This is a genomic window from Shewanella zhangzhouensis (genome assembly GCF_019457615.1).
Taxonomy (GTDB): Bacteria; Pseudomonadota; Gammaproteobacteria; order Enterobacterales; family Shewanellaceae; genus Shewanella; species Shewanella zhangzhouensis.
This window is the reverse complement of the sequence record NZ_CP080414.1, coordinates 50,001-107,671: the sequence shown is the minus strand read 5'-3', so window position 1 is coordinate 107,671 and position 57,671 is coordinate 50,001. Positions and strand designations below refer to the sequence as shown.

General features: G+C 53.8%; 50 protein-coding genes and 2 rRNA genes (2 of these 52 cut by a window edge). 26 read left to right on the top strand and 26 right to left on the bottom strand.

The features are described 5' to 3' along the window. Both K0H63_RS00480 and K0H63_RS00475 read right to left on the bottom strand, forming a co-directional pair. On the bottom strand, window positions 1-191 hold the start of the coding sequence (locus K0H63_RS00480; protein WP_220066278.1) for a hypothetical protein. 910 nt of this gene lie to the left of the window's left edge; only the first 191 of its 1,101 coding nucleotides appear in the window; it begins with the start codon at window positions 189-191; the stop codon falls past the left edge of the window. A gap of 4 nt (window positions 192-195) precedes the next feature. Next, a complete protein-coding gene (locus tag K0H63_RS00475; protein WP_220066277.1) occupies window positions 196-1,248 on the bottom strand; it encodes a glycosyltransferase family 9 protein in 1,053 nt (350 codons plus the stop codon). Window positions 1,249-1,329: 81 nt separating this feature from the next. Between K0H63_RS00475 and K0H63_RS00470 the strand changes: the two genes are divergently transcribed. Next, window positions 1,330-2,043 (top strand): 3-deoxy-D-manno-octulosonic acid kinase, encoded by a 714-nt coding sequence (locus K0H63_RS00470; RefSeq protein ID WP_258405628.1) that lies wholly within the window; start codon window positions 1,330-1,332, stop codon window positions 2,041-2,043. Here K0H63_RS00470 and waaA read toward each other — a convergent pair. After that, a complete protein-coding gene (gene waaA, locus K0H63_RS00465) occupies window positions 2,028-3,290 on the bottom strand; it encodes a lipid IV(A) 3-deoxy-D-manno-octulosonic acid transferase (RefSeq protein ID WP_220066275.1) in 1,263 nt (420 codons plus the stop codon). The genes K0H63_RS00470 and waaA overlap by 16 nt on opposite strands. 125 nt (window positions 3,291-3,415) lie before the next feature. On the opposite strand from waaA, the gene K0H63_RS00460 reads away from it, so the two are divergent. From K0H63_RS00460 to glpG, 5 genes are all read left to right on the top strand, one after another. Further along, window positions 3,416-4,051, top strand: coding sequence for a TetR/AcrR family transcriptional regulator (locus K0H63_RS00460; protein ID WP_220066274.1), 636 nt, complete (start codon window positions 3,416-3,418; stop codon window positions 4,049-4,051). A 258-nt stretch (window positions 4,052-4,309) separates the two neighbouring features. Beyond that, on the top strand, window positions 4,310-5,503 hold the full coding sequence (locus K0H63_RS00455) for a glycine C-acetyltransferase (protein WP_220066273.1): 1,194 nt from the start codon (window positions 4,310-4,312) through the stop codon (window positions 5,501-5,503). Window positions 5,504-5,524: 21 nt separating this feature from the next. Further along, window positions 5,525-6,550, top strand: coding sequence for an L-threonine 3-dehydrogenase (tdh, locus tag K0H63_RS00450; protein ID WP_220066272.1), 1,026 nt, complete (start codon window positions 5,525-5,527; stop codon window positions 6,548-6,550). Window positions 6,551-6,674: 124 nt separating this feature from the next. After that, window positions 6,675-6,986 carry a thiosulfate sulfurtransferase GlpE gene (glpE, locus tag K0H63_RS00445; RefSeq protein WP_203325613.1) on the top strand — a complete coding sequence of 104 codons (312 nt, stop codon included), beginning with the start codon at window positions 6,675-6,677 and terminating at the stop codon, window positions 6,984-6,986. Then, complete coding sequence (gene glpG, locus K0H63_RS00440; RefSeq protein WP_220067767.1) at window positions 6,983-7,816, top strand: rhomboid family intramembrane serine protease GlpG; 834 nt, start codon at window positions 6,983-6,985, stop codon at window positions 7,814-7,816. The genes glpE and glpG overlap by 4 nt, the downstream gene beginning before the upstream one ends. A gap of 61 nt (window positions 7,817-7,877) precedes the next feature. On the opposite strand, the gene elbB is transcribed toward glpG, so the two are convergent. Next, a complete protein-coding gene (gene elbB / locus K0H63_RS00435) occupies window positions 7,878-8,531 on the bottom strand; it encodes an isoprenoid biosynthesis glyoxalase ElbB (RefSeq protein WP_220066271.1) in 654 nt (217 codons plus the stop codon). A gap of 386 nt (window positions 8,532-8,917) precedes the next feature. On the opposite strand from elbB, the gene polA reads away from it, so the two are divergent. Further along, window positions 8,918-11,689 carry a DNA polymerase I gene (gene polA / locus K0H63_RS00430; RefSeq protein ID WP_220066270.1) on the top strand — a complete coding sequence of 924 codons (2,772 nt, stop codon included), beginning with the start codon at window positions 8,918-8,920 and terminating at the stop codon, window positions 11,687-11,689. A gap of 956 nt (window positions 11,690-12,645) precedes the next feature. On the opposite strand, the gene yihA is transcribed toward polA, so the two are convergent. Further along, entirely contained in the window at window positions 12,646-13,299 is a 654-nt protein-coding gene (yihA, locus tag K0H63_RS00425) for a ribosome biogenesis GTP-binding protein YihA/YsxC (protein WP_220066269.1), read from the bottom strand. Window positions 13,300-13,468: 169 nt separating this feature from the next. Here yihA and K0H63_RS00420 point away from each other — a divergent pair, with 169 nt between their 5' ends. The 4 genes from K0H63_RS00420 to K0H63_RS00405 all read left to right on the top strand — a co-directional run bounded on the left by K0H63_RS00420 (window position 13,469) and on the right by K0H63_RS00405 (window position 16,600). Then, window positions 13,469-14,089, top strand: a complete 621-nt coding sequence (locus tag K0H63_RS00420; protein ID WP_011758214.1) for a c-type cytochrome — start codon at window positions 13,469-13,471, stop codon at window positions 14,087-14,089. 773 nt (window positions 14,090-14,862) lie between these two features. Further along, window positions 14,863-15,543, top strand: a complete 681-nt coding sequence (locus K0H63_RS00415; RefSeq protein ID WP_220066268.1) for a methyltransferase domain-containing protein — start codon at window positions 14,863-14,865, stop codon at window positions 15,541-15,543. Window positions 15,544-15,579: 36 nt separating this feature from the next. Continuing rightward, window positions 15,580-16,116: a Der GTPase-activating protein YihI gene (gene yihI, locus K0H63_RS00410; RefSeq protein ID WP_220066267.1), complete on the top strand. Its 537-nt coding sequence runs from the start codon at window positions 15,580-15,582 to the stop codon at window positions 16,114-16,116. A 16-nt stretch (window positions 16,117-16,132) separates the two neighbouring features. After that, window positions 16,133-16,600, top strand: coding sequence for a DUF2489 domain-containing protein (locus tag K0H63_RS00405; protein WP_220066266.1), 468 nt, complete (start codon window positions 16,133-16,135; stop codon window positions 16,598-16,600). 53 nt (window positions 16,601-16,653) lie between these two features. Here the strand turns inward: K0H63_RS00405 and K0H63_RS00400 are convergent, their stop codons facing one another. Next, on the bottom strand, window positions 16,654-17,925 hold the full coding sequence (locus K0H63_RS00400) for a metal-dependent hydrolase family protein (RefSeq protein ID WP_220066265.1): 1,272 nt from the start codon (window positions 17,923-17,925) through the stop codon (window positions 16,654-16,656). Window positions 17,926-18,063: 138 nt separating this feature from the next. On the opposite strand from K0H63_RS00400, the gene hemN reads away from it, so the two are divergent. Then, window positions 18,064-19,404, top strand: coding sequence for an oxygen-independent coproporphyrinogen III oxidase (hemN, locus tag K0H63_RS00395; RefSeq protein ID WP_220067766.1), 1,341 nt, complete (start codon window positions 18,064-18,066; stop codon window positions 19,402-19,404). 85 nt (window positions 19,405-19,489) lie between these two features. Here hemN and add read toward each other — a convergent pair whose 3' ends face one another. Next, window positions 19,490-20,488, bottom strand: coding sequence for an adenosine deaminase (gene add / locus K0H63_RS00390; RefSeq protein ID WP_220066264.1), 999 nt, complete (start codon window positions 20,486-20,488; stop codon window positions 19,490-19,492). 230 nt (window positions 20,489-20,718) lie between these two features. On the opposite strand from add, the gene K0H63_RS00385 reads away from it, so the two are divergent. Together K0H63_RS00385 and K0H63_RS00380 are read left to right on the top strand one after the other, a co-directional pair. Then, window positions 20,719-22,578, top strand: a complete 1,860-nt coding sequence (locus K0H63_RS00385) for a DUF885 domain-containing protein (RefSeq protein ID WP_220066263.1) — start codon at window positions 20,719-20,721, stop codon at window positions 22,576-22,578. Window positions 22,579-22,622: 44 nt separating this feature from the next. Continuing rightward, the gene (locus tag K0H63_RS00380; RefSeq protein ID WP_220066262.1) at window positions 22,623-23,576 is read left to right on the top strand and encodes an alpha/beta fold hydrolase; all 954 of its coding nucleotides are present in this window, start codon (window positions 22,623-22,625) and stop codon (window positions 23,574-23,576) included. Between the two features lie 53 nt (window positions 23,577-23,629). Here the strand turns inward: K0H63_RS00380 and K0H63_RS00375 are convergent, their stop codons facing one another. Both K0H63_RS00375 and hutC read right to left on the bottom strand, forming a co-directional pair. Then, a complete protein-coding gene (locus K0H63_RS00375; protein ID WP_258405694.1) occupies window positions 23,630-26,107 on the bottom strand; it encodes a putative bifunctional diguanylate cyclase/phosphodiesterase in 2,478 nt (825 codons plus the stop codon). 227 nt (window positions 26,108-26,334) lie between these two features. Then, window positions 26,335-27,039 carry a histidine utilization transcriptional repressor HutC gene (gene hutC / locus K0H63_RS00370; protein WP_220066261.1) on the bottom strand — a complete coding sequence of 235 codons (705 nt, stop codon included), beginning with the start codon at window positions 27,037-27,039 and terminating at the stop codon, window positions 26,335-26,337. A 205-nt stretch (window positions 27,040-27,244) separates the two neighbouring features. On the opposite strand from hutC, the gene hutI reads away from it, so the two are divergent. Both hutI and K0H63_RS00360 read left to right on the top strand, forming a co-directional pair. After that, window positions 27,245-28,483 (top strand): imidazolonepropionase, encoded by a 1,239-nt coding sequence (gene hutI / locus K0H63_RS00365; RefSeq protein ID WP_220066260.1) that lies wholly within the window; start codon window positions 27,245-27,247, stop codon window positions 28,481-28,483. A 320-nt stretch (window positions 28,484-28,803) separates the two neighbouring features. Continuing rightward, on the top strand, window positions 28,804-29,685 hold the full coding sequence (locus K0H63_RS00360) for an alpha/beta hydrolase (RefSeq protein WP_258405626.1): 882 nt from the start codon (window positions 28,804-28,806) through the stop codon (window positions 29,683-29,685). Window positions 29,686-29,756: 71 nt separating this feature from the next. Here K0H63_RS00360 and K0H63_RS00355 read toward each other — a convergent pair whose 3' ends face one another. From K0H63_RS00355 to K0H63_RS00345, 3 genes are all read right to left on the bottom strand, one after another. Next, complete coding sequence (locus K0H63_RS00355) at window positions 29,757-31,742, bottom strand: S9 family peptidase (RefSeq protein WP_220066258.1); 1,986 nt, start codon at window positions 31,740-31,742, stop codon at window positions 29,757-29,759. 208 nt (window positions 31,743-31,950) lie between these two features. Further along, window positions 31,951-32,811: a LysR family transcriptional regulator gene (locus K0H63_RS00350; protein ID WP_220066257.1), complete on the bottom strand. Its 861-nt coding sequence runs from the start codon at window positions 32,809-32,811 to the stop codon at window positions 31,951-31,953. Between the two features lie 83 nt (window positions 32,812-32,894). After that, on the bottom strand, window positions 32,895-33,533 hold the full coding sequence (locus tag K0H63_RS00345; RefSeq protein ID WP_220066256.1) for a DUF6841 family protein: 639 nt from the start codon (window positions 33,531-33,533) through the stop codon (window positions 32,895-32,897). Window positions 33,534-33,775: 242 nt separating this feature from the next. Between K0H63_RS00345 and K0H63_RS00340 the strand changes: the two genes are divergently transcribed. Next, window positions 33,776-34,951 (top strand): MerR family transcriptional regulator, encoded by a 1,176-nt coding sequence (locus K0H63_RS00340; RefSeq protein WP_220066255.1) that lies wholly within the window; start codon window positions 33,776-33,778, stop codon window positions 34,949-34,951. A gap of 137 nt (window positions 34,952-35,088) precedes the next feature. Here the strand turns inward: K0H63_RS00340 and K0H63_RS00335 are convergent, their stop codons facing one another. Next, window positions 35,089-36,018, bottom strand: coding sequence for an AraC family transcriptional regulator (locus tag K0H63_RS00335; protein ID WP_350355118.1), 930 nt, complete (start codon window positions 36,016-36,018; stop codon window positions 35,089-35,091). A 454-nt stretch (window positions 36,019-36,472) separates the two neighbouring features. Between K0H63_RS00335 and mtnC the strand changes: the two genes are divergently transcribed. The 5 genes from mtnC to K0H63_RS00310 all read left to right on the top strand — a co-directional run bounded on the left by mtnC (window position 36,473) and on the right by K0H63_RS00310 (window position 39,545). Then, window positions 36,473-37,153 carry an acireductone synthase gene (gene mtnC, locus K0H63_RS00330; RefSeq protein WP_220066254.1) on the top strand — a complete coding sequence of 227 codons (681 nt, stop codon included), beginning with the start codon at window positions 36,473-36,475 and terminating at the stop codon, window positions 37,151-37,153. 105 nt (window positions 37,154-37,258) lie between these two features. Continuing rightward, a complete protein-coding gene (locus K0H63_RS00325; protein ID WP_220066253.1) occupies window positions 37,259-37,693 on the top strand; it encodes an acyl-CoA thioesterase in 435 nt (144 codons plus the stop codon). A gap of 127 nt (window positions 37,694-37,820) precedes the next feature. Then, window positions 37,821-38,693, top strand: coding sequence for a D-alanyl-D-alanine endopeptidase (gene pbpG, locus K0H63_RS00320; RefSeq protein WP_434086758.1), 873 nt, complete (start codon window positions 37,821-37,823; stop codon window positions 38,691-38,693). 1 nt (window position 38,694) lies between these two features. After that, window positions 38,695-38,934 (top strand): GNAT family N-acetyltransferase, encoded by a 240-nt coding sequence (locus K0H63_RS00315; protein ID WP_220066251.1) that lies wholly within the window; start codon window positions 38,695-38,697, stop codon window positions 38,932-38,934. Between the two features lie 23 nt (window positions 38,935-38,957). Beyond that, window positions 38,958-39,545 (top strand): HutD family protein, encoded by a 588-nt coding sequence (locus K0H63_RS00310; protein WP_220066250.1) that lies wholly within the window; start codon window positions 38,958-38,960, stop codon window positions 39,543-39,545. Window positions 39,546-39,588: 43 nt separating this feature from the next. Here the strand turns inward: K0H63_RS00310 and K0H63_RS00305 are convergent, their stop codons facing one another. From K0H63_RS00305 to K0H63_RS00265, 9 genes are all read right to left on the bottom strand, one after another. Further along, complete coding sequence (locus K0H63_RS00305) at window positions 39,589-40,068, bottom strand: C40 family peptidase (protein WP_258405625.1); 480 nt, start codon at window positions 40,066-40,068, stop codon at window positions 39,589-39,591. Window positions 40,069-40,081: 13 nt separating this feature from the next. Further along, window positions 40,082-40,612: a molybdopterin adenylyltransferase gene (mog, locus tag K0H63_RS00300; RefSeq protein ID WP_220066249.1), complete on the bottom strand. Its 531-nt coding sequence runs from the start codon at window positions 40,610-40,612 to the stop codon at window positions 40,082-40,084. 116 nt (window positions 40,613-40,728) lie between these two features. Continuing rightward, window positions 40,729-43,794, bottom strand: coding sequence for an ATP-binding protein (locus K0H63_RS00295; RefSeq protein WP_220066248.1), 3,066 nt, complete (start codon window positions 43,792-43,794; stop codon window positions 40,729-40,731). Then, window positions 43,794-44,744, bottom strand: a complete 951-nt coding sequence (locus tag K0H63_RS00290; RefSeq protein WP_220066247.1) for an ABC transporter substrate-binding protein — start codon at window positions 44,742-44,744, stop codon at window positions 43,794-43,796. Before K0H63_RS00290 ends, K0H63_RS00295 begins: the two co-directional genes overlap by 1 nt. A 14-nt stretch (window positions 44,745-44,758) precedes the next feature. Then, entirely contained in the window at window positions 44,759-45,676 is a 918-nt protein-coding gene (locus K0H63_RS00285; protein ID WP_220066246.1) for a GGDEF domain-containing response regulator, read from the bottom strand. Between the two features lie 534 nt (window positions 45,677-46,210). Beyond that, the gene (locus K0H63_RS00280; protein ID WP_220066245.1) at window positions 46,211-47,404 is read right to left on the bottom strand and encodes a BaiN/RdsA family NAD(P)/FAD-dependent oxidoreductase; all 1,194 of its coding nucleotides are present in this window, start codon (window positions 47,402-47,404) and stop codon (window positions 46,211-46,213) included. Window positions 47,405-47,474: 70 nt separating this feature from the next. Next, the gene (gene gpsA / locus K0H63_RS00275) at window positions 47,475-48,494 is read right to left on the bottom strand and encodes an NAD(P)H-dependent glycerol-3-phosphate dehydrogenase (protein WP_220066244.1); all 1,020 of its coding nucleotides are present in this window, start codon (window positions 48,492-48,494) and stop codon (window positions 47,475-47,477) included. Window positions 48,495-48,500: 6 nt separating this feature from the next. Beyond that, window positions 48,501-48,980, bottom strand: a complete 480-nt coding sequence (secB, locus tag K0H63_RS00270; protein ID WP_220066243.1) for a protein-export chaperone SecB — start codon at window positions 48,978-48,980, stop codon at window positions 48,501-48,503. Between the two features lie 217 nt (window positions 48,981-49,197). Beyond that, a complete protein-coding gene (locus K0H63_RS00265; RefSeq protein WP_041409561.1) occupies window positions 49,198-49,626 on the bottom strand; it encodes a rhodanese-like domain-containing protein in 429 nt (142 codons plus the stop codon). Window positions 49,627-49,863: 237 nt separating this feature from the next. On the opposite strand from K0H63_RS00265, the gene gpmM reads away from it, so the two are divergent. From gpmM to K0H63_RS00245, 4 genes are read left to right on the top strand one after another with little or no spacing between them, the layout of a single operon-like run. After that, window positions 49,864-51,405: a 2,3-bisphosphoglycerate-independent phosphoglycerate mutase gene (gene gpmM, locus K0H63_RS00260; RefSeq protein WP_220066242.1), complete on the top strand. Its 1,542-nt coding sequence runs from the start codon at window positions 49,864-49,866 to the stop codon at window positions 51,403-51,405. 5 nt (window positions 51,406-51,410) lie between these two features. Further along, on the top strand, window positions 51,411-52,547 hold the full coding sequence (locus tag K0H63_RS00255) for a murein hydrolase activator EnvC family protein (protein ID WP_220066241.1): 1,137 nt from the start codon (window positions 51,411-51,413) through the stop codon (window positions 52,545-52,547). A 31-nt stretch (window positions 52,548-52,578) separates the two neighbouring features. Continuing rightward, the gene (locus tag K0H63_RS00250) at window positions 52,579-53,775 is read left to right on the top strand and encodes a S41 family peptidase (RefSeq protein ID WP_220066240.1); all 1,197 of its coding nucleotides are present in this window, start codon (window positions 52,579-52,581) and stop codon (window positions 53,773-53,775) included. 21 nt (window positions 53,776-53,796) lie between these two features. After that, a complete protein-coding gene (locus K0H63_RS00245) occupies window positions 53,797-54,549 on the top strand; it encodes a divergent polysaccharide deacetylase family protein (protein WP_434086740.1) in 753 nt (250 codons plus the stop codon). On the opposite strand, the gene K0H63_RS00240 is transcribed toward K0H63_RS00245, so the two are convergent. The 4 genes from K0H63_RS00240 to K0H63_RS00225 all read right to left on the bottom strand — a co-directional run. After that, window positions 54,524-54,979: an Rrf2 family transcriptional regulator gene (locus tag K0H63_RS00240; RefSeq protein WP_220066238.1), complete on the bottom strand. Its 456-nt coding sequence runs from the start codon at window positions 54,977-54,979 to the stop codon at window positions 54,524-54,526. The genes K0H63_RS00245 and K0H63_RS00240 overlap by 26 nt on opposite strands. A 15-nt stretch (window positions 54,980-54,994) precedes the next feature. Beyond that, window positions 54,995-55,246, bottom strand: coding sequence for a YkgJ family cysteine cluster protein (locus tag K0H63_RS00235; RefSeq protein ID WP_220066237.1), 252 nt, complete (start codon window positions 55,244-55,246; stop codon window positions 54,995-54,997). A 148-nt stretch (window positions 55,247-55,394) separates the two neighbouring features. Beyond that, a 5S ribosomal RNA gene (gene rrf / locus K0H63_RS00230) occupies window positions 55,395-55,510 on the bottom strand. 124 nt (window positions 55,511-55,634) lie between these two features. Beyond that, window positions 55,635-57,671, bottom strand: a 23S ribosomal RNA gene (locus K0H63_RS00225); it runs 857 nt beyond the window's last position.

Here is a 57,671-nt window from a genome sequence, read left to right as displayed (position 1 = left end):
GCTGCGTAGGGAGCTTCCTTGCTGAGAATGAAACACACCTCGGCAGCAGGCCAACAGCGCTTCACTTCGTCTGCAACGATCAGCGAGCGCATGTACTCTCCCATGCCTTCTGCAGAAGACACCGGGATAAACAAAAATTTCGGGGCCATAGATTGAGTGACCGCAGAGTTTGGGGCCATTGATATAGTCATAACCTTACACCTCCTGGGTGGCGACATCCGTAGCCTTGTCGAACATGCGGCAAACGTCGGCAACTTCAATTTTTTCCATCAGAGTTGCTCCCTTCGCCCGGGTTCCCCAGGGGATTTGCTGATTGGGATACTGCTCGGCAATCACCTGATCATAGACGCTGACGGTCAGCTCGCGGCTAAAATAAGGACCGGTACGGCCAGGGTTGGAATGGGCGTAGAGACCAATCACGGGCGTGCCCTGAGTGACCGCCATGTGGGCAGGACCGGTATCGGGCGCAATTACCACTGAAACCCGCTTTAATAGCGCCAAAAGCTGAATCAAAGAGGTTTTTCCAACAAGATTGGTTAGCTTCGACGAACAATTGGCCTCAATAGCCGCAGCCAAATCTTTTTCAAGTTGTGCCGGGCCGCCGCAGAGCAGCACCCTGTATCCTTTGGAAACGGCATAGTCAGCCACGGCAGCGTAACGTTCGGGCAGCCAGTTGCGCTCGGCCTTGCTCGCGGCGGCGCAAATGGCCAGCACCTTTTCGCCATCGGCAACCAGCTCTTTCGCGAACGCTTCGTCTGCAGCAGGAATATGCATGTCCCAGCGGGGAGACAGCTCGGTCACGTCAAGTTTCCTGGCAAAGCCCATAAAGCCTTCCAATACATGGGGCGTCGCGAGAGCGTCGACCCGCTCGTTGGTGACCAACCACTGGCCCTCTTTGGCGCGGGCACGGTCAAAACCAATACGCACTTTGGCTGGGATCATCAGGGAGGCGATGGTGGCTCTGAGGGCCACCTGCATATGCAGAAGCACATCGAAATGGCGCCCCTTGAGCGCACGGCGCAACTGACCGTAGGCCTTAAAACCCTGCGACTTATCGAAAATCACAAACTCGATGCCCGGTAAATGCTTGAGCAGTTGATATTCCACTTTTCCTATCACCCAGGTGATGGCGAGGTCAGGATAACGGCGCTGAATAGCCTGCACCATGGCCACGGCATGGCACACATCGCCGATAGCAGAGAGGCGGAGCAAACACAGGGATTTCATCAGGCTGGGATCAAATGTCATGGTTGGGCTGGCCTTGGTGCAAAGCCCGGATCTTAATGTAGAATGGCCGCAGGTTCCACGCTTTGGACAAGAATTCCCGCGATGCAGCAACAAAACCATCCGCCCTATACCCTGGCCATTGCCCAGGGCGAGTCCATCTCTCTGGACCCGGCCCATTTCACCCCTGAACATTGGCAGGCGCTCGCTGCCGTAACAGGTACCTCAAAAGGGCGTTATACCACCTGGTTTGTGCGCCACCCCGAGGCCAATCAGGACTGGGTGCTGCGGCATTACTGGCGCGGTGGGCTGATGGAAAAGTTCAGTAAAGATAGCTACCTGTACACGGGTATGGCGAATACCCGCGCCATCGCCGAGTTGGCTTTGCTTGAAAAGCTCCATGCGGAGGGCTTTCCCGTGCCCCGCCCAGTGGGTGCCAGGGTACATCGATATGGTCTCTGGTACAGCGCCGATATCCTGATTGAGCGGATGCCTGGCTGTCGCGACCTGCTGGCCTGGCTGGAACAAGGTCCATTGGATGAGACTGAATGGAAAGCACTGGGGGCTTGCATCGCCCAATTCCATCGCCGCGGCGTCTACCATGCCGATCTCAACGCCAAAAATATCCTCAAGGGGCCGCAGGGCTTTGCGCTGATTGATTTTGACCGGGGTGAAATCCGCAGACCATCAAATAGCTGGCAGCAGGCCAACCTGTCCAGATTGAGACGTTCTTTTGATAAAGAAAAAGGCAAGCTTCCCTCGCTTGCCTTCGATGAATTCTGCTGGCAATGGCTGCTGGAAGGTTACGCTGCGGCGTAACCCAATACCGCCAGTTGACGACTGAGCGCCCCGCGATTGCTCTCCACGACTCTTAGCCCAGCCTCTCCGGCGGTTAGGCGGCCACTGTTATCCTGTGCAGTTGTCAGCAACCAGTGGTTAAAGGCGTCCGGGGTAGCACACAGAGTGAGGTTACCCGCCTGCTGCAGCAGCTGAGTAATTTCTTTAAAGTCCCAATGGTTAGGGCCCATGGCCACCGGTAAGCCCATGGCTGCGGGTTCCAGGGGATTGTGGCCACCATTGACCACCAGAGTGCCGCCCACAAAGGCCATATCGGCCGCGCCGTACCAGGTCAGCAGCTCACCCATGGTATCGCCAAGCAGCACCTGAGTACCCGCCGTCGGCGCTTCTCCCTCACTGCGCAGGGCCAGCTTAAAGCCACTGTCACCTATAGCCCGTGCCGCGTTGGCAAACTGCTCAGGATGCCTTGGCACCATAATCAGCAGCGCCTCGGGGAACCGCTCGAGTAGTTGGCGATGGGCGCTGAGCATGGTATCGAACTCACCGGGATGTACACTGCCCGCCACCCACACCAAATGGTCTTGCCGTCCCCAACTTTGGCGCAGCTGCCGGGCCGCTTCACGTCGGGATGCCGGGATCTGAATATCAAACTTCAAACTGCCACACACATGTATCCGTGAGGCGTCCACTCCGAGCGTCACAAAGCGTTCTGCTTCTTTGGCGGTTTGCACCGCAATCTGGTCCAGCGACTTGAGCATGGGCACAGTGAGGGCCGCGAACTTTTGATAACTGGCGGCGGATTTTTCTGACAAACGGGCATTGAGCAAAGAGACCCTGGCGCCCCGGGCCCTGGCGCCGGCGATGAGGTTTGGCCACAGCTCGGTTTCCATGATGATAAGCTCGGCGCAGCCCAGTTGGTTCAAAAAGCGGTTAACGGCAAACCCAAGGTCAAAGGGTAAGTAACAATGTTGTACCCGATCGCCAAAGGCCTTGATGACTTCTGCCGAGCCCGTGGGGCTGGACGTGGTCACTGTGATGCGGAGATCTGGCCTGGCCACCATGATGGCACGAATAAGGGGTATGGCAGCCAGGGTCTCGCCCATGGACACTGAATGGATCAAAATATCTGTTGGCATCAGTGCCTTAAAGCCAAATCGCTCGCCCCAGCGGCCACGATAATCCGGGCTCTTTATGGCGCGCTGCACCAGGTAAAGTACCAGGAGTGGCGACAGCAGATATAAGAGAACTGAATAGAGCAATCGAGCCATAAGTACCAAGAGAAGTATGAGTTTTGCCTGATGAATTACGGCAATGTTAACATAAGCCGGGATGCAGGAATAAGCACAGAGCGATTAGCCAGGAAGCGGCGCGCCATAATAAAGACAGGATACCAATGAAAACCCGCGATAAAATCATTCAGGCCAGCCTGGAGCTCTTTAACGAGCATGGCGAGCGCACCATCACGACCAATCATATTGCTGCCCATCTGGATATCAGCCCCGGCAACCTCTATTACCACTTCCGCAACAAGGAAGACATCATCCGCTGCATCTTCGACCAGTACGAACAGCACCTGTTGCTGGGCTTTAAGCCCTATGCGGATCAAAAGGTCGACCTTGAACTGCTGATGAGCTATTTCGATGCCATGTTCTACACCATGTGGCAGTTCCGCTTTATGTACGCCAATCTGGCCGACATTCTCGCGAGGGATGAAACCCTGAAGGCCCGTTATCTCAAGGTCCAACAAGCCGTACTGGAACAGTCGATTGCCGTTCTCAATCAATTGAAAAAAGACGGTATTTTACAAATAGAAGACGAGCGTATTGCTGATTTGGCCGATACCATCAAGATGATTATCGGCTTTTGGATCAGCTACAAGCTGACCCAGTCCAGCATTGCCACCATCAGCAAGGCATCGCTCTATGAAGGTCTGTTACGGGTACTGATGATTTTCAAGGCCTATTCCACCCCGGACTCACTGGCCAATTTCGATCGTCTCGAGCAGCATTTTCGCTCTCAAACCAACTGATACAGGCCTCTACCGTCCACCTTTGGCCAACTTGATGATCCGGTGACATTTTCAGCGTCACCGGACTACAATCAAACAATATCCGCGCGGCACACCCCAAGGTTACAAATTAGTTTTTTTTATGTGAAAACCCCACCAGCCCTAGCGCAATTTATGCGGCCATTAGTGCATCAAAAATAAGCTGCGGGCCGATTGGGTTTAGGGGTAGAATGCCGTCACTCCAACAAAAGCAGAATAAAGTTAACTAAGGAGAGACCAGTGGCATCAACCTCATTCTACGAGCAGATCAAACAACAACTCGCCGACGTTAAGGCCGAAGGCCTCTACAAAAGCGAGCGCGTGATCGTCTCACCGCAACAGACTGCAATTAAGGTTGGCAGCGATGAAGTAATCAACTTCTGCGCCAATAACTATCTGGGCCTGGCCAACCACCCTGAGCTGGTTAAAGCCGCTCAAGCTGGTCTGGCCGACCACGGCTTCGGTATGGCCTCAGTGCGCTTTATCTGCGGCACCCAGGACATCCACAAACAGCTGGAAGCCAAACTTTCTGAATTCCTCGGCACCGAAGACACCATCCTGTATTCCTCTTGCTTCGATGCCAACGCCGGCCTGTTCGAAACCCTGCTCGGCCCCGAAGATGCCATCGTCTCCGATGCACTGAACCACGCCTCTATCATCGACGGTGTACGTCTGTGTAAAGCCATGCGTTTCCGCTATGCCAACAACGACATGGCCGATCTGGAAACTCAGCTTAAGGCAGCCCGCGATGCCGGTGCCCGCCACATCCTGATTGCCACCGATGGTGTGTTCTCCATGGATGGCGTGATTGCCAACCTCAAGGGTGTGTGCGACCTCGCCGACCAATACGGCGCACTGGTGATGGTAGACGACTCCCACGCCGTGGGCTTTATCGGCCAAAATGGCCGTGGCACCCACGAGTATTGTGGCGTTATGGACCGTGTAGACATCATTACCGGCACCCTGGGTAAGGCCCTTGGTGGCGCTTCGGGTGGTTACACCTCGGGTAAAAAAGAGGTGATCGACTGGCTGCGTCAGCGTTCACGCCCTTATCTGTTCTCCAACTCACTGGCACCATCCATCGTGGCCGCCTCTATCCGCGTATTGGATATGCTCAAAGAAGGTCAGGAACTGCGTGAAGCGGTGTGGGAAAACAGCCGTTATTTCCGTGAAAAAATGTCCGCCGCCGGTTTCACCCTGGCCGGTGCCGACCATGCCATCGTTCCGGTCATGCTGGGCGATGCCAAGCTGGCAGCCGAATTTTCGGCCCGCCTGCTCAAAGAAGATATCTACGTGATTGGTTTCTCTTTCCCTGTGGTGCCAAAGGGCCAGGCCCGTATCCGTACCCAGATGTCTGCCGCCCACACCCGTGCGCAGCTGGACAAGGCCATTGAAGCCTTCACCCGTATTGGTAAGGAAATGGGCATCATCTGATGTCCATTTTGGAGTAAGCACATGAAAGCTCTTGCTAAACTCAAGCCTGAAGAAGGCATTTGGATGGTTGATGCCCCCAAGCCGGAAATGGGCCACAACGATCTGCTGATCAAAATCCGTAAAACCGCCATCTGCGGCACCGACGTGCATATCTACAACTGGGACGAGTGGTCACAAAAAACCATCCCCGTGCCCATGGTAGTAGGTCACGAATACGTGGGCGAAGTGGTAGGTATCGGCCAGGAAGTCCGTGGCTTCAAGATTGGTGACCGCGTCTCCGGTGAAGGCCACATCACCTGTGGTCATTGCCGTAACTGCCGCGCCGGCCGCACGCATCTGTGCCGCAATACCACAGGCGTGGGTGTAAACCGTGAAGGCTCGTTCGCCGAATATCTGGTGATCCCGGCCTTTAACGCGTTCAAGATCCCCGATGACATCAGCGACGACCTGGCCGCCATCTTCGACCCATTCGGCAACGCAGTGCACACAGCCCTGTCGTTCGATCTGGTGGGTGAAGACGTGCTGATCACAGGTGCAGGCCCCATCGGCATCATGGCCGCAGCCGTGTGCCGCCACGTGGGCGCCCGTCATGTGGTGATCACCGACGTGAACGAATACCGCCTGGAGCTGGCCCGCAAAATGGGAGCGACCCGTGCGGTGAACGTGGCCAAGGAAAACCTGAAAGATGTGATGAAAGACCTCGGCATGACCGAAGGCTTTGACGTTGGCCTGGAAATGTCCGGCGTACCTGCCGCCTTCCATTCCATGCTGGATACCATGAACCACGGCGGCAAAATCGCCATGCTGGGTATTCCCGGCGGCGAAATGGCCATCGACTGGAGCAAGGTGATCTTCAAGGGACTCATTATCAAGGGCATCTACGGCCGTGAAATGTTTGAGACCTGGTACAAGATGGCCAGCCTGCTGCAATCAGGCCTGGACTTGTCCCCCATTGTTACCCACCACTTCAAGGTGGACGACTTCCAGCAAGGCTTCGACGCCATGCGTTCCGGCCAGTCCGGTAAAGTCATTCTCAGCTGGGATTAATCTCCCGGTAAGCGCGTGCAAGCCACAACGGGTGTGCACGGCTTAGCTATCCCAACAGGGCACTGTACAGACGGCAGTGCCCTGTTGCACACTACCCCTGTCGCTTTTATTTACCGAGGATCTCATGTCTGCTTTCAAGCACCTGAGCGTCAACGAGCTCATTCACATGCGCACCGAGCAAGGTACTGATGTACAAATTGCCGATATCCGCGATCCCCAAAGCTTTGCCAACGGCCACATAGAAGGTGCTGTCAACCTGAGCAACGATAACCTGGCCCGCTTTATCGCCGAATCCGATATGGACAAGCCACTGGTGGTGGTGTGCTACCACGGTATCAGCAGCCAGAATGCCGCCGCCTACTTGGTGGAGCAGGGTTTCGATCAGGTGTACAGCCTCGATGGCGGTTACAGCGCCTGGCATATGGCCAATCTCTGATGGAATTCGGCCAACTGCCCAACGCCAGAGCAGCTCAGGCCCTGGCGGATTATCTCAAGACTCGGGGTATTGACTGCCATATCAGTCCGGCTGCTGAAGGTGTCAGCCTGTCTGTTGTCAAGCCACAGGATCTGGCAGCAGCAAAGGCCGAATTCGACCACTTCCTGCGTCATCCAGGTGATGAAAAATACCTGGCGGCATCCTGGGAAACCGGCAGTACAGAAACGCAATTTAATTACGGTTCACCTGGTCTCGCGCTGCTGAGCCGCTTTGTCACCGCCGCCGGGCCCATCACACTGACGGTATTTGCGCTGTGCATCTTGGTGTATGGTGCTTTTAATTTGGGCTTTGCCGATCCCACTTACGCACTGCTGAGCTTTTTCGGTGCCAGCGGCACAGGTCAAAGCGCTGAGGTCTGGCGCGTATTCACCCCGACCCTGATGCATTTTTCACTGATGCATATCAGCTTTAATCTCTTGTGGTGGTGGTATCTGGGCGGAAAAATTGAAACCCGTATCGGCTCTTGGCCGCTGATGATATTGCTGCTTGTGGCAGGCACCCTGCCCAACCTCATTCAGTATTATGTTTCGGGCCCTAACTTTGGTGGTTTGTCCGGGGTTGTGTATGCCGTCGCAGGCTACACATTTGTGATGGGTATCAGAAAGCCCTCTGCCGGTATCTATCTGCCACCAAGCTATATGGGCTTTATGCTGGTTTGGCTGATATTGGGATTCTTTGATTTTCTCGGGCTTTCCATGGCCAATGGCGCCCACTTGGGTGGACTCGCGGTGGGTCTGCTGCAGGGTTTATGGGACAGTCGCCGCCGTTAGCAGTCGAGGGCGAACTCTACGCCCCCGAAACCTGCTGGTAAACGCAACAGCCACATGTATATCAGGCCATCGCCAGCACTTTGGTAACCAGCTTTTCAATGCCCGAATGCGCCTCGGCAATGTTGCCTGCCAACATATATGCCGGAGTGCTCACTATCTTGTTGGCCTCATCCACCACAATCTCGTGTACTGACGCATCCCGATGATCGCCGCCCATGGAACAAAAAGCTTCACTGGTGCCCTTGTCGTGACCAATGGTTCCGATGGCACCCTTACCGTAGAGCTTGGGGATCATTACAGGTGCAATACAGATAAAGCCTACCGGCTTTTTCGCCAGGGCGAACTCAGCAATAAAATCACGCACCTCGGGTGCCACGTCGCAATCGGCGCCGACCAGGGCAAAATTGCACAGGTTTTTTGCCGCACCAAAACCACCGGGGATAATCAGCGCATCGAAGTCGGCCACATTTAACTCTGTGGTGGGCTTAATGTCCCCACGGGCAATACGCGCAGCCTCGACCAACACGTTGCGATGTTCGTCTTGGGCAACTTCGCCGGACAGATGATTGACCACATGCAGCTGAGGAATATCAGGGGCAAAACACTGATAACGGGCACCGGCCTTGGCCAGGGACAACAATGTCAGTACCGCTTCATGAATTTCGCTGCCATCAAAGACACCACAGCCCGCCAAGAGTACTGCGATATTTTTCACAAAAAATTCCCTCTTATGTAATTTGGTTTTAACAATATGGTCACATATTGGTTGATCTGATTAAAAATCGTGCTAAGTTATTTCATCAGCTTTGGCATGGCACAGGATGTAGCATCGCTCGCCGGGGTGATAAAAACAACCAACAAAGAAATCCACAGATCAGGATGATTTAACGGAATTGCCAGACACTTCACAGAAATAGAATTAACTAATAATAATCAACAACATAAAAACATGTTCTTCAGCCTTATCGAAAAACACTCCAACTTGTTGTTCTTTTAGCTCACAGACTTATCCACAAGCCGTGAGCCGCTTGCTGTGGCCGAATTCCTGTATCTGTGGCATGCTAAGCCCCCAAGAATCCATGGACTGTTGAAGCCGAATCTATGCCTGATATTGCCAGCAACCCGCTCATCCTTGTGGATGGTTCTTCCTATCTTTATCGCGCCTATTATGCACCACCACATTTAACCAATTCCAAAGGCGAAGCCACCGGCGCAGTGTATGGTGTGGTTAACATGCTGCGCAGTCTGCTGTCCCGCTATCACCCAACGCAAATGGCGGTGGTGTTTGATGCCAAGGGCCCAACATTCCGAAATGAGATGTATCAGGAATACAAGGCTCATCGCCCTCCCATGCCGGACGATCTGCGCAGCCAGATAGCCCCGCTGCATCGCATCATCAAGGCGCTGGGTATTCCGCTTATCAGCATTTCCGGCGTTGAGGCCGACGACGTGATTGGCACTATCGCCATTCAGGCCGGGAACGAAGGTCGCAGCGTACTTATCAGCACCGGCGATAAAGACATGGCGCAGTTGGTGAACGAACATATCACCCTGATCAACACCATGACTGACACCATCCTTGGGCCGGACGAAGTGGCCACCAAGTTCGGCGTGGGACCAGAGCTGATTATCGACCTGCTGGCGATGATGGGCGATAAGGCAGATAACATCCCAGGCCTGCCCGGCGTTGGCGAGAAGACCGCGCTGGCAATGCTCACCGGCGCCGGTGGCGTAGCCAAGCTACTCTCCGACCCCGACTGTGTCACCGAGCTCGGCTTTCGCGGCGCTAAAACCATGGCAGCCAAAATCCGCGACAATGCGGCAATGCTGGAGCTGTCCTACAAGCTCGCTACCATCAAGACCGATGTGGAGCTTGAGCAGGATTGGCATCAGTTGTCTCTCAGCGAGCCAAACCGGGACGAGCTTATCGCCTGCTATGGCGAGATGGAGTTTAAACGCTGGCTTGCCGAAGTGCTGGACAACAAATCGCCCCTGGGATCCAAGGCTTCAGCACCGCTGGCAAGCCAGGAGACCACAGAGACCCCGGTAGCTACCGCCATCGAAACCCAATACGACACCCTGCTGACCGAAGCCGAGCTTAATGCCTGGCTCGAGAAGCTGAGTAAAGCCGAATTGATAGCTGTGGATACCGAGACTACCAGTCTCGACTATATGCAGGCCGAGTTGGTTGGTCTGTCGTTTGCTATCGAGCCCGGCAAAGCCGCTTATCTGCCGCTGGGACACGACTATCCGGGTGCACCGGAGCAATTGCCGCGCCAAGCGACTCTCGCCAAGCTCAAGCCACTGCTTGAAAATCCGGACATTAAGAAGGTTGGCCAAAACCTTAAGTATGATATGAGTGTGCTGGCCAATGCCGGTATCCAGCTCAAGGGTGTGGCCTTCGATACCATGCTTGAGTCTTATGTGTTCAACTCGGTGGCAAGCCGCCACGACATGGACGGGCTGGCGCTCAAGTATCTGGGGCATAAGAACATCGGCTTCGAAGACATCGCCGGTAAGGGTGCCAAGCAACTGACCTTTAACCAAATCGCGTTGGAACAGGCAGCTCCCTACGCGGCCGAAGATGCCGATATCACCTTAAGGCTGCATCAGCATTTGTGGCCACGGCTGGTTAAAGAAGAAGGCCTGGAATCGGTGTTTACCGAACTCGAACTGCCGCTGATTGATGTGTTGTCAGACATCGAACGTCGCGGCGTGCTCATTGATAGCATGTTACTGGGCCAGCAGAGCGAAGAGCTGGCGCGCAAGATTGATGAGCTTGAACAAAGCGCCCATGAGATTGCCGGTGAACCCTTTAACCTGTCGTCCACCAAGCAGTTGCAGGAGCTGTTTTTCACCAAGCTGGGTTATCCAGTCATCAAAAAGACTCCCAAGGGTGCCCCTTCCACCGCAGAAGAAGTGCTGGTTGAATTGGCGCTGGACTACCCACTGCCGAAAATCATCCTTGAGCACCGCAGCCTCACTAAGCTCAAGAGTACTTATACCGATAAGCTGCCACTGATGATCAATGGCCTTACCGGTCGCGTGCACACCAGTTACCATCAGGCCAACGCCGCGACAGGCCGCCTGTCGTCCAGCGACCCGAACCTGCAGAATATTCCTATTCGCACCGAAGAAGGCCGTCGTATCCGTCAGGCCTTTGTTGCGCCCGAAGGCAAACGTATTCTGGCGGCGGACTATTCGCAGATTGAACTGAGGATCATGGCGCATCTGTCGCAGGACGAAGGCTTGCTGCGCGCTTTTGCCCAAGGCAAAGACATTCACCGTGCCACCGCCGCCGAAGTGTTTGATGTGGCATTTGAAACAGTGACGTCAGAGCAGCGCCGACGCGCCAAGGCGGTGAACTTCGGCCTTATCTACGGCATGTCTGCCTTCGGCCTGGCCCGTCAGTTGGATATTCCCCGCAACGAGGCACAAAGCTACATTGATACCTACTTTAAGCGCTACCCAGGCGTACTCAAATACATGGAAGAAACTCGCGCCATGGCTTCTGAACAGGGTTATGTCAGCACCCTGTTTGGCCGCCGCCTGTATTTGCCGGAAATACGCGACCGTAATGCCATGCGCAGGCAGGCTGCCGAGCGCGCTGCCATTAACGCCCCCATGCAGGGCACGGCCGCTGACATCATCAAGAAGGCGATGATAGCTATCCAGCATTGGATTAAGACCGAGACTAAGGGCGAAATCCAGATGATCATGCAGGTACACGATGAACTGGTATTCGAGGTGGATGCCGATAAGGCAGATGCACTGAAAGACAAGGTATGTGAACTGATGGCGCAGGCGGCAAGCCTCGATGTGCCATTACTGGCTGAAGCAGGCCTGGGCGATAACTGGGACCAGGCTCACTGATAGCTAGCTCTATCCGCTGGCTGCAAACGGTTGCAGTCAGCGGCTTCTTCGGGTTATCCCACATGCCCGCTCGACACACCACAGCTACACCCGCATCTATAACGCATCTATTCCGCTTCTATTCCGCTTCTATACAAAACTTGGTTGCGCAAAATAACGGAAGCTATTCTCTGGTGATAAACACCTGATATTTATATTTAAAAAACAGTGCCCAACGGAGCCGATACTGCGCCCAATCCACCTTGCTTACCCGGATTATGTGAGTTCGCGTATGAGGTAGTGAGTGTACCCTCTATAGGCATTTCCCTGCCTTTCCATCGGTTTTGGCCGCCTTAGCCGTCTTAAGCACCGAACAATCCGCACCGCATTCGGCAAAACAATCAACTATTGAGTAAAAACTCTGAATGTAGCTTTTTGATCAGGAATTTTTTAAAGAAACCCAATAACGATCTAAGTCACTGTTTATAAGCCTTAATTTGTAATTATTAGATCAAATATAGCTGCTTAAATGAGCACATTCGTGAGATCGACCTCACATTATTGTCGCTTTTTCAAAAAAACTGTTTTCATATTTCCGTCAATTGCAGTATTATTCTCGGCGTAGGGTACAGAGGTTAAGATGTTCTATCTTTCAGACCTTTATTTCACTTGATAGTGATGCCAAATAATGGCGCCCCAGCATCTCGTATGCTGGGGCTTTTTTTATGCCCTGAAAAAATATTAGAGCTTTTACTTTAATTTCACAGTGAGAGCGGATAAGATGTGTTCATTGAGAGCCATCGAAGCAGTTTGGTGGTACTTGAGTCTTGTTGAATTTTTTAGCTTCTCCCCAAAAGAGCTAAGACTTTGCGCCGATGGCTGGTCCGTCGGCGTTTTTTTATGCCCAAAAAAGTCGCCTTCAGATCACAGGCAATAAAAAACGCCGCGAGTGCGACGTTTTTCCATGGAAGACGGCGTCAGTCTTCGGCTTGCTCCAATTCTTCCACCAGCCAATCCGGATGACACCAGGCATCCAGGATCGCAAGCACCTTGGGCTTGCCTGTCCCCTTCAATGCAGAGAAGGGCTCCACCGATACCCAATCGCCAAATTCTGCCAGCTCTTTACGCACGGCATTCACCGTTTTCATCTTATCACTCTGGCCCAGCTTGTCGGCCTTGGTGAGCAGTGCCAGTACCGGAATTTCGCTGGCGACGGACCACTCAATCATCTGCCGGTCGAGATCTTTCAGTGGGTGACGAATGTCCATCAGAACAACCACACCACTCAGGCAGGCACGTTTTTGCAGATACTCACCCAGGGCATTTTGCCACTTATGCTTCATTTCCAGCGGCACCTTGGCAAAACCATAACCGGGTAAGTCCACCAGGCGACGCTGGGCATCGAGCTCAAATACGTTAATAAGCTGGGTACGACCGGGGGTTTTACTGGTACGGGCCAGACTTTTTTGTTCTGTCAGGGCATTGAGTGCACTGGACTTTCCGGCGTTGGAACGGCCAGCAAAGGCGATTTCTACGCCAACATCACCTGGTAGATGCTTGTCCAGATGGGCAATATCCGGTGCACTGATCAAAAATTTGGCTTGGCGAAAATCGATACGGGTTTGATTCACTGTGGACTCCGGATAATTGTCAGGCTGGGGCAGAATTTGTCGAAGAATTGCTTACTTTTGCACGTTTTCGTGTAAAATATTGCCCCGATCACATATACGCTATATTACCACGCTTGCGGGCCAGGCCGGTAAGCTCGGGACAATAATCTTAACAAGAAGTTGGAACGCTATGAAAAAGTTAGCTCTTGCGCTGTCTGTTTTCGCTGCTATGTCTACCAATGCTATGGCTGAAGGTGATGCGGCGGCGGGTCAATCCAAAGCGGCTCTGTGCGTTGCCTGTCACGGCGCCGATGGCAACAGCATGATCGACATGTACCCCAAGCTGGCCGGTCAACACGCCAAGTACCTGGAAAAGCAATTGCACGAATTCCAAAGTGCCATGAAGACCGGCGGCAAAGAAGGCCGTATGGATCCTATCATGGGCGGCATGGTAATGACCCTGAACGAGCAGGACATGGCTGATTTGGCTGCCTTCTTTGCCAGCCAGACCCAAACCCACTCACCTGTTGCCGATGTACCCGCTCTGGGTGAGCAGCTATACAAGGGTGGCGACATGTCCCGCGGCATCACTGCCTGTATCGCCTGTCACGGTCCAGAAGGTAAAGGTACCGAGCAAGCCGGTTTCCCAATGGTTTCTGGCCAGCACGCCAACTACATCAAGATCCAGCTCACCAAGTTCCGTGACAAGGCTCGCACCAACGACCTGAACGGTATGATGCAGGATGTAGCGAAAAAGCTGAGCGATGCCGACATCGACGCACTGTCCAAGTACCTTGCTAACCTGAAGTAAGTCTTGGTTCAGATAAAGGGCGACTGAGTTCGCCCTTTTCTTTACTTCTCAAGTTTACGTTGACGTAAACTGATTATATTTTCACTTGACACTGATCACGGTTTTCGCTTTAATGTCCGTCGTACCAAAGCGAACCCAGCTGTATGCGCAAAAATCATACTAACAACATACAGGTTTCGGTACTGTTTATATTCAAGATATAAGAATAAAGTCTAGCAATAACAATAATATTACTGAGCCCACTCGCAAATAATAATAATGAGTAGTGATTTCGTGATGAAATCCGGGTGACATCAAATAAGGGAACGCCGCGTTTGGCATCTTGCTGTTTAGCACTCCCCTTAAAAGTTCAGGGATACTCAACCAAATGGAACTCTGTGCTCTGCATAGAGATGCAATGGAAGCAACATGCTTTGGATGCGCCGGCTGGATGCTGTAATCACTGGAAGGTAATTGCTACACGGATGGTTTACTTAGCGTCAATGAAGACGGGTTGGATAGCAGATGTGTCATGAAGACCATCTACGGAAGCTGTGGTCAGGATGGCGACAGGTTTAGAAAGTGTCTGGACGACCGAAAACGAGAAATTTCCGCAAGGAAAGCAGTAAAAAAAAGACGGATCTGACCGGGAAAGTCACATAGCAAGTATGGATACTTGGAATCAGGATAAGGTGCCAAGGCACCGTGTTGAGGCGGCAGTCTAACTGCCGCCTTTTTTCTTTGGTGCATGTTATACTGCCACTGCCTTGGCAAACCTCAAGCGAACCCTTTCAATGCGACGTTGCCCCCTGTGCCTCAAGCTGGACACCCAGTTATTTCATCAGGACAAAAAACGCAGTTTTCATCACTGTGCCATCTGTGGAATGGTGTTTGCCGACGGTGCAACCCATTTACCACCTCAGGCGATTCGTCAGCGTTATGGGCGCGGTGGCACCCAGGATAATCAGCGCCAGCTGTCTCCGTTCTTGTTATCGCTGCTTGAACAAATCACCAGCCTGCACGGTACAGAGGTGCGGGGATTAAACTACGGACGGGTATTGGATGCAGAGAGCCACAGGCAGCTTAAATCCGCAGGCCATGAACTCAGCCAGTACGACCCCTTTACCGCGCCGGATCCCGAAGCCCTGCAAAGCCAATACGACTTTATATGCTGCTTCAGGGTGTTCGAACATTTTGCTGCCCCCCACCGGGAATGGCGGCTCTTTAACCGCTTACTCAAAGCCGATGGTTTTTTGGCAATCAGCACCAGGATGCTGACCAAGCCATCACGCTTTGATAAATGGCACCATAAAAATAACCCTGCCCATGTCAGCTTTCCCTGTCGGGAAACTTTCGAATATTTGGCTGCTGACAGTGGCTTTCGGCTAATATTTGCCGAAAATGACTTCATCCTGATGCAAAAACCATCGGGATCTGCTATAAAACGCGACCCAAATTCATGCCCTGCCCTGTGAGCCGGGCTGTTCAAGGCATTTCGGAGTTAGAGACCCATGACCCGTATCAAGAAGACACGCAAAGCTGGCGGAACAGCCCCCAAGCAGGCACCTCGCACCTCCAAGTCCGAGCGAGTGCCATCCTCGAAAAAGCGCGACACCGGTAATAAGTCCGGTAGCCGCCAGAACCCAGGCACCGAAAAGCAAGGTAACCGCAGTGGCAAGGGCAAACAGGACCCACGTCTTGGCAGTAAAAAGCCTGTGGCATTGGAACTGACACCCCAAACGCAGCCACAGGTGAAGGCACCCAAGCCCAAGCAGCCAAAACTGAGCGATGAGCAGCTGCTGCTTAAACTCGAAGAAGACCCACGTCTGAACGAGCTGCTGGATCGCCTGGAAGAAGGCCGAGTCCTCGGCGCTGAGGATCAGCGCTGGCTCGACGAGCAGTTATCCAAGATTGAAGCCCTGATGGAAAAACTGGGTATCAGCGATATCGACGAAGCTCAGGGCGAAGACAGAGACGATGATGATGCCCTGTTTGCCCGATTCGAGTCCGGTGCCGATGTGCTCAAGCAATACCAGGACAAAGACTGACATTTAAGGAGCGACCATGCCAACCTTGCTTATCGTTTTGGGTACGCTGATTGTACTGGTCCTCGCCGCCTACGCGGCAAGCCTGCTGTGGAAGCTTAAAAAGCAAACCCAGGCACGTGAAGCGGCCATCGCAGAACGCAAGGCGGCGGCCGACAAACGCCGTGAAGAGATATTCATCGATATCCGCTATATCGCTCTGGCGATGTTGGAAGACAGATGCGAAATTTCTGAAGGCGTTGTGCGCATTGCCAAACTGTTTGAAGTGCTGTCGCTGTCTGAACGCGTCAGTGGCGACTACCCGGCGCTCTTTCGCCATTTCGAGCGCATCCGCCACCATCCGATTATGGAGCAGCGTAAAGCCCTGCCCAAGCCAGAACGCATGAAACTGGACTTTGAACGTATGAAGTCTGAGGCCGAACTGACCGAGGATATTCTCGAAGATGCCAAGCGTTTAAAAGACTTCAAACTGGCGAACAGTCACTGAAGTTCGACTTGTTACATAAAAAAGGGCGCAACTGCGCCCTTTTTGTTTGCCGATTACTTCACCCGGGTACCGTCTTTAATCACCAGGTCAACGGCCTCCAGCAAGGCGATATTTTCCAGTGGATTTCCTTTTACTCCGGTCACATCGGCCAACATGCCCGCTTTTAATGTACCTATGTCTGACTGACCAAGTACTCTGGCGGCAACAGAGGTGGCCGACTGAATCGCCGCCATGGGTGGCATACCGGCATCGACCATCAGGGTAAACTCACGGCCGTTACGTCCGTGCTCATACACACCGGCATCTGTACCGAAGGCGATGGTCACTCCGGCCTTGTATGCCTTGGCAAAGGTTCCCTGGATCTTGGGGCCGATTGCCGCCGCCTTGGGCCTCACAACTTCCGGGAAATAGCCGTCGATTTTTGCTTTGTCGGCCACAAACTCTCCCGCCAGCAACGTGGGCACAAGCGCCACATTGTGTTTTTTCATCAAGGGGAATAGCTCCTCATCCATGTAGGTGCCGTGCTCTATGGTGTTCACACCGGCCAGAATCGCCCGCTTCATCCCATCTTTACCGTGGGCATGCACGGCTACTTTAAAGCCGTAATCCTTGGCAGCGGCCACAATGGCCTTGAGCTCTTCATCGGTAAATTGGGGGTTTTCCCCGCTCTTGGCCACGGAGAGCACGCCACCGGTCGCGGTAATCTTAATCAGGTCGGAACCGTCTTTATAGCGCTGGCGCACAGCCTTGTAAGCATCGGCAGGACCATTAATCACCCCTTCCTTTGGCCCGGGGTCGCCCACCAGCTCCTGGTTGCGACCGTTGGTCTTATCGGCATGACCGCCCGTGGTGCCAATGCTGGTACCGGCGGTAAATATCCTTGGGCCTTCCACCCAACCCTTGTTTATCGCATTTCGAAGAGCAATAGAGCCGAGCCCGGCATCACCCAGGTCGCGCACCGTGGTAAAACCGGCGTTCAGGGTGCGTTTGCCATACATCACCCCACGCAGGGCCAGGTCAGCCGGATTAAGGGTATAGGGTTCAAGGTAAGAGTCTTTGCTGCCCTGAAACGTCAGGTGGGTATGCATGTCGATAAAGCCCGGCATCAGGGTGCCATCGCGCCAATCTATTACAGTGTCGCCTTCAGCCGCGGCTCTGTACCCTTTCTCTATGCCCTGAATACGATTTCCATCCAGCACCAGTGTCGCTTCCCTCACCGGTTTGGCAGCCTCACCATCGATGATACTTCCCGCATGTATGAGGGTCAGCGCGTGAGCATTCACACATAAAGCCCATAAAGTGACAGACAAGAGCGTCTTTTTCATGGATATTCCTTCTCCTGTGACGAAATTTACAACCTGGATCAAGGTTATTTGATCTTAAAGTCTTCATACTTCGCCCATTGCTAAATTACCGGAGGACACGACTTGAAGCAGCCAACTCAAATCAGCTGGGATCAGTCGATGATCGAGAAATACAACTACAGCGGTCCCCGTTATACCTCTTATCCGACGGCGCTGGAGTTCAACGACGGCTTTACAGAGCAAGATTTGCTGAGTGCGATTGAGCACAGCAAGAGCGATAAGTTGTCACTTTATATTCACATTCCCTTCTGTGCCAAGCTTTGTTATTACTGCGGCTGCAATAAGGTCATCACCCGCCATGCCCACAAGGCAGACCAATATATTGAGTATCTGGCGAGCGAAATCTTAAACCGTGCACCGTTGTTCAAGGGCTACACTGTCACCCAGATGCACTGGGGCGGTGGTACCCCTACCTTCCTGAGCCCAGAGCAAATTTTGCGTCTGACCAAGCTTTTGAAGGACAACTTTAATTTTGCCGATGAAGGCGAGTTCTCCATTGAAGTCGACCCGCGCGAAATCGAGCTGACCATGCTCGACACCCTTAAAGAAGCCGGTTTCAACCGTATCTCCATTGGGGTGCAGGACTTCAACAAGCAGGTTCAGGAAGCGGTAAACCGTCCACAGGACGAGCAGTTTATTTTCGACCTGATTGGCAAGGCTAAAGCCATGGGCTTTGAGTCCACCAACGTGGATTTGATTTACGGCTTGCCCCATCAGACGCCGGAAACCTTTGCCGAAACCATCCAGCGCATTCTGGATCTGTCGCCAGACCGTCTGTCGGTGTTCAACTACGCCCACCTGCCTTCGCGCTTTGCCGCTCAGCGCAAGATTAAGGACGAAGACCTGCCATCACCGCAGCAGAAGCTGGAAATCCTGCATCAGACCATCGAGACCCTGGTGGACGCCGGTTATCAATACATCGGCATGGACCACTTCGCCAAGCCCGATGACGAGCTGGCGCGTCTGCAACGCGAAGGCAAGTTGCACCGTAACTTCCAGGGCTATACCACCCAGGAAGAATGCGACCTGCTGGGTCTGGGTGTGTCGTCCATCAGCCAGATTGGCGATTGCTACGCCCAAAACCAGAAAGATATCCGCCCCTACTACGAAGCCATCGACGACCATGGCAATGCACTGTGGAAGGGTTGCAAGCTGAACCACGACGATGAAATCCGCCGTGTGGTGATCAAGCAGCTGATCTGTCACTTCGACCTGGATATGGCGGTTATCGATGAAAAGTTTGGCTTCACCTTTGAAGACTACTTCGCCCAGGATTTGAAGCTGCTGCAGACCTTCATCGACGACAAGCTGGTGACCATTGAGAACCGTCGTATTCATGTGTCTGATACTGGCCGCCTGCTTATCCGCAATATCTGCATGTGCTTTGATGTCTACTTCCGCGAGAAGGCCCGTCAGCAGCAGTTTTCACGGGTGATTTAAGGCTCAGGATCGGGCGAACAAGTCCAATTCAGCCAACAAAAAACCGGCCACTGGGCCGGTTTTTTTATCTGTACAACTCGCGAAATCAGGCTTTGGCGGCGTACAGCGCTTTGCGGTCTGAGTCAGAGATAAACGCCATCTCCACACCATTGGCCTGCAGTTTGGCAAGCTGGGCAGCGCTGAAACCCATCTCGTTATGGGCAAGTCTGTACTCGTGTTTGATGTCGATATTGCTCACACCGGGGTCATCGGTATTCAGACACACCAGCACACCGGCATCCACGAAGGTACGCAGCGGATGCTCATCCAACGACTTCACGGTGGAGGTTTGCAGGTTGGAGGTGGGGCAAGACTCGATACCAATGCGGTGCTTGGCGAGATACTCCATCAGCTTGGGATCCTGTACCGCCTTCACGCCATGACCGATACGGGTCGCACCCAGCTCCTGAATTGCCTGCCACATGCTCTCGGCACCCGCAGCTTCACCTGCGTGTACCGTGATGTTAAGCCCTGAGTCACGCACCCGCTTGAAGTGATCGTTAAAGAGGCTGCCGGGGAAACCCAGCTCATCGCCGGCCAGGTCGATGGCCACCAGCTTGTCACGGTGAGCCAACAGGCCATTAAGCTCTGCAGTGCAGGCATCCACACCGAAGGAGCGGGACATGATGCCAATCAGGTTAATCTTCACCTGTGGATGCTCTTTCAATCCCTGATTCACGCCGTCAATCACGGCCTCCACCACGCCTTCGATAGGCAGTTTGTGGTTCATCGCCATGTAATAAGGGCTGAAACGCAGCTCGGCATAATCGAGGCCTGAAAGCGCCGCATCGGCCACGTTTTCACGGGCAACCCGCTGCACCGCATCCAGGTCTGCGAGCACGGCCACCATCCAGTCGAGCTTTTTCAAAAAAGCGACCAGGCTGGTTTCCTTACCCTGAATTTGAACGAAAGGCGCCAGCGTCTCCAGCGAGGCCGCCGGTAAGGCGATACCGTGCTGATGACCCAGCTCCCAAATGGTTTGCACCCTGACATTGCCGTCAAGATGCCGGTGGAGATCCACCAGTGGAATCTTGTTATCAATCATAGTTAACCCCTGTTTGAAAGCCCCGCCAATTGTGTTTTTATTCCTGGTCTTGGGCAGCGATGAAGTTTAACACGCAATTGCAGGCTTAAATCTGAGTAATGTTCAATCTGCTCTCAAAATCAACAATTTCTCACAAACTTAGTGGCTAAAGTTAAGGCTTCGGGCTGGCAAGGCGGCGACAGTCAGGCATAATCCCTCGTTGGATAACACAAAATCACAAGGACAACGGCATGCACAAGCTCTTCAAACCGTCACTGCTCGCTCTGGCTCTTGCCGGCACCCTCGCCGGTTGCAACGTCAACACCACCGCCAGCGATGCTTACAGGTATTCTTACGATGCCAATCGTGCACAGCAACGCCCCGCTGCCGAAGAGCCCAAAGCTGCCGAGGTCAAAGCCGCCCCGGTCATTCTTGATAAAAATCTGCAAAGCATTATCGACAAGGCTTGGCAGCTGGATTTGGAAATTAGCCCCTCATTGGCCTACGACCAGGGCGATAAGTCCGCAGCCGGCAAACTGGCCGACCTGTCTCCTGAGCGTCTTGCCGAGACTCAGCTTAAGCGTCAGGGCCTGCTGGCCTCGCTGAAGGCCCTGGACCGCAGCAAGCTGTCCAAAGAAGACCGCATCAATGCCGATATCCTTCAGGGGCAAATTCAGAACGATGTCGACATGTATCAGTTTAAAGACCATTACATGCCCATCTCCTCCGAAGGTGGCTTCCACGCCTACATTGCCTCCATGGCCAAAGGCAGCTTCAAGACCCGCGAAGACTACGACAATTACCTCGCCAAGTTGAATGCCCTGCCACAGTACTTTGCCCAGCAAACTTTCTGGCTGCGTCAGGGGGTGGCGAGTGGTATCACCCCGCCCAAGGTCACCCTCAAGGGCTTTGAAGACAGCATCAGCGCCTTTATGGTGCCGGTGGAAGACAGCACCTACTTCGCCCCCTTTAAGGAATTTCCGGCCCATTTCAGCGCCGCCGACAAGGCAGAGCTGACTCAAGCCGGTCGCAAGGCCGTCGCGGAGAAAGTGCTGCCCCAGTATCAGGCCTTCTATGACTTCATGACCGGCGAGTACATGCCAAACGCCCGTGAAACCATCGCCGCCTACGACATGCCGAATGGCCAGGACTTCTACGAGAACCGGGTGCGTTACTACACCACCCTCGACATGACCTCGGACGAAGTACATCAACTGGGTCTCAAAGAAGTGGCCCGTATCCGCGCCGAAATGGAAGCCGTCATCAAGAGCACCGGCTTTAAGGGAAGCTTCGATGAGTTCCTGCACTTCCTGCGCACCGATCCGCGCTTCTACGCCACCACGCCGGAGCAGCTTTTGAAAGAAGCCGCCTACATTGCCAAGAAGGCCGACGCCATGCTGCCGAAGTTCTTTGGCAAGCTGCCACGTCAGCCCTATGGCATAGAGCCGGTACCGGCCGAAATCGCCCCCAAATACACCACAGGCCGCTATTCGGGCTCCTCTGCACCGGACAAAGCCGGTTATTACTGGGTCAACACCTATGCGCTGGACAAACGTCCACTGTATGAAATGGAAGCCCTGACCCTGCACGAAGCCGTACCCGGCCATCACCTGCAAATTGCCCTCAATCAGGAACTGGACAAGCTGCCCAACTTCCGCCGCTACAGCTATATTTCTGCCTTTGGCGAAGGCTGGGGCCTGTACAGCGAATACCTGGGGCTGGAAGGCGGTTTCTACACCGACCCTTACAGCAACTTTGGCCGCCTGACCTATGAAATGTGGCGCGCTGCCCGTTTGGTGGTGGATACCGGCATGCACGCCAAGGGCTGGAGCCGTCAGCATGCCATCGACTTTATGGCGGGCAACACCGCACTGTCGCTGCATAATGTGAATACCGAAATCGACCGCTACATCTCCTGGCCAGGTCAGGCGGTGTCGTACAAGATTGGCGAGCTCACCATCAAGCGTCTGCGGGCCAGGGCTGAAGCCGAGCTGGGTGAAAAATTCGATATCCGCGCTTTCCATGATGCCGTGCTGGCCCATGGCAGTGTGCCCCTGTCGGTGCTGGAGCAACAAATCAACGACTTTATCGCCGCCGCCAAAGCGGCCTGAACCAAATCCGGGGCCGCTGGCCCCGGTATCTGTAACAGCCTCACATGCATACACCAGCTTTGAATACATCTTTGACTATTCCACCCGCCCTCATGGCGCTGTATCAGAGCTGTGAGCTTGGCAGTCTGTCCACCAGCCCCGGCGTCGACATCGCCTGGCTGGCTCTGGAACACCCCAGCCCCAAGGGCAGCATTGTTTTTTCCAATGGCCGGGTTGAGGCCTTTCTCAAGTATCTGGAGCTGTACCAGGCCTTCTATGATGCCGGCTACAGTGTCTATGCCCTCGACCACAGGGGCCAGGGCTTATCGAGCCGCCTTACGCCCAATCGTCATATGGGCCATGTGGCGCACTTCAGCGACTATATTGCTGACTTTCACGGTTTTATGGAGCAGGTGGTGCGTCCGCGGGCCAAAGCACCGCTGTTTCTGGCCGGCCACTCCATGGGCGGCGCCATAGGCACCCTGTACTTGCAGGCACACCCGGGCGTGTTCAGTGCCGCCTGTTTCTCGGCGCCCATGTACGGCATCTGCCTGCCCATGAACAAGGTGTTTGTGCGCTGGCTGGCGCAAAAGCTCGATGCCAGCGCCAAGGGGCTGCCCAACTACATTCTGGGGGGCAAGGACTATAACCCGGCGCCCTTTGCCAAAAACGACCTCACCAAGAGCGAGGCCCGTTATCAGGCCTACCGCGAGCTCTATCAGCAAAACCCGCAATTGCAACTGGGCTCGCCCACCAACCGCTGGCTGCTGGAAGCTTTGGATGCCTGTGACGAGGCGGTATTGGCTGCGCGGGAGAGCAAAATCCCTTTGCTGGTGTTACAGGCGAGTGAAGACACCATAGTCGACAATAAGGCCCAGAATCGGGCCCTGGGTGGACTGTGCGAGTGCTTGCAGATTAACGATGCCCGCCATGAGATTCTGATGGAATGCGACGGCGCACGCACCAAGGCGATAGAGGCGATGCTGGGCTTTTTTGCCAGCCACGCCAAACACCGCTGATACGCAGGCCTGATATCTGGAGAGTACGTCCTGCCCTGCCGAAGTTTGGAGAGTCAGCCCCGGCGATTTGCGCTGTGGACGCTGGGGGCAATACGCCGTGTCACCAATTCTGACGCTGGCATGGGTTTACCAAGCAAATAACCCTGGAAGAAATCACAATCGAGGCTTGAGAGATATGCCTGCTGGGCCTCGGTCTCAACCCCTTCTGCCACCACCTTCAACATGAGGCTGTGGGCCATTTCAACAATGGCCCGCACTATGGCATTGCCCGCTTCCGTACCGATACGGCCGACAAAGGCGGCATCCAGTTTCAGCCTGGAGAGCGGCAGACTCTGCAAGTAACTCAGTGACGAATAACCGGTACCAAAGTCATCAATGGCGATGGAAAAACCGGCGCTGCGCAGTCGCTGCATCCGCTCGCTGATGGCATTGAGGTTGGACAACAGTGCGTATTCGGTCAGCTCCAGCTCAATCTGCTCAGGCGATACCTGATGCGCTTTGAGCAAGGCCAGCAGGCGTTCCACAAAATCACTCTGGTTAAAATGCCTTGCACTGATGTTGACGGCCACCGCCGGCATGGGGGTGCCTTTTTCTGCCATCGCCTTGAGGGTGCGGCACACTTCCAGCAATACCCATTGGCCTATGCCAATGATAAGCCCCGAATCTTCGGCCACCGGAATAAACTGTGCCGGTGAAATGGGGCCGCGCTCAGGATGGTGCCAGCGGCACAGGGCCTCGCAGCACACCAGCTCACCGTCGTGGTTAAAGATGGGCTGAAACACCAAAGACAGTTGTTCACGCTCAATGGCATGACGCAACTCGTTTTGCAGCCACAGGTTTTCGGTGGCCTTGTCTTCCAGTTCGTCACTGTACAGGGCGCAGCCATTGCGGCCACCATCCTTGGCCGCGTACATGGCCATATCTGCACGTTTGAGCAGCTGCGCCGGCTCAACCGGATGATGGTTATCGAACAGGCACACACCCACGGAGGCGGTGACATTGATTTGCTGATCCGAGAGCTGAAAACTGCGGGCAATCTGCTGCTTCAGCTCCGCCCCCAGTTGCATCGCCTGATGGGCCGCCTGTTCAATGTCGGTCGCGAGGTCGAGCACCATAATGGCAAATTCATCGCCGCCCAATCTAGCCACCAGGGCATTACCACTGAAAAAGCCCGACAATCTGGCCGCAGCCTGAATCAGCAGACGATCGCCATGGTGATGGCCCAGGGCATCGTTGACGAGTTTAAAGTTGTCCAAATCTATCAGCAGCAGGGCGCCCAGGCGTAACATGCTGCCGGGGCCAGCCTGCTGAAACTCGAACAGGGCATCCATCACGGCCCGGCGGTTGGCCAGGTTGGTCAGGGAGTCGTGGTTGGCCTGATGGGCGATGGCCTGCTGATTACGCACATCTTCCGACACATCCCGCTGGCTGCCTATCACCCGTGCCGCGCGCCCGTCTTCTTCCCATTCCACCACCATGCCGCGATCGAGCACCCAAATATAATGCCCCTGACGGTGTTTCAGGCGATGACGGCTCTCGTAAACATCGGCTTCGCCCTTGAGATAGCTTTGCAGTCGCTCCAGCACCCGCGCTTTATCGTCCGGGTGTAAACGACTTTCCCAGGAGCTGTACTCGTTTTTCAGCTCTGTGGGGCCATATCCCAGCATTTCTTTCCAGCGGTCAGACAAAAACAGTTCGCCACTGCTTATCTGCCAGTCCCAAATGCCGGTTTGAGAACCTTCCACTGCAAACAACCAACGCTGCTCTGAGTCACGCAGCTGCTTGAGGGTACGCTTGAGCTTGAGTTCGGTCTGGTACATGTACTGCTGCAATTTGGCGACTTCGCTGGAGGCCATGGGCACAGTCTGCGCCAAAGGCTCAGCCTGCTTCAGGCGGGCCAAACGCAGCAAACTGCGAAGCGGTCTGACACCCACATAATGAAACACGGTTAAAAACATCAGGATCAGCAAGGCACCGCCGCCCCATATCTGCAAAAAGCGTTGCTGCAGTTCGCTGATGGCACGGCTGTAGGCACCGGAGAGGTCGTATTCCAGATAGATTAGGTTGATCTCACTGTAGCGGGGAACGCCACTGTGATTCACAGGGTAGTAAGCCTGAATCGATAGGCGGTCGGGATTGACCTGTACCCAGGGCTTTTGGGCGGCCACCGTCTGCTGATGACGCGACGGTTCATAACCGTCGATGACCTGACTGGCACGACTGCCCTGCCACACCAGGTGATTGGCATAACGAATGTTGCTGCCCGGGTCCACCAGCACCAGCACCATCAACTCAAGATCAGTCGCGGCCAACGACACCTCCTGAGCAATACGGTCGGTATCCTGTACTGCCATGGCCTCTGACACTATGTGCTGCAAGCGGAACATTTGCTGTCTGACCTGGGCCAACTGCGCTTCTGCCACCTGCTCCTGCTTGAGGGATTTTTCATAGTAAAACTCTGCCCCTACCAGACTCAGGTAGAGCAGTATCAGACACAGAGGTGCCATTAAGGCCAGTGACAGGCGCGGCATTCTTGGCAAAGCGTTATCCAGCAAACAAAAACCAATGAAGCTCTATGCTATCCACAATCCGGGATCTTGGCAAAAAACCATTCATCGACAGAAGAAAAATAGCCAAATTAACAATATGAAATCCAAAAAGATTTAAACTTGTTCAACCTTCGACTGAAACGGTGTTTTTCGCAAAACCGCACACTGATGCTCTTTTGCGCTGCCGCAGCGTTGCCAAAAAGAGACGTCTATTTAAACGTAAGGTGGCCACCCAGACGAAAACGACTGCCGGGATGTACCAGGCGGGCAAAACTCACCACCCCCTGACGGGACCAGGTACGACGGATGATCTGCAGGCAGGGTTCGCCTTCGGGCATATTCAGGTGCAGTCGTACCTGCTCTTTCGGGATAATCGCCTCAATGGTGTGACGCGCCTCGGTCAGCGGCGCCACCTGTGACAGATATTCGTGTGGCGTCTGGCTGCTGAAGTCCTGTTTCAGATAGTGCGGAATAAGCTCGGGGTTAACAAAGCGCTCCTCCAATTGCAGCGGCATTCCCTGTTCACAATGCACCAGCAATGAGTAAAACACGTCCGAGCCCTCCTCCAACCCAAGGGCAATGGCGATGGGGGCGATGGCATTGATAGCGGTCAGCTCAAGTACCTGCACGCTGTGACCATGACCGCGCCCCTTGATTTCATCGGCGATATTGCGAATAGACAGCATGCTTGACTGGGACTTGAGCGATGCCACAAAGGTCCCCAACCCCTGAGAGCGCTCCAGCACCCCGGCCTCCACCAACTCAGTCAGCGCCCGCCGGGCGGTCATGCGGCTGCAGCCAAATTGCTCGGCGAGCTGATTCTCGGAGGGTACCCGGGTATTTTCTTCCCAGTCACCCGCCTCGATATGGCGCCGTATGTATTCTTTGATTTCGGCAAACTTTGCTGTGGTCATGTGCACCCCTTAATGTCTGCCGGTTGCGGTTTGCGGCTGTCTTTCCCGCCTGAGAGTCGGCTATAATCCAAGCTTGTATATACAAGTAGATACTGGCTGATTGGCAAAAGATCAAGCCGTGACAATAGATTAGTCAGTTGCCGCAACCTATTTTTATAGCGGCAATACACAAAAACCCTACACAACAGCCACAGCAGGAGTCAGCATGTCTTGGGATCAGGTTTGGATTGATATCAACTTAGCCACCATGGACCCGTCCAGGAGTGAGGCCTACGGTGCCATCACGGATGCTGCGCTGGCGGTGAAAGACGGCAAAATTGCCTGGCTTGGCAAACGTGCCGACCTGCCCGAGTTTGATGTGCTCGCCACCCCGGTTCACCGCGGCCATGGCGGCTGGCTGACCCCCGGCCTGATCGATGCCCACACCCACCTGGTATTTGCCGGTAACCGTGCCAACGAATTCGAACTGCGTCTGCAGGGTGCCAGCTACGAAGAAATCGCCCGCGCCGGCGGCGGCATTGTCAGCACCGTGAAGGCCTGCCGCGAAGCAGACGAAGCCGAGCTGTTTGATCTCGCCCGCCGCCGCCTGAATGCGCTGGCCAAAGAAGGGGTAACCACGGTGGAAATCAAATCCGGTTACGGCCTGGATTTGGACACCGAGCTTAAGCTGTTGCGGGTTGCCCGCGAGCTTGGCAAACATCACCACGTGGATGTGGTCACCACCTTCCTCGGCGCCCATGCGGTACCGCCCGAGTTCAAGGGTCAGGGCGATGCAGGCACAGATGCCTATGTGGATCTGGTGGTTAACGAGATGCTGCCCGCCGTGGTGGCCGAGAACCTCGCCGATGCCGCCGACGTGTTCTGCGAAAACATCGCCTTTAACCTGGAGCAGACAGAGCGGGTGCTGAGCGCCGCCAAGGCCCTGGGACTGGATATCAAGCTACATGCCGAGCAACTCAGCAACCTCGGTGGCAGTGAACTGGCCGCGCGTTTGGGTGCCAAGTCGGTGGACCATATCGAATACCTGGACGAAACCGGTGTTAAGGCCATCGCCCAGAGTGGCACCTGCGCCGTACTGCTGCCGGGCGCGTTCTACTTCCTGCGGGAAACTAAGCTGCCCCCCATCGACCTTTTGCGTCAGCATGGGGTGCCCATGGTGCTCGCCAGCGACTTTAACCCTGGCTCATCGCCCATCTGCTCGACCCTGCTGATGCTCAATATGGGCTGCACCCTGTTCCGCCTGACCCCGGAAGAAGCACTCGCCGGTATTACCCGCAACGCCGCGCGCGCCCTTGGCCGAGACCAGCGCGTTGGTATATTGCGTGAAGGAATGGATGCCGACTTCTGCCTGTGGCGTATCTCTACCCCGGCTGAGCTGGCCTATTCCTACGGCGTGAACCCTCTGGTGGATGTGGTGAAGGGTGGCAGACTGATTCATCAATAAAGGTCTGTGAATGATTCGGGAGCCGAGGCAAGTTTAACCTTGCGCTCCCATCGTATTCCCCGCCCGATGCGTTCTCTCATCCCAGCTATTTCAGTAAGTTGCCACAACACCTCTTGATTGGCAGGTGATTTAAACTTGAAAAAGACCTGCATTACACACCATGATTTCACGCTCGGGTTATCCTCTGACAACTTATACAGAGCCACCCCGGCCTTCCACCCTAAAGGATGATTTAAATGACAAGGATATGTGGACTCCTTCTCGCCTGCTGCGCTCATTTTGTCCATGCAACAACGGTTCCTGAGGCTGCTGAATCACATGTGGTACAAGCAAAAACCGGGGTGCAGGCCGCATCCCTGCTCGGCGGGCAACGTGGCAGTGGGCAACTCTATGAAGTGGTAGATACCCAGGTTTGGGACGTGCCAGACCCCGAGAGCGGCCGCGATTATCGGGTGTTTGTGGCGCTGCCTGCTTCCTATGAAAAGGAACCTTCGCGGCGCTATCCGGTGCTCTATGTTACCGATGCGGATTATGCCTTTGCCATGGTGAAGCAAATTGCCAGGCGCCTGAATGGGCACGGCCCTGCCATTGAAGACTTTATTCTGGTGGGACTGTCATATTCTGTTGGCGATCATGGCGTGCCAAGTCGCCGACGCGACTACACCCCCACACCCAATGGCCCGGGCTCGGATGCCGCCAAGGGAGTTCATGGTGAAGGGCAAAAGTATCTCGATTACCTCAAGCAATCAGCAATTCCCTTTGTCGCAGATAAATACCGTACCGATGAGACGCGGCGACTGTTCCTCGGCCATTCTTATGGCGGGCTGTTAGGGGCGCAGGCGCTCTTAACCGATCCGACACTGTTTGCCGGGTATGTGCTTGGCAGCCCCTCATTTTGGTATGACAACAAGGTCATGTGGTCCTTCGAAGAGCGGTATGCCAAATCCAACAAGGACTTGCCCGCCAGTGTGTATCTGTATGTGGGCGAGTATGAAGATATGAAACCCGGCGATGCACGTTTTGCAACCCGCTACAACATGGTCACGGATGCGCGCTATTTCGAGAAAAGCCTTAAGTCCCGTGGCTACCCGTCATTGCGGCTGAAGCTGGATGTACTCAACGATGAGGATCATCTAAGCGTGGCACCCCGTGGTTTTACCCACGGGCTCAAGTACCTGCTGCCTGCCGGTAACAAGTCATGAGCCAGTTGGTGTGGGTAATCCTCGCTCAAACAGCTACCCACACCACTCAATCAAAGGCTTGCCAGTAACGCCTATTCCCCAAGGTGAGTTTTCAGGAACTGCTCTACTTCCTGATACACCTTGGCGGCGCTGTCTTTCATGATAAAGGGGTTATGGCCGGTGTCCGTCAGCTCGACAAACTTAAAGTCCTTCTTCGACTTCTCCAGTGCCTCAACCATGATTTCAGCCTGGGTGTAGGGCACGATTTGATCGCTGTCGCCGGCAATAATCAGCAGCGGCAAGCTCACCTTTGACGCCAGCAGCGCCGGGGAGTTGTCATCCAACATTTTAGCGTCCCGGATGGGATGACCTATGCGCTCGTAGAGTATCTCTTCGATTCTGTCTTCGTTTATCTCGGCGGAGTCCACATCGAAGGCGATTTGATCTTTCAGGTGCGTAACCCCGTTGATGCTGATGCTGCAACGGTACAGTTCAGGGGTTTTAATGGCGCCCATCAGCGCAGCATACCCACCATAGGATGCCCCCACAATGCACACCCGGGACTTGTCTGCATAACCGTTATTGGTCATGTAGGTGACGGCGTCTGATACGTCGTCCTGCATCAACTGTCCCCACTGTTTGTAGCCGGCTTTTTCAAACTCCAGCCCATAACCGGTGGAGCCACGGAAGTTGGGTTGTATGACGATATATCCCCGGGTGGCAATGTACTGGGCGAAGAAATCAAAGCTGGCGCTGTCGCGGGATTGTGGACCGCCGTGGGGTAATACCACCATGGGGTAGGCTTTGGTGTCGTCATAATTGGGTGGGAACAGCAGGTACATACGCAGCTTTTGACCGTCTCTGGTGGTGTAGTTCACCTTGGCGGGCATCCCCAGATTCTCGGGCACCAACTGATGATGCACATCCCCCAGCCACGTCAGGGCCTGGGTCTTGTAGTCGTAGACGTAGAATTTGCCCAGGTGATCGGCGCCGCTGCTTTTTATCACTACGCGGTTTTTGCTGGTGCTCGATGCCCAGAAAGAGAAGTTGCTGTGCCCAATGTCTTCGGCAACCTTGTCATAATGGGCCTGATAGTTCTTATCCAGATACACATTGCGGATAAGGTCCCGCTGTACCTGGTAACCCAGATATTCTCCGGTAAAGGCATCAAACATGGGGGAGTAAATATCTTCCTCAGGCAGCGAGGCCACTACCTGCTTCTCCTTGCTGCCCTTTTTGTATTTGACGATTTCATAGTAACCGCTTGTTTCATTGCGTTTGCGGTAAATCAGCTCGCCTTCCTTGCCAATCCCAACCAGGCCTTCAAAGTCGAACTCACCATCTTCATTCTGTTCGAAGTAGATACGGTCGATGGGCGCCCATTCACCCTCCTGGGTGTATTCGTGCACCTGCACACTGCGGCTGTAGTAGTAATAGTCGAGCCGGAAAGTGGGCTGGCCCTGTTTGTCGGTTAAGATGTTGTAGGTACGACGCCCCCCTTTGAGCACCACCTCACCCTTACCCGTGTAAACGTTCACCTTCATTATCTCGAGGCCGTTGTTTCCCCAGGCGGGCATCAGGATGTGCTGGTCGTCGTCCACCAGCAGATTGGTAATTCTCGACAGGTTTAAGTTTTTGCGGCTGTACTTTTTATGGTTAAGCAGTACTACCCTGTCCTGACAATGCACATCCATAGAAATGGACCGTCTGAAATAATCGTACTCATCGAGATCGAATTCAGGGTCTTTCTCGGCCTTCTTTTTCAGCTTGGAGATGCGCTCATAGGGCACCATGAGATTGACAATCAAGCGGGAATTATTGGCCCAGCTGATGGAGTCGGCGCGAATAAATTCGTCCTGCAATATGCCGGTGATGGGCGCCCCTTCCAGAGAAAAGTCCCGGATGACTACATCACGACTCTTGCCGGCCTGACGGATAAAAGCCAGATAACGACCATCCGGTGAAAATTCGGCATCGTAGATGAGAGGATCACTTATAAAGTCGTCTTTTGTTAACTGCGTATAGGCGTTGACTGTGGGGCTCATCAACATCCATATAAGCGATAGCACTAACGTCATTAACACTTTCATTCCGCATCATCCTTAACCAGCGTTTGTCAGGGTTCAACTTCGAACAACGTCAACGGCTTGTCCTTAAGCAAAACCAAAAATAAGAGTCACTGCTACCACTGAGTGAGACCATGATTTTACACAAATTAAACAAAACACCAACCAAAGACAGAGTACTGCTTGAAAAGGGGCAAATCAGGCGGCAACAACCACTTTGCTAAGTCAGACGACCTTCTACCAAATCGCGCTTGCGGTGCAGGCAGTCTGCCAGATAGTCCATCAAGAGTTTGATGCGTGGCACGGCACGCAGATTTTCGTGGGTGAGCAACCAGATGTCCTGAAACGGATGAGGCTTACCATCACCGATGCGCTGCAACTGCGGCATTTGGTCGGCGATGTAACAGGCACCGCGCACCAGGCCGCCACGCTGCGCAGCCACCTGATGGCGCAGCACCAAATCATCCAGCACCAAGGCCACGCCTGCGTTGGGATAGGGTGAGGTTGCAATCCAGTCGGGTGTGCCGGAGGCGGTGATCCAGCCAAGCCTGTTGGCAGGTTTCGTCAGGTAGTCGGGGCGACAATAATAGGCCAGCCACACAGGAAACAGCCGCCGCCCCACCAAATGTTCGTCGGGGTTGTTTGACACCCGCACGACTATGTCGGCCTCACAGCTATCAAGGCTCGCCAGCGTGTAAGAGCAGTGAATGTGCAGCCTTATCCGGGGATACTGCTGCTGAAATGCCATTAGCTCTTCAAGCAGCAGCCACTGGGCAATGGCGGGGGGAAGGGATAGACGAATGTCGCCCTGCAGTACATCTGTGGCGGCCAATTCGTCGCGGCGATTTCCCTGAATGAGCAGCTCCATCTGCTCGGCCGCCGCCAGCAGGCGCAGCCCCAAGGCAGTAAGCCGCAGCCCCTGGGGCGAGTTTTCAAACACAGGTGCGGCATAACGGTGATTCAACGCCGCCAGCCGCCTCGATACTGTGGCATGGTTCAGCGATAGCTGTTTGGCCGCTGCACGCAGGCTTTGCCCTCTCGCCAGCGCCAGTATTACCCGGTAATCATCCCAATTATCCATTCGCTCACCTGTCGGCCCCTTGCCAGCCATCAAGGTAACCCCTTATAGCGGCGATGAAAACCGCAGGAATGTGAGCAAAGCTTTCAGTTCAGCGGGAATGCACCCTTATCATCGTGTACGGCAAAGGCGGCAATTTGCCATTGGCCATCCTGCTTGCTGAGCAGATAAGTGGCACCCACCAGGTTGTAGCGCGAACCATCGGCACGAAAGCGCTCGGCCACGTTGCTGGCCAGTGCCAGTTGGCTGTCGAGCAGCCTGATATCCACCTTCTGCCAACGCACCCGGGCAACACCTTTGGCCCTGAGGCTATCCAAAAAGCCCTGAATTTGCGTTGAAAATTCAGTCTCAGTGGCCACCGCCGGCGCCCGGGTGTTTGACATCAGCATCAGCTGCGGCCGGTAAAGTACCGGGGCAGCATCGAGCTTGCCTGTGGTCAGATAGTGGTTGTATTTGTCCATGTAGTGTTCGAACAGCGTGGCAATCTCAGCCTTCTGCTCTGAAGACGCCGCAGAGTCATTCACACCGGCGGACAGCGACGGTTTGCCCCCGGCCACTTCACCACCGGTCACCTGAAAGATTTCAGCCTCACAGCAGTCTGTCAGGGCCGGTAATGCCAGCGCCATGCCGCTGGTGCACAGCAGCGTTAAAGCCTGCAGGCAGGGTGCGGCCAGTGGTGTTATAAAACGCCCGAGGCTCAGGTTCTTCATCAATATTGGGTTCATCACATCGTCCTTAATGGTGCTTGTAGTTGGAAATCAGCAGCATCGCCGAATTGCCTATAGCGAGATAACCCATGCTAACAAAACCACTCGGCAACTCAGGCGGATAGTTTTTAGACATCCCTGTTGCGTTTTCACACCACCTCAGCCACAGCCAATCACTGCTAAAAAAACTGCGGCAATATCGTTGACCTGTCTATAACTTCATAGTTTAAGTTCTCTAATCAGGACGAGAGGCAAAGCAGATGGCATTACGCATTTCAGAACTGGCAAACCGGCTGGGATTATCGCGCTCAACCCTGCTGTATTACGAAAAGCAGGGGCTTATTCGCGGCAAGCGGCTGGATAACGGCTACCGGGTTTACAGCGAAAAGGATGTGCAACGCCTGACACTGATCCAGAAGCTGCAGGCGGGTGGTCTCACCTTAAAAGAGAGCCTCGCCTGCCTCGATGAGCGTATCGACAAGGCACTACTGCAAGCCCGTCTTGCCGAGCTGGACGCCGACATTGCTCAGAAACAGGCCTCGCGTGCTCTGCTGGCAGCCCTTCTGGGCGAAGGCGATTTGAAGGCGTGGCACGAGTCCCTCACAAAAGAAGCGCCCGAGGCGCATCTGGACTGGTTACAAACACAGGGCTTCAGCGAAAAAGACGCCCTGCACCTGACATGGTTATCTAAAGATATGAACGAACACGACAAATTTATGGCCGACTTTATGCACATTTTCGCCCCACTGACACGTTGGGCGCCGGGCAGCGAGGCCGACACTTTAAAGGCGCTGGCAACCGTGCCACTGACACCAACGCGCATTCTCGATATAGGCTGTGGTAAAGGTCTGGCGACCCGGGTACTCGCCATGCACACCCGGGCCAACATCATTGCCATCGATAACGAAGAAGGCGCATTGACTGAGCTGCAACAGCACCTTCAGCACAGCGACCTGGCCAGCCGGGTCAGCACCCTGTACGCCAGCATGACGGACATCCCACTGCCAGCGGCGAGCGCCGATCTGATTTGGGCAGAAGGCAGCGCCTACATCATGGGCGTTGAGCAGGCGCTCAAGTCATGGCGTAACCTTCTGGTCGATAACGGCGTACTGGTCCTCAGTGATCTGGTGTGGCTGACAGACGACAGAGCCCCTGAGGCTATTACCCACTGGCAGCAGGACTACCCCGCCATGACCACGGTCGAGGCGAGAAAGACGCAGATGCGGGCGGCAGGCTTTGACCTTATCGAGAGCTTCAGCCTGAGTAATGAGGCCTGGCAGAGCTTTACCGGCCCACTGGCTGCAAGGGTAGATGAGGTTTCCAGGCAGCTGGCAGGCTCGCAGGCGTTAGCCAATGTGCAGCGGGAGCTTGGTATTTTCAGTCGCTTCCTCGGCCAGTTTGGCTATCAGTTCTTCGTGCTGCAAAAGCGCGGTTAACGTCTTTATCCCCAATCCCGCTTATGAGCAATTTTCCCCGCTGCAGAAATACATCATAAGCGGGGAATTGGCTTACCAGTACAGGAAAATAGTCTACGCCGCAGCGTGAGGTCGCCCAGCCTGATGCCTTGTTGGTGTTACCTCAGCGGTACAAAGATGTCGGTGATAAGGTCGCACTCGTCTACCTGGTGCACAAAGTTCAGGTACTCGAAAAACAGCGGCGCTTCCCGGACGGTCTCGCCGCTGTGAGGCAGCCAGTCGCGGAAAAAACCGTAAATGCTGGCATCCATGGTGGCGTGGCTGCCGAGGTGGCGGATAACGGCGTAGCGTCCACCAGCGATTTCACCATTTTCCACGCCCTGCGGATTGGCCGGTACGGGCACATTAACGCTACCCGCCACTTTAAAGCGAAAATCCTCTGCCGCCATGGTGGCCGGATCGCCATTGGGAATGCCAAAGGTGCGCGAGCTGGCAATAGGTGACAGCCCGGTTTGTTTACGCCACTCGATAAAGCGCGCACTGGTGTCCAGCACTCGGTGAGGGTTGCCCTTGTGTTCCAGCCAGGCCACTGCCAGGCTTGGCATTTCAATCAATTTTATGTCCATATCGGTTCCTGTTAACCCTTGCCGGGGCACTTTGATGCTGCCCATAACCGAGTGCAACTGCGCCCAGTCAGGTGTCTGTCGAAATGCCGAAGGACTCAGACCAAGCTCACGCTTAAAGGCACGGCTGAAGGCCTCGGCGCTATCGAACCCGGCTTCCAGCGCGATGTCTAGCACCCGCATGGAATGTTCGAATCCGAGCCGAAACGACGCCCGTTTCAGCCGTTGCAGCTGCACAAAGCGTCCCAGCGGAATACCAAGCCCGGCCGCAAACAGCCGATGAAAGTGAAACCGCGACAAGTGACCCACGCGGCTCAAGTGGTCGAGGCTGAGTTCTTCATCAAGATGACGGCTGATGTAGTCACACACCCGCGCAAGCCTGGGGTCCAGCCCAGTTGGCAGAGTCTCTGCCAGGGCACTTTCAAGCTTTTCGGTTGCACTTGAAGACTTCTGTGGTGGCTTCACTTTCTGCGCTCGCTTCTCACTTCTCCAGGCTCCCTTGATATGACCCTTTCCAAAAGGGTCGCATTTCAACGGCCCCAGTGTGCCAAATCCCTACTACCCATGCCTGACCGATATTGCTGAGTTTGCATCCAAACCCTCGCATGACCAATTACACACGCCATTCCACACCGGGGCACTCAGGCGAGAAAACACCGATACTCAGCAAAGCTCTCAGCAATAAGGTGATGATTCTTATCATCGATTTTCCTATATTGGCATTTTTTATTGTTATTTCGCCTCAAGCCAAAGTCGCACCCGGATAGTCGCAAGTGAAAAGTCTGTATCCGGGCCGGTACCACGCTGATTTCAGCCGTTCAACTGACCGAATTCTCTGGCAAAGGGGCGCAATTCACTTTAGGATCTGCCTGCATCTTGGGCACTGTCTTTTGGCAGCAGTTAGTGGAGTATCAATATCATGGGTATCAGAGCCATAGTCGTAGACACCGCCGGCACCACCACGGATCTCAACTTTATTCAGCAAACCCTGTTCCCGTACTCCGCCAAAGTCATGGCCGATTTTCTGCGCGAACAACAGCACAATCCACTGGTGGACTATTGCATCGGCGATGTGCGTGATATCGCCCTCGAAGCCGATGCCGACATCGAGCGGGTGGCCGAGATTTTGGTGCAGTGGATTGCCGAAGACCGTAAGGTCACGCCGCTGAAAACCCTCCAGGGCCTGATTTGGAAGCAAGGTTATGCCAACGATGAGTTCAAGGGACACATTTACCCTGACTTTATCGATGCCATAAAAATCTATCGCGCCCAGGGTTTGCGGGTCTACAGCTTTTCTTCAGGCTCTGTGGATGCTCAAAAGCTGCTGTTTAGCCACAGTGACAGCGGCGATCTGACCGAGCTGTTCAACGGTCACTTCGATACCCGCACCGGCAACAAGCTCGACAAGCAGGCCTATGCCAACATTGTTAACACTATCAGCCTGACACCAAGACAGATCCTCTTTGTTTCCGATGTGGTGGAAGAGCTGAAAGCCGCCGAAGCCGCTGGCATGATCACCTGCCAAATGGTGCGCGAACCCTCTCAGCGCACCGGTAAGTACCGGATTATTCAGAGCTTCAGCGAACTCAATTTCGAGTGAGTTTATGCTCCTGAAAGCGCCCCGCACTGCGGGGCGTTTTTGTTGCTCTTGAGCACCGGGCAGACCCCTGTTAAGCTCGAATTCTGTTAAACAATCGTTTGAATTATGAAATCAGTCTCAGACCTCTGCAGCCACATCAGCAAAATCACCGTTGCCTGGGGCGAAATGGATGCCCTGCAACACGTGAACAACGTGGCCTATTTCCGCTACTTCGAAACTGCCCGCATCGGTTTTTTTGAACAACACTTCCCGCTGGAAAGCATGTATCGCCACGGTCTTGGCCCCGTGATCAGCGAAAACCAGGCCAGATACAAACGGCCCGTGACCTATCCGGACGTGTTGCATGTGGGTGTGCGCGTGACCGATATACACCCGGATCGCTTTACCTTGCACTACGAGGTATTCAGCGAGGCACAGCAGGCTATCACCACCACCGGCAGCTCCATTGCGGTGATGTTTGATTTCAAGTTGGGACGCAAAGCCGATATGCCGTCAGAAATGCTGGCAACGCTAAAAAATCTTTCAAAAAGCGAACCTTGATGGCTTGTGATTGTCTCACCCTTGATTACACTTGAGGTATTGCCGCGCAGACGGCAAGCAAACAATCACTTTATTATTGGCATTGCGCATGAAATCCAAATTGTTCAAGTACATCAGCCCTCTGCTGATGCTCGGCCTGCTCTCGGCCGCCAGTGCACAGGGTGCGGTAAAATCAGACGCCAAACCCACTCAGGAACTGGCTTCATACAGTGCACTCCTGGTCGATACCAAAACCAACGAAGTGCTCTATGCCAGTAACCCCCATCAGGTTGTTCCCATTGCCTCGATCTCCAAGCTGATGACTGCCATGGTGACCCTGGATGCCAAGCTGCCGCTCGGGGAAAAAATCGCGGTTGAAGTCAAAGACAATCCCGAGATGAAAAACGTCGTTTCCCGCATCCGTCTTGGCAGCACCCTGAGCCGAAAAGAAGCCATGTTGCTGACCCTGATGTCGTCGGAAAACCGAGCCGCCACTACCCTTGCCCACCATTATCCCGGCGGATATCAGGCCTTCGTGAAGGCGATGAATACCAAGGCCAAGGCGCTGGGCATGACCAATACCCGTTTTGTAGAGCCCACTGGATTGTCGGTACACAACGTGTCTACTGCCGCCGACCTGGTGAAGCTGCTCAAGGCCGCGCAGGATTACCCTCTGCTGGGCCAGCTGTCTTCGACACCGAGTAAGTCGGTAACCTTTGGCAAGCCCAGATACAGTTTGGCGTTTTACAACACCAACCGACTGGTCAATAAAGACAACTGGGACATTCGCTTAACCAAAACCGGTTTTACCGATGCCGCCGGACACTGCCTGGTGATGCTGACCAGGATGGCCAAACGGGATGTGGCCTTTGTGGTGCTCGACTCTTTCGGTAAACAAACCCACCTCGGCGATGCCGGACGCCTGAAAAAATGGCTCGAAACCGGCAAGGTCAGCCCACTGCCTGACTCCGCCAAAACTTACAAAGAACAACGCAAGCGTGAGCGTAATAACAAGGCATAACATGGATGCTGTGATCCACGATAAAACCAATCAGGTATTTTTATTAGCGGCCAACGGCGTGGAAGCCAGGCTGGAGTATCACCGCCAGGGTGACAGTATCGACTTCAATCGCACCTTCGTTCCTCCTGAGCTCAGGGGGCAAGGTCTGGCCGAAAAACTGGTCCGTCACGGGCTGGAATGGGCCAGGAAGCAGGGGCTCGACATTCACGCCAGCTGTTGGTACGTTCAAAAATTCCTCTAAGACATGCAGTTGAAGGAAGCCCAATGCCAATACATCTGGTGGCAGCCAAAGATTTCGTAACCAATGACTGGGCCGGTGGCAGCACGACTCAGCTGCTTATCCATCCCAAAGGCAGCAGTTTGGCTGCCCGGGACTTTGAATTCCGCCTGAGCTGCGCCCGGGTTGAACAATCCGGTCAATTCAGTGATTTCAGTGGTTACGATCGCCTGCTGCTTGTACTGGACGGTGCCATGAAGTTAAGCGGCAGCGCCCTGTCCGAAGCCCGGGTTCAGCACGCCGATAGCAGTCCCTGGGACTTCGATGGTGGTTTGAGTGTGCATGCCGAACTGACAACGGCAGTAGTGGAAGACTTTAACCTGTTTGTGCCCAAGGGAAGGTTGAAATTGGCAAGCCGGCAACAACTGGCTGAACATCAGCGCTGGCATCAGGCTGCCGAAGAGGGCGCGAGTGTTTACGGTGTGTTCCTGCGCCGTGGCCAGGTCAACATCGGAGACATCCAACTGAACAGCGAACATCCGCTGATAATTTCCTCTACGCCGCTGAATCTACTCGCCGAAACGCCGAGCGATCTGGTGGCGTTCGCCATTGGTTGCCGCTTTCCGCAGCCCTGATATCGCTCCCGGGACCAAGGGATTGGTCTGGTGTGGGTTCCCCTCAATCATAACGCCGTATCTGACGGAATTTTTGCTGCCAGTAGCCGTTATCGAGGGTGGAAATTATCACGCCCTGACTGGTCGATGCATGCACAAAGCGCCTGTCCCCCAAAGAAACCCCAACGTGCCACAGTGTCCAGCCGGTTTTGAAAAACACCAGGTCGCCACTTTGGATCTCATCCTCTGATACCCTGCGCCCCAGGGCCAGTTGATCTTCTACCGTGCGGGGCAAACTCAGTCCGGCAAGGTCACGATAAACCAAAAAGCTGAAAGCGGAGCAATCGACACCACGCTTATTCATGCCGCCAAGACGGTAAGGCACGCCCTGCCATTCACTGTAGAACGCCAGCAGCCGCGCCTGAGACAACGGCTGGCTTACCTGGGCCGCCACGGGCGTCTCTTGCTCGGGGCGAGAGCTGCAGCCGATAACCACCATGGCCAGCAGCATGCATGCGACTCTCCTGACCATGGCGGCGTTCATTTGCCCCAATCGCCTACTTTTTAGGGCGGAATGGCTTAATAACTGACTCATCGCATTCCAGGAAAGGGCCGTCCATCAAGTCGATACAGTAAGGAATAGCCGGAAACACCGCATCCAGGCATTCACGAATGGACTTGGGCTTGCCGGGCAGATTCACGATCAGGGTATCATCCCGCAGACCTGCCGTTTGCCGTGACAGAATGGCGGTGGGTACAAATTTCAGCGACTCTGCCCGCATCAGCTCACCAAAACCCGGCATCATACGATGACAAACGGCCTCGGTGGCCTCCGGTGTCACATCGCGTTTGGCGGGGCCGGTTCCACCTGTGGTGACAATCAGGCAGCAACCTTCATTGTCTGCCAAATCAATCAGGGTCGCCTCTATGTCGGCCTGCTCATCCGGTATCACGCGATACAGGCTTTCCCATTCGCTGGTCAGGTAGGCATTGAGGGTTTCGATAATGGCTTGACCCGACAGGTCTTCGTAAATGCCTGCGCTGGCGCGGTCACTGACGGTAACAATCCCGATTTTGGCTTTGGCCATGTGAGCTTCCTTCTGGCGAGAAATGGCTGCCGGTACGGCAACTTAACAGTTGCCTAAAATAGCATATTCGGCAGCACACCCAAGTTTCTTGGCCAAATAAGACGACCAGGGTCAAATTATGCTGTCTGCGATTGGCTTTGTTCCAGAGTACGCTGCAATACATCGACAAATTCCGCCTGATGCGCGTCAAGGTACGCCCAATCCAGGCTGCGGGCGGCCATTTCCATGTCTTTGGCAACATCGGCCAGCGGCGACATACACAGATTGCCCGCAGCGCCCTTGATGGCGTGTACCGCGGTGCGCACCGCTGCGAAGTCCCTGCGGCCCATGGCGTTCTCAAAGGCCTCGAGGTACACCGCCATTTCTTCGGCAAATACCTTGAGTATGTCGCCCAGCAGCTCACCATCACCGGACATCAGCTCAAGGGCGCAGTGGCGGTCAAACAGTATGGTGTCTGCCGACAGAGGGCTGGACGGTGCACAGGATGCGCTGTCCAGGGGAATATAACGCTCGAGCACTCTGGCTATCTCTGCCTGGTGCAATGGTTTGGCGATATAGTCATTCATACCTGCCTCAAGGCAGGTTTCCCGATCGCCCTTCATGGCATTGGCTGTCATAGCCACAATTTTGATATCTTTAAACTTCTGTCCTGCCTCACCTTTTCGAATTGCCTGGGTCGCCTGATAGCCATCCATTTCCGGCATCAGACAATCCATCAAAATAAGGTCGTATTGCCGATGTTGCAGTGCCGCAAGTGCCTGCAACCCGTTGGTGGCCACCTCCACATGCTTCAGTCCCAGGTTTCTGAGCATGCCAAGCGCAACCATTTGATTAACTTTGTTATCTTCCACCAGCAGTATCTGGGCCGAGTCTGAAAACAGGCCTACTGTAGCATCAGGCCGTGCGACCTCGTTACCATCACGATCGCTTAATATGTCCACCAGTTTAAGTGCCTGCATAGGCCGGCACAGATAGTGACAGCTGCTTAAAATTGCCGGGGCCAATCCAATTTGTTGCCTGTGGGAAATGATGGCTAAAAACTTAAGCCCTTTTTCGGTGGCGAATGCCGCCGTCTTTTGCAGCTCTTCCGTGATGGACACCAGATGCTCTGGTACCGAATAAATGAGCCAATCCGCAGCCCCCAGTGCCGGCGCCTGTTCCAGATGCGTATTGGATTCCAGAAGTACCGGCCTTAACTGCCATGAATCGAGTAATTCGAACAACATTCGCTCGGAGGCACCAAGCTCACCCGCAAGCAACGGGGCGCGGCAATTCAGCGCAGGCGGCCACTCAACACCTGACGCTGCCTCGGACTTGAGCCGTAAGTGGAACTTGAAGGTACTGCCGGCATCTTCGGCACTGATGACCCGGATACCGCCATCCATAAGCTCACACAGCCGTTTGGCAATTGAAAGCCCAAGCCCTGTGCCGCCGAAGTGGCGAGTAGTCGTAGAATCAGCCTGCGTGAAGGGCGAAAACAGCGCCTCCTGCTTGTCTTTGGAGATGCCGATTCCGGTGTCTTCAATGCTCACCATCAGAGACACGCCGTTTGCGGTATCTTCAGACGCCTGAACCCGCACCGCTATCCAGCCGACCTCAGTAAACTTAATGGCATTACTCACCAAATTGACCAATACCTGCCTTATTCTGCCTGGGTCACCCCGCACCCAGCGTAGATGGACACCAGAAATGTCCAGCAGCAGCTTCAACCCTTTGGCTTCGGCGCGAATGGCAAAAGGTTGAACAAAATCATCCAGTAATTGAATGAGATCGAATGGCACCTCTTCGATTTCAAACTTGCCTGACTCAATTTTTGAAAAGTCGAGAATATCGTTGAGCAGGGTCAATAACGATTCCGCACAGGTGGAAGCCACATCCAGATAATGTTTTTGCTGGATAGACAGCTCGGTTTTCTCCAGCAAAGAGAGGATCCCAAGCACGCCGTTCATGGGTGTGCGAATTTCATGGCTCATGCAGGCAAGAAAATCGGCTTTTATTCGGGACGCAGCTTCAGCCTTTTCTCTGGCCTCCACCAGGTCTGCGTTTTTATGTTCCAACTCCAACGCATAAGACTCAATTTTTCGCTCATTGGCTTTGATGAGGGTCAGGTCTTCCACACAGGCAAAAAAACCTACGACGTCACCGTCCGAGGTCACGTCCGGGACGTAGGTGGCCTGGAAATATTTGTCGTCAACTTCAGCGTCGAAAACTTGTTGATTCCCCTGCAGTGCCTTCATTTGATAAGGCACTATCAAATCTTCAACCATAGGGGGTAGCACCTCTGCCACTGAGCGACCTAAAACCTCCGACTCACTCTTGCCAAGCCAAACCAAATAGCGACGATTGATAAAACGGTAGCAGCGCATGGCATCCACATAGGCCAGTTGCACCGGAATTACATTGATAACGGTATCGATATACCGTCGTGAATCTTCAAGCTCTTTGGCCTGCGCTATGCGCTGGCGAGCAGAGGCGTTATAGCTTTCAACCAAGAGTCCCAATTCATCGTCGGATTTGAGCACGAGTTCCGCTTGGGGATCGGCTTCTATCTGACGTCGAATGGCGTTAATGGGCCCAAGGACTACCTTCTGTTGCACCAAGGTGTTGATTAACAGCAACAACATAAAGCCTAACGACTGGATCAGAATGAACTCCATCAACCCTTTTTGCGCCGCCTGTTCAAGGGCGGCAGGATCATAAGCGACATAAAGCACAAAAGGTCTCAGTCGCTGGCGTTCCGGAGAAATAAGGTACAGGAGTGCGGTTTGGTGGATCACACCGTCTTTTTCCAAAAAGGGATCGTCGCTGTTTTTAGTGCGTGTGTTACTGATGAGTTGTTGAACCTGACTGCCAAAGGCCTCGGCCACTGTACGGCCAATGTACTCAGCCTGATTATCGGCGGTAATTTTTTCGCCTTCGATGAGACTGAGACGGCGAATGGACTCCTTGGTTGATAATGCGCCCATTACACGCTGCACATCGCCGCGATTGGCTTTGGTTTCAAGCGCCAGATTCAAACTATTGACCAAATCGGCCATCTCGTGACGGGCAACTTCCCGAATTCGTTCACGTACATCGTTTTGATAATAGAGTCCCACCAGCACGCACACGCCTATGGCAAGCAACGCCGTAGCCATATTCAGCTTGTAGCCCAGACTCTTGCCCCCACCAAGCCACTTCATCAATGGCTCCCGGAAACGTCAAACATTCCAATTACGTGGCTACAGTCACTCTCCAGCACATCAATCCTCCTTAACGTAGTGCACACGGATCTTGCCATGTTTTCCAATCCGGCAATGTCATTGAAAAGCGCCTGATTTTCTGTGAAATCCAACAAGTGGATATCACCGAGTACCTGCCTGAATTCGTCGGGGGGGATGCCCTCTCGCCGTGCCATGATGGCAACCGCTTCGGTAGGATGCTCACGAACATAATCCAGCGCCTGCTGCCATACCGCTCTGAGCTTGGGAACAAAGTCTGGGTGACGGGCAAGTGCTTCAGCGGAAATCGACAGTGTATCGAGGATCTCGCCGGGAATTTCCTTCGTGGAAAACACCTGATGCACCCCCTCTTGCTTCATGGCAGCCAGCGAATAAGGCGGATAAGTGACCATTGCGTCAATCAGGCCAAGTTGCAAGTGGCGGGGACCGTCGCCTTGCTCCACATTCATTACCTTGACATCATCCAACGTCAGGCCGTTGGCAGCCAGGGCCCGTGCGAGGATAAAAATACCCAGTGAGCTCACCTCACAGCCTATGGTTTTACCTTTCAGCGAAGGAATGTCGCCATACTCTGTTTTGGCGAGTATCACATCGCCACCGTCAGAGTAGTCTGCCGCCAACACTACCTTGACCGGCTTTCCACCAAACGCCTCCACCTGAACCGCCTCAATCATAGTGCTGGTAAAGCCAGCGACCCTGCCGGACAAATAGGCTCGCTGGGCATCAGACAGAGTCGCCACCTGGACAAATCCCACATTCAGCCCCGCTGCTTCATAAAAGCCTTGTTGCTGAGCCAGGTAAAGCACCTCGTATCCCGGCCAGGGATTAATAGCGATGATGATTTTCTCCTTGGGCTCACTGCACCCGAGTGACAGCAAAGAGATCATCAGCAACAGACAAATTCTTCCCATGCCTCGGCACCCCGTTAATCAGTCGACACCTTGCTCCGCAGGAGCGACGCCTCAGCCCGGCAACACACAACACAATTTCGGCCCTGGGTTTTGGCGCGGTACACACCGTCATCGGCCAACACCAGCAGATGAGAGAAATCGGCGTTATAGGGGCTCGCCTCTACCAGGCCAAAACTACCCGTTACCTGAATACCTTCTGGTTCCAGCGCCTCCAACAGGCTTCGCAAATGCTCTATCTTGGCGGCCGCGCTGTCGAGGCTGCAGTCCATCAGTATCACGAACTCTTCGCCACCCAGACGGGCAACCACATCTTCTTTGCGAGTATTGGTCGCCAGCAATCGGGCAACAGCAATGAGGACCTTATCGCCCATATAGTGTCCATAGCTATCATTTACCCGCTTGAAATGGTCCACATCCATCAAGACCACAGTCATGGGATTGCGATGGCGCGCCACCTTGGCTAAACGCTGGGATGCGCATTCAATCAAAAAATGACGGTTATATAACCCGGTGAGTTGGTCGTGCATTGCCATCGATTGCAGCCTGTCTCGCTGCTGCTTAAGCTGTATGTGGGTATAAACCCGGGCGCGGACAATGGCTGGCCTGATTGGCTTGGTGATGTAATCCACGGCACCGAGCTCAAGACCAAGCTGTTCATCAGCATCCGAATCTTTGCCTGTCACGAAAATAATGGGGATATCAGTGGTCGCTGGGTCACTCTTTAATGCCTTGCAAACCTCATAACCATCAAGGTCAGGCATTATCACGTCCAGCAGTATCAGATCAGGCTGAGGCTCGCTGCGGGCAAGTTTCAGACATTGGGCGCCGCTGCTTGCCTCACGAATTTGGTAAAGTCCTTTGAGGCTCTGGCCCATTATCATCAGGTTGGTTTTAACATCGTCAACGACGAGTACGGTGTAAGGTTCCATCATCTCAACTGTGTGCTCCTGAGCTGCATCCCTGTTACTCCCTGTCTGAAAAAGTGTAGCAGCAGAAAAAGCTCCCAATGGGTAAACGCCTTTATTTTATTGGGAAAATGCCAATTCAGGACGCAAAACCACAGCGAAAGCATGGCTATATAGGTAATCGCATAACGCCAGTACCCAGAAGATGAGTTAAATGAAAACAGACCAGGCTGGGGCAGAACCCATAGGCCGTACATTTCTGGAAACGATGAGTCGCACTTAAGGTATCCGTCACCGCACCTGCAGATGTTGTGTGCGGCGCAAATTTAAATTTTTAAATCAAATGGATAGATTCAGGGAAAGGAAAGAATCGCAAAACCGCTTAGCTGTTTTGACTGGTTTGCTCAATGACTCGTGGCTGAAGCAATTAAGGGGTCGGGGTCCATTAAGCAAGAGCACCTTCACACCGAGATGACTATACATAGACAACGGGAAGCCTTAACAAAAGAATCAGAGGCTTCGCTACTTACTAATGGCCGACACAGAAAGAAGGAAAAACCGTTAAACGGCCTCCCCTGCGGCATGACCTGAGCTCCATGCCCATTGGAAATTGTAGCCGCCGAGCCAGCCGGTAACATCTACCACTTCACCAATGAAATAGAGTCCCTTACATGCCTTGGCTTCCAGCGTTTTGGAAGAGAGCTCGTCGGTACAGACGCCCCCCAGAGTCACTTCGGCGGTGCGATAACCCTCTGTGCCACCGGGAGCGATGGACCAGTTGGCAAAATAGTCGGCCATGGCCTCCACTTCTGCCTTGGAAAGCTGGTTCAGTGCCTTATCCGGGATGGCTCCAATCTCCTGTAGCCGTTCAACAAGCCGTTTCGGCAGCAAGCGGGATAGCGCATTCTTAATTGACAATTTAGGCGATTCAACACTAATTGTTTTGTACCAATCGACAAAATTCAGTCCGGGCAACAAATCTATGTAGACAGCTTCACCCGGCTTCCAGTATGAAGAGATCTGCAATATGGCAGGACCGGAAATCCCTCTGTGGGTGAAAAGCAGCGCCTCTGAGAACGACTGACCAGAAGCCGAGGTAACAGTCACCGGCAAACTCACCCCGGCCAGACACTCAAAGTGGCTCTTGTCTTCCGGCTGAAGAGTAAAGGGCACCAAGCCGGCTGTGGTAGGCAGCACCCGCAAACCAAATTGCTGCGCCAGCTTGAAACCAAAGGGGGTTGCACCAAGCTTTGGCATGGACAAGCCACCGGTGGCAATTACCAAAGACTCGCAGCTGTAGTTACCTTCACTGGTGTGCAGTTCGAAGCCGGTTTCCTTTTTGCTTACATTAAGCACCTCGGTACGCAGCTGAATCTTCACGCCTGCCCAGTCACATTCGGTGGTCAACATCTCCACTATCTCTTTGGCCGACTCATCGCAAAACAGCTGGCCAAGGGTCTTTTCGTGGTAGGCGATACCATGGCGCTCCACCATGGCAATAAAGTCCCACTGGGTGAAACGCGCCAGCGCCGATTTTACAAAGTGTGGGTTGGTGCAGAGGTATGCCGATGGTTGGGTTTGCAGATTGGTGAAGTTACAGCGCCCACCACCACTGATAAGAATTTTACGTCCCAGCTGTTTGGCGTTGTCCAGCAGCAGCACATCCCGTCCACGGTAACCCGCCGTCAGGGCACACATAAGCCCCGCGGCACCCGCGCCGATAATGATGACCTGATGATGCTTGCAGTCTGACATCCGCCTGTTACTCCCGGACATAAAAAAAGGACGCCAATTCTAGCATCCTTTTTCGGGCTCAGTACGGCTTTTAATCGGCCGCAGCGGTCTCGGATTTTTTCTCTCGGGCCAACAATTCTTTGGCGGCATCCAGCGGGGATTTACCCTGATAAAGTACCGCGTAGATTTGCTCGGTGATTGGCATCTCTACACCCAGACGCTTCGCCAGAGTGAACACTTCCTTGGTGTTGCGATAACCCTCAACCACCTGACCGATCTCGGTTTGGGCAGTATTCACGTCACAGCCCTTACCCAGAGCTAAACCAAAGCGACGGTTGCGCGACTGGTTATCGGTACAGGTCAGCACCAGATCCCCAAGGCCGGCCATCCCCATAAAGGTAGCCTGCTGGGCCCCCAGAGCCTCGCCGAGGCGACTTAGCTCAACCAAGCCACGGGTGATGAGTGCGGTACGGGCGTTGGCACCAAAGCCAATGCCATCACTCATACCGGCGCCGATGGCAATCACGTTTTTCACCGCACCGCCCAGTTGCAGGCCGATAAAATCATCGTTGGCATACACACGAAGACGTTTGGGGCTGTGGAGCAGCTCCACCAAATCAGCGGTAAAGCCGGCATCTGTGCCGGCAACCGATATTGCCGTTGGCAATCCGGCGGCCAGCTCTTTGGCAAAAGTGGGGCCGGACAGCACCGCCAGCGGGAAGGCATCGCCCAATGCATCTCGGGCGACATCCTGCAGCAAACGACCGGTTTCGGGCTCAAGGCCTTTGGTGGCCCATACGATACGGGCATCGGTACGGAGCAATGACTTGGCCTGACGCAGCACATCCCCAAACACATGGCTCGGAACCACCACCAACACGTTGCGCGATGCGGCCAGCGCCTTGCCTAAATCGGCTTCCATCACCAAACAATCGGGGAAGCTTATTCCGGGCAGGAAGGCGGCGTTACAGCGCTCACGGCTCAGGGTGTCGATATGCTCTGGGTCATGGCCCCAAAGCAAGGTTTTGTGTCCGTTACTGGCCAAAGAAATGGCAAGGGCGGTGCCATAAGAGCCCGCCCCCAGTACCGTAATATCGGCAGTGTCTTTCATCGCTTGTTACGCGTTGACTTCTTCAGTCTGCTGAGCGGCAGCGGCACGCTGTTGCACGTACTGGGCAAACAGAGCATCAAAGTTTACCGGCGCCAGGTTCAGCTGAGGGAAGGTACCGCGAGAAACCATGCTGGCCACAGACTCACGGGCATATGGGAACAGGATGTTGGGGCAGTATGCGCCCAGAGAATGGGCCAGCTGCGGCTCGGTCAAACCACCGATGTGGAAAATACCGGCTTGCTGAACTTCACACAGGAAGGCAGTTTCATCGCCGTTTTTGGCAGTCACAGTCAGAGACAGAACCACTTCAAAGATGTCATCAGCCAGCTTGGTGCTGCGGGTATCCAGATCCAGCTTCACTTCTGGATTCCACTCTTTCTGGAATACGGCTGGGCTGTTTGGTGTCTCAAAAGACACGTCCTTGGTGTAAATACGTTGAATGTTGAACTGTGGGGCTTGTTGTTCGTTATTTGCTACTTCAGCCATAATTTCCTACCTATCAATCAATTTGTTAAGTCGGCTTTTCATTGAAGCCATATAGTTATGGGCTGGGCTTTTGAGGCCGCAAAGGATCTCAGTACCGTCCCGGTTCAGATCTTGCCAGCTAAAAAAACTTCAAAAGCCTTTGCCGACTAAAAGGGTAACTGATGTACCCGCGAGAGCGACGTCAGTGTCGCTCCAAAATCAACCTGTGGTGCTGTGCTTAGCGCTTTTTCACCGGCAGGTTGGCCGCTTGCCAGTCACCCATACCGCCTTTGAGGCTGTATACCTGCTCAAAACCTTGGGCAACCAGTAACTGTGCCGCCTGAGCAGACGTCATGCCAGCGTTGCATACCAATATAATGGGGCTCTTCTTGGCGCTTTCAAGGGCAGAAATCTGATTATTTTTGATTTCTGACATGCTGATGTTCATCGCATCGACGATATGACCTTTGCGGAATTCTTCTTTGCCGCGAACGTCTACCACCTTGGCGTTTTGTTTATTGACCAGCTGAACCAGCTCCTGAGTGCTGATGTGCTTCACCTTGGAAGTCATAGACTTAACTGTTGTAATGACCACAGCTAAAAACAGACCCAGCCAAGCCAGGCTGAGCATGGGGTTTGCCCTGAAAAACTCGATGTATTCTTGCATGATATTCCGTCTGTAAGGATACCTGAAACAATGTGGGCAGAGAGTATACCATCAAGACACCAGAATGCAGCAAATCGCCCCGGCAGTCAGTCAATAAGCCCGCCTCTTTCACAAAATCCGCCGATGGTCGCAATCGGGGCAAATGCCTTTGTCCCCCGGGGACTGTCGTAGTAATATTTGAACAATTTTCCGATTCCAACACTTCTTCCAATTATCAATTTTGAGGTTAACTCCAAGATGACAGCCAAACGTCCTCTGGCATTACTGATCCTCGATGGCTGGGGCTATCGTGAAGATCAGGAAAGCAATGCCATTTTCCACGCCAACACTCCGGTGCTGGATAACCTGAAAGCTAACTACCCCAACGGCTTGATCTCTGGTTCCGGCCACGACGTGGGCCTGCCCGATGGCCAGATGGGTAACTCTGAAGTAGGTCACATCAACCTGGGTTCAGGCCGAATTGTGTATCAGGAACTGACCCGCATCAGCAAGGCCATTGAAGACGGCGAGTTTGACCATAACCCTGCCCTGTGCAAGGCCGTGGATGCCGCCATCGCCGCCAATGGTGCCGTCCATATCATGGGGCTGCTGTCACCCGGTGGCGTTCACAGCCACGAAGAACACATTGAAGCCATGATCCGCATGGCAGCCAAGCGCGGTGCCACCAAGGTGTATCTGCATGCCTTCCTCGATGGCCGGGATACACCACCACGCAGCGCAAAAGGCAGCCTGGCGCACTTCTCTGAGCTGTTTACCTCACTGAACGTGGGCCGCATTGCCTCTATCGTTGGCCGCTACTTTGCCATGGACAGAGACAATCGTTGGGATCGCGTTGTGCAGGCCTACGACCTCATCACTCAAGGCAAGGGCAAGCACACGGCCACCAATGCCGTCGATGCGCTGGAAGCGGCTTACAGCCGTGACGAGAACGATGAGTTTGTCGCGCCCACTGCGATTGTGGATGACGCCGGCGACAGCGTGAGCCTGAACGACAATGATGCGCTGATTTTCATGAACTTCCGTGCTGACCGTGCCCGTCAAATCAGCCGCAGCTTTACCGATCCCGCCTTTGCCGGATTCGAGCGTGCCGTAACGCCAAAAACGCACTTTGTGATGCTGACGGAATACGCCGGCGACATTCAGGGCGATATCGCCTTCCCGTCGGAAGACCTGGTGAACACTCTGGGTGAAGTACTGCAAAACAGCGGCAAGACGCAGCTGCGCATCTCCGAAACCGAGAAATATGCCCACGTCACCTTCTTCTTCAATGGCGGCAAAGAACAGCCATTCGAAGGCGAAGACCGTATCCTTATTAATTCGCCCAAGGTCGCAACCTATGACTTGCAACCCGAGATGAGTTCAACAGAGCTGACGGATAAATTGGTGGAAGCGATTGAATCTGCTAAGTATGATGTCATCATCTGTAACTATCCCAATGGTGACATGGTCGGACACACAGGTAACTTTGACGCCGCCGTTAAAGCCTGTGAAGCCGTAGATACCTGTATTGGCCGCGTGGTAGACGCGCTGGCCAAAGTGGGTGGTGAATGTCTTATCACTGCCGACCACGGTAACGCCGAGCAGATGAGTGACCCATCGACGGGTCAGGCACATACCGCCCACACCAGCGAACTGGTACCCTTTATTTATGTGGGACGGAATGCCAGCATCGCCGAAGGTGGTCGTCTGAGCGACATTGCACCCACCATGCTGAACCTCATGGGACAGGACATTCCGGCAGAAATGACCGGACGTGTGCTCATTACCATCAAAGAGTAAGCCATTTGTCACAGCACTTACTGTGGAAAGCCGGCGTTATCGCTGGCTTTCTTTTGCTATCACCGCCGCTCCAGGCCGATGATCTGGCGCGGCGTCAGGCCGAGCTTAAATCACTGCAAAGTCAGATAGAAAAACAGCAAAGTGCACTCAAGGACACCAGTAAACAGCGGGAAAAATTGCAGGGTCTGCTTAAAGAGGATGAGCAGGCCATTGCTAAAGTCGCCAAGGCCATGGCTCTCACCCAGGCGAGCCTCAACGAAGTTGATGGTAAACTAGAAGGCCTCAAGAGCCGCAGCAAAGCGCTGAACGCCCAGAAGGCGACTCAACAGGAAACCCTCTCCAAACAACTGGCAAGTGCCTACCTTGCCGGAAACCACGATTACACCAAGATGCTGCTGAGCCAGCAAAACCCTGCCACCATAGAGCGGATGTTGGCCTATTACCAGTACCTCAATAACGCCCGCATCAAGGCCATCAATGAACTGAAGCAGACCATGGATGAGCTGAGACAAAACCATGCGCAGCAGCTTGATGAGCAAGAAAAGCTCAGTCAGCTGGCAATTGAGCAGCAAGCTCAGGTGAAAAAGCTGGAATCAGAGCAGGCACAGCGCCAGGCAACACTGAAAGAGCTGCAAAAAACCTTAAGCTCTCGCGGCGCCGAACTGGAACAGCTACAGATAGAAGAAGCCAGCCTTAAACGGGTATTGGAACAGGCCGTGAAAGCAGTTAAGGCAAGTCCCAAACTCATAGGCTTGGGTGACCAGCGAGGCAAGTTAAACTGGCCAACCAAGGGGCGATTAAGCGAAGCCTTTGGCAATCCCCGTTCAGGACAAATTAAGTGGAAAGGCGTGCTGCTGTCTGCGCCGGAAGGCCAGAGCATTACCGCGATTTCAGATGGCAAAGTCATCTACGCCGACTGGCTCAAAGGTTTTGGTATGGTGCTGGTACTTGATCACGGTCAGGGCTATATGAGCCTGTATGGCCATGCACAAGCACTGCTTAAAAGCCCTGGCGACACCGTCAGCAGCGGCGAAACCATTGCACTGGTAGGACGTTCCGGTGGTCAAACTCAGCCTGGCCTATACTTTGAAATAAGGCACAAGGGGCAGGCTGTCGACCCGGCAAACTACTGCAGGCGTTGATATCAGGCTCCCACTGAACAGGGGGGCCTTTATGAAGCAGTTCATCCGTTATATCGGCGCTACGGTCTTCGGTTTGGCGCTGGGCATTTCTGTCAGTCTCTCCGGGCAGGAAAACGCCCGCTCGGTGCTCAGCCAATATGACTACCCCTTGCTGGTAGACATTATGGATACCATTGAGACCTATTATGTAAATCAGATAAGCAGGGATGAGCTCATCGAAGGCGCCATTGAGGGCATGTTCAAAAAGCTCGACCCCTATTCGGGCTATCTGTCTCATCAGGACCTTATCAATATCCGCGATACTAATCGGGGGGAATATTTCGGCTACGGCTTCGAAATTGCTTCTGACGATAACCTCATCCGTATTGTGTCGCCTTTTTCCGACTCCCCCGCTGACAAAGCCGGAATTATCGCTGGCGATACCATTATCGCTGTCAATTCGCACCAGGTGGCTGAGATGGACCTCAATGCCGTGCTGGCCGAAATCCGCTACCACAGCCTGAATGACCTGCCGATCACACTGACATTGGAGCACAGTGACAGACTCAGCTACCAGGTCACGCTCAGGCCTGCGACCATTTCAGTTGCTTCAGTGCAGGGACGTTGGTTAGAGGGTGAAATTGCCTACGTACGACTCACCAGCTTCCAGGACAACACCACAGAGGACTTGGTAAAACAGCTCAGCCAATGGAAATCCCCCAAGGGACTTATCCTTGATTTACGCAATAATCCGGGTGGTTTGTTGGATCAAGCCATCAGAATTGCGGACTTGTTTCTGGCAAAGGGGCGCATAGTCTCAACCTCAGGGCGTTACTTCGATGCTAATTCTGACTACTTCGCCTCGCCACAAACCCTGATGACCAATGTGCCCATGATGGTGCTTATTAATAAGGGTTCTGCCTCGGCTTCGGAAGTATTGGCTGCTGCGCTGCAGGAAAATGGCAGAGCTCTGCTTATCGGTGAGACAAGCTTTGGCAAAGGCACGGTACAAAGTCTTATCCCCACCCTCAACATGGACAGTGCGATAAAGCTGACTATTGCCCATTACAACACCCCAAAAGGCCATGATATTCATGCCAAAGGGATAGAGCCTGATATTAAAATTGCCGCTCAGAATACTGTTAAAGATGCCGCTGATATGCCTATAATCGACTCAGAACAACGTAAAACACAACTTGAAGATCAGACTTTGGCATCGGCCATCGCCTGGATTGAAAACCAAAAATAACTACATAATAACGATAACTTAGTGCGCTATTTGATTGGTTTGCTGCTTGCAGCAGGGATGTTTACAGCCCAAGGGGCACAGCTGGCTATCATCATCGACGATATCGGTTATCGTCATACCGATGAGGATGTCCTGTCACTTCCAAAAGATATCACCCTTTCCGTAATTCCATCGAGCCCCCTCGGCGTCAAACTTGCCAGCAAAGGACATCAAAGGGGCCACGAGATCATGCTCCACCTCCCCATGCAATCATTGAATGCCAGACCTTTGGGTCAGGGCGGGCTTACCAGTGATATGGATGAACAGGAGATAAAACGCAAAGTGGATGATGCCATGGTGAGAATTCCCTTTGCCAAGGGGGCAAACAATCACATGGGCAGCATGCTTACCCAGCTCGACAGCCATATGTTGTGGGTGATGGAAAGGCTGAAGCACAACAATTTGTACTTTGTCGACAGTTTAACGACCAGGTACAGCAAAGCCGGGGCCAAAGCCGAACAGATGGGTGTGCCATTGCTCAAACGCCACGTGTTTCTTGATAACGACACCAGTAAACGCGGCCTGGAAAAGCAATTCAAACTTATGATGGAGCAGGCTCATGAGCAGGGATTTGTGGTGGCTATCGCGCACCCTCATCCTGCAACGGTAAAGTTCCTCAAAGCCAACCTTCACAGACTCAGGGATGAAGGGATCACTCTGGTTCCGACGTCTGAGCTACTGCCATATCGCCTGGCGCAACAGCAAGGGACTAGCCCAGCTGTAAGACTGAAATAGTCGAGTCCGGCAACAACGCCAACAGTTCTTCCCTGTTGGTCACTATATCCGCCAACTGGTACTGATCAAGCACCGCCAGATACGCCTGCACCGCATTGGCCAATACTCCCTTCAACTGGCACGCTGGCAACAATCTGCAAACGGGTTTGCTGCAATTGATCGGGGCTAATGAATTCTCCAACTCCCGCACCAATGCACCAAGGTTTATCTCAGCGGCGGGCTTGGCAAGCCGAAAACCGCCAGCCTTGCCCCTGACAGTCTGCAAATAACCGGCCTTACCCAGATGATGAATAATTTTGGATACATGGTTGGGCGACAAATCAAATACTTCAGTGATCTCGGCAATCCGGAACAGGGCAGTCCTCTCAGGTTGAACAGCCATATACATCAGGGTGCGAATCCCAAAATCCGTATAGCGGGTCAGTTGCATTTAGCTCACCTACAATCAGCTGGTTTGTGTCTCAAGGGAAGTAATAATCCAAAGTGCTTCGGCATTGTTGCTGCCACAGACATCTGTCGTGGCTCTAAAGTCACTACAGACGTCAGGCCTGTCGGCGTGGCCGAAGATAAGGCACAGGTTGTCATCGCTTAGCTGCACACAACGCACACCTGGGGGCTTGCCATCCGGCATCCCCGGAATGGGGCTACTGATAGAGGGGGCGATACAGCAAGCACCACAACCCAAACGACATTCCACTTCCGTTTCTCCGATTATACCGCTGAAAGTCAATTCACTCAGTTCTGAACCGCAATAGTGCCAACTGCCGCACGCAATTGAAATAATCGAGCGGTAAAACAAAAGCAAAAAGGCCACCCTATTGGGTGGCCTCTTCGACTTATTAGGCGCTTGGCAATGACCTACTCTCACATGGGGAGACCCCACACTACCATCGGCGCTGCTCCGTTTCACTACTGAGTTCGGAATGGGATCAGGTGGGACCAGAGCGCTATTGTCACCAAGCAAATTCGTTATGTCCCCGCTTCTCAGCAAGAACATGCAATTTAGAAAGCTGTTTGAGTTATCACTTCAATCAAGTCTGGTCTCTTCAAGACTATCTACACCATCTGAAACCCATCTGGGTTGTATGGTTAAGCCGCACGAGTCATTAGTACAGGTTAGCTCAACGCCTCACAACGCTTACACACCCTGCCTATCAACGTCCTGGTCTCGGACGGCTCTTCAGTGGACTCAAGGTCCAAGGGAAGACTCATCTTGGGGCTCGCTTCCCGCTTAGATGCTTTCAGCGGTTATCGATTCCGAACGTAGCTACCGGGCAATGCCATTGGCATGACAACCCGAACACCAGCGGTTCGTTCACTCCGGTCCTCTCGTACTAGGAGCAACCCCCCTCAATCTTCCAACGCCCACGGCAGATAGGGACCGAACTGTCTCACGACGTTCTGAACCCAGCTCGCGTACCACTTTAAATGGCGAACAGCCATACCCTTGGGACCGACTTCAGCCCCAGGATGTGATGAGCCGACATCGAGGTGCCAAACACCGCCGTCGATATGAACTCTTGGGCGGTATCAGCCTGTTATCCCCGGAGTACCTTTTATCCGTTGAGCGATGGCCCTTCCATGCAGAACCACCGGATCACTATGACCTACTTTCGTACCTGCTCGACGTGTCTGTCTCGCAGTTAAGCTGGCTTGTGCCATTACACTAACCACACGATGTCCGACCGTGTTTAGCCAACCTTCGTGCTCCTCCGTTACTCTTTGGGAGGAGACCGCCCCAGTCAAACTACCCACCAGGCACTGTCCCTAGTCCAGATTCATGGACCGAGGTTAGAACACCAACACTACAAGGGTGGTATTTCAAGGTTGACTCCACGAGAACTGGCGTTCCCGCTTCAAAGTCTCCCACCTATCCTACACATGTAGGGTCAATGTTCAGTGCCAAGCTATAGTAAAGGTTCACGGGGTCTTTCCGTCTAGCCGCGGGTATACGGCATCTTCACCGCAATTTCAACTTCACTGAGTCTCGGCTGGAGACAGCGTGGCCATCATTACGCCATTCGTGCAGGTCGGAACTTACCCGACAAGGAATTTCGCTACCTTAGGACCGTTATAGTTACGGCCGCCGTTTACCGGGGCTTCGATCATGAGCTTCTCTTGCGATAACCCAATCAATTAACCTTCCGGCACCGGGCAGGCGTCACACCGTATACTTCCTCTTGCGAGTTTGCACAGTGCTGTGTTTTTGATAAACAGTTGCAGCCACCTGGTATCTGCGACTGCCGTCAGCTCGGGGAGCAAGTCCCGTCACCAACAGCAGCGTACCTTCTCCCGAAGTTACGGTACCATTTTGCCTAGTTCCTTCAGCCGAGTTCTCTCAAGCGCCTTGGTATTCTCTACCCGACCACCTGTGTCGGTTTGGGGTACGATTCCTGCTAACCTGAAGCTTAGAAGATTTTCCTGGAAGCATGGCATCAACCACTTCGTCACCGTAGTGACTCGTCATCAGCTCTCGGTATATATGTGCCCGGATTTGCCTAAGCACACTACCTACCACCTTAAACACGGACAACCAACGCCGTGCTGGCCTAGCCTTCTCCGTCTCTCCATCGCAGTTAGCAGAAGTACGGGAATATTAACCCGTTTCCCATCGACTACGCCTTTCGGCCTCGCCTTAGGGGTCGACTCACCCTGCCCCGATTAACGTTGGACAGGAACCCTTGGTCTTTCGGCGAGGGGGTTTTTCACCCCCTTTATCGTTACTCATGTCAGCATTCGCACTTCTGATACCTCCAGTGTGGGTTACCCCTTCACCTTCAACGGCTTACAGAACGCTCCTCTACCGCGTACACGTTATCGTGCACACCCGTAGCTTCGGTGAATTGCTTAGCCCCGTTACATCTTCCGCGCAGGCCGACTCGACTAGTGAGCTATTACGCTTTCTTTAAATGATGGCTGCTTCTAAGCCAACATCCTAGCTGTCTAAGCCTTCCCACATCGTTTCCCACTTAGCAATTACTTTGGGACCTTAGCTGACGGTCTGGGTTGTTTCCCTTTTGACGACGGACGTTAGCACCCGCCGTCTGTCTCCCGGATAGCACTCTTTGGTATTCGGAGTTTGCAAAGGGTTGGTAAGTCGGGATGACCCCCTAGCCTTAACA

Excerpts from the sequence above, each read along its gene's own strand:
- K0H63_RS00475 (WP_220066277.1), bottom strand. The coding sequence starts at position 1,248 with ATGACATTTGATCCCAGCCTGATGAAATCCCTGTGTTTGCTCCGCCTC.
- K0H63_RS00470 (WP_258405628.1), top strand. The coding sequence starts at position 1,330 with ATGCAGCAACAAAACCATCCGCCCTATACCCTGGCCATTGCCCAGGGC.
- waaA (WP_220066275.1), bottom strand. The coding sequence starts at position 3,290 with ATGGCTCGATTGCTCTATTCAGTTCTCTTATATCTGCTGTCGCCACTC.
- K0H63_RS00460 (WP_220066274.1), top strand. The coding sequence starts at position 3,416 with ATGAAAACCCGCGATAAAATCATTCAGGCCAGCCTGGAGCTCTTTAAC.
- tdh (WP_220066272.1), top strand. The coding sequence starts at position 5,525 with ATGAAAGCTCTTGCTAAACTCAAGCCTGAAGAAGGCATTTGGATGGTT.
- glpE (WP_203325613.1), top strand. The coding sequence starts at position 6,675 with ATGTCTGCTTTCAAGCACCTGAGCGTCAACGAGCTCATTCACATGCGC.
- polA (WP_220066270.1), top strand. The coding sequence starts at position 8,918 with ATGCCTGATATTGCCAGCAACCCGCTCATCCTTGTGGATGGTTCTTCC.
- K0H63_RS00420 (WP_011758214.1), top strand. The coding sequence starts at position 13,469 with ATGAAAAAGTTAGCTCTTGCGCTGTCTGTTTTCGCTGCTATGTCTACC.
- K0H63_RS00415 (WP_220066268.1), top strand. The coding sequence starts at position 14,863 with ATGCGACGTTGCCCCCTGTGCCTCAAGCTGGACACCCAGTTATTTCAT.
- yihI (WP_220066267.1), top strand. The coding sequence starts at position 15,580 with ATGACCCGTATCAAGAAGACACGCAAAGCTGGCGGAACAGCCCCCAAG.
- K0H63_RS00405 (WP_220066266.1), top strand. The coding sequence starts at position 16,133 with ATGCCAACCTTGCTTATCGTTTTGGGTACGCTGATTGTACTGGTCCTC.
- K0H63_RS00400 (WP_220066265.1), bottom strand. The coding sequence starts at position 17,925 with ATGAAAAAGACGCTCTTGTCTGTCACTTTATGGGCTTTATGTGTGAAT.
- hemN (WP_220067766.1), top strand. The coding sequence starts at position 18,064 with ATGATCGAGAAATACAACTACAGCGGTCCCCGTTATACCTCTTATCCG.
- add (WP_220066264.1), bottom strand. The coding sequence starts at position 20,488 with ATGATTGATAACAAGATTCCACTGGTGGATCTCCACCGGCATCTTGAC.
- K0H63_RS00385 (WP_220066263.1), top strand. The coding sequence starts at position 20,719 with ATGCACAAGCTCTTCAAACCGTCACTGCTCGCTCTGGCTCTTGCCGGC.
- K0H63_RS00380 (WP_220066262.1), top strand. The coding sequence starts at position 22,623 with ATGCATACACCAGCTTTGAATACATCTTTGACTATTCCACCCGCCCTC.
- K0H63_RS00375 (WP_258405694.1), bottom strand. The coding sequence starts at position 26,107 with ATGCCGCGCCTGTCACTGGCCTTAATGGCACCTCTGTGTCTGATACTG.
- hutC (WP_220066261.1), bottom strand. The coding sequence starts at position 27,039 with ATGACCACAGCAAAGTTTGCCGAAATCAAAGAATACATACGGCGCCAT.
- hutI (WP_220066260.1), top strand. The coding sequence starts at position 27,245 with ATGTCTTGGGATCAGGTTTGGATTGATATCAACTTAGCCACCATGGAC.
- K0H63_RS00355 (WP_220066258.1), bottom strand. The coding sequence starts at position 31,742 with ATGACGTTAGTGCTATCGCTTATATGGATGTTGATGAGCCCCACAGTC.
- K0H63_RS00350 (WP_220066257.1), bottom strand. The coding sequence starts at position 32,811 with ATGGATAATTGGGATGATTACCGGGTAATACTGGCGCTGGCGAGAGGG.
- K0H63_RS00345 (WP_220066256.1), bottom strand. The coding sequence starts at position 33,533 with ATGAACCCAATATTGATGAAGAACCTGAGCCTCGGGCGTTTTATAACA.
- K0H63_RS00340 (WP_220066255.1), top strand. The coding sequence starts at position 33,776 with ATGGCATTACGCATTTCAGAACTGGCAAACCGGCTGGGATTATCGCGC.
- mtnC (WP_220066254.1), top strand. The coding sequence starts at position 36,473 with ATGGGTATCAGAGCCATAGTCGTAGACACCGCCGGCACCACCACGGAT.
- K0H63_RS00325 (WP_220066253.1), top strand. The coding sequence starts at position 37,259 with ATGAAATCAGTCTCAGACCTCTGCAGCCACATCAGCAAAATCACCGTT.
- pbpG (WP_434086758.1), top strand. The coding sequence starts at position 37,821 with ATGCTCGGCCTGCTCTCGGCCGCCAGTGCACAGGGTGCGGTAAAATCA.
- K0H63_RS00315 (WP_220066251.1), top strand. The coding sequence starts at position 38,695 with ATGGATGCTGTGATCCACGATAAAACCAATCAGGTATTTTTATTAGCG.
- K0H63_RS00310 (WP_220066250.1), top strand. The coding sequence starts at position 38,958 with ATGCCAATACATCTGGTGGCAGCCAAAGATTTCGTAACCAATGACTGG.
- K0H63_RS00305 (WP_258405625.1), bottom strand. The coding sequence starts at position 40,068 with ATGAACGCCGCCATGGTCAGGAGAGTCGCATGCATGCTGCTGGCCATG.
- mog (WP_220066249.1), bottom strand. The coding sequence starts at position 40,612 with ATGGCCAAAGCCAAAATCGGGATTGTTACCGTCAGTGACCGCGCCAGC.
- K0H63_RS00295 (WP_220066248.1), bottom strand. The coding sequence starts at position 43,794 with ATGAAGTGGCTTGGTGGGGGCAAGAGTCTGGGCTACAAGCTGAATATG.
- K0H63_RS00290 (WP_220066247.1), bottom strand. The coding sequence starts at position 44,744 with ATGGGAAGAATTTGTCTGTTGCTGATGATCTCTTTGCTGTCACTCGGG.
- K0H63_RS00285 (WP_220066246.1), bottom strand. The coding sequence starts at position 45,676 with ATGATGGAACCTTACACCGTACTCGTCGTTGACGATGTTAAAACCAAC.
- K0H63_RS00280 (WP_220066245.1), bottom strand. The coding sequence starts at position 47,404 with ATGTCAGACTGCAAGCATCATCAGGTCATCATTATCGGCGCGGGTGCC.
- gpsA (WP_220066244.1), bottom strand. The coding sequence starts at position 48,494 with ATGAAAGACACTGCCGATATTACGGTACTGGGGGCGGGCTCTTATGGC.
- secB (WP_220066243.1), bottom strand. The coding sequence starts at position 48,980 with ATGGCTGAAGTAGCAAATAACGAACAACAAGCCCCACAGTTCAACATT.
- K0H63_RS00265 (WP_041409561.1), bottom strand. The coding sequence starts at position 49,626 with ATGCAAGAATACATCGAGTTTTTCAGGGCAAACCCCATGCTCAGCCTG.
- gpmM (WP_220066242.1), top strand. The coding sequence starts at position 49,864 with ATGACAGCCAAACGTCCTCTGGCATTACTGATCCTCGATGGCTGGGGC.
- K0H63_RS00250 (WP_220066240.1), top strand. The coding sequence starts at position 52,579 with ATGAAGCAGTTCATCCGTTATATCGGCGCTACGGTCTTCGGTTTGGCG.
- K0H63_RS00240 (WP_220066238.1), bottom strand. The coding sequence starts at position 54,979 with ATGCAACTGACCCGCTATACGGATTTTGGGATTCGCACCCTGATGTAT.